The following is a 56,921-nucleotide window of genomic DNA, read 5'->3' as shown; positions in this document are numbered from 1 at the left end:
GCCGACGCGACACGCTTCGCACGCGAGCTGTCCGACGCCGGGCTTCCGATCGTATCGGGCCTCGCACTCGGGATCGACGGCGCCGCGCATCGCGGCGGGCTCGACGGCCGGTCGGGCACGGTCGCGGTGATCGCGACCGGCGCCGATCTCGTCTATCCGGCGCGGCACCGCGCGCTCGCCCACGAGATCGCCGCACACGGCGCGATCGTGTCGGAATGGCCGCTCGGCACCCCGGCCCGCGCCGCGCACTTCCCGCAGCGCAACCGGTTGATCGCCGCACTCGCGATCGGCGCGCTCGTCGTCGAGGCCGCGCCGCGCTCCGGCTCGCTGATCACCGCTCGGCTCGCGAACGAGCTGGGGCGCGATGTATTCGCGATGCCGGGCTCGATCCACGCACCGCTCGCGCAAGGCTGCCACGCACTGATCCGCGACGGCGCGAAGCTGACGGCGGCGCCGCTCGACGTGCTCGATGAATACGGGCTGGGCGAACCAGCGGCTCGCGCGGCCGGTATCGCCCTGCAGCTCGACAATCAGGGCGCGAGCACCGCCAACCCCAGCGGAACCGAACCTGCCGGTGCTGCACAAGCCGATCCGGCCGTTGCGGCCGCCATGCCAGCCCGAGCCGACGCACCGCCACCACTGCCTGGCAACCCGTCCGAACAGGCCGTGCTTGCCGCATTGGGATACGGCCCCGTCACCTACGAATGGCTCGCCGAGCACAGCGGCCTGTCCGACGACGTGCTGCACCGCGCGCTGCTTGCGCTGGAACTGGCCGGCCGCGTCGCCAGCCTCCCCGGCGGACGCTTCGCGCGGCTTGACGCGGCGCGCACCCCGCCCGTGCACGGCGTGCTACATTCCCCGGCATAGGGGCGGCCACGCCGCCGACGATACCCAAGGAAACCCATGCCCGCGCTGAATCTCGACACCGATGCGGATCGGATCGCCGAGCGCCTCGCCGACCCCGGCACGTTGCTCGTCGCCTGCCTGTGCGCCGAGTGGTGCGGCACTTGCCGCGATTACCGGACGGCCTTCGACCAGCTCGCCGACGCACATCCGGACGCCTGCTTTGCCTGGATCGACATCGAAACACATGCCGACCAGCTCGACGATCTCGACGTCGAGAACTTCCCGACGATCCTGATCGAAGATACCCACACGGCGCGCTTCTTCGGCACGGTGCTGCCGCATGCGGCGATCGTCGAGCGGATGCTGTCCGACCTGAGCGCGGTACCCGGTGCGCCGCACGCACCGAAATTGCGCAACATCCTGGCTGTCGAAGCCTGAATTCGCGAGCCGGCCCGGTGGTTTTGCGCGCGTTTGCGCGCTCCGCCGCGCCGGGCGCTTGCCGCCGTTGCGGCCCCCCTCTATGATGAGCCGCTTTTTGCACGCTGAGCCGCCATCGCTGCGGCGTGTGCTATAAAGCGGTCGTAAAAGGGACCCACAACCGGCGAACCCGGTCTACCAACACACACCTGTCATGTCCAAAGCACTGATCATTGCGGAAAAGCCTTCTGTCGCGAACGACATCGCACGCGCTTTGGGCGGCTTTACCAAGCATGACGAGTATTACGAAAGCGACGATTTCGTCCTTTCGTCCGCTGTCGGCCACTTGCTGGAAATCGCCGCCCCGGAAGAGTACGAGGTCAAGCGCGGGAAATGGAGCTTCGCGCATCTGCCCGTCATCCCCCCGCATTTCGACCTGAACCCGATCGCAAAAAGCGAGTCGCGCCTCAAGGTGCTCACCAAGCTGCTGAAGCGCAAGGACGTCGACCGCCTGATCAACGCATGTGACGCGGGGCGTGAGGGCGAGCTGATTTTCCGCCTGATCGCGCAGCATGCGAAAGCGAAGCAGCCGGTCCAGCGCCTGTGGTTGCAGTCGATGACTCCGCAGGCGATCCGCGACGGCTTCGCGAACCTGCGCAGCGACGCGGACATGCTGCCGCTCGCCGACGCTGCGCGCTGCCGCTCGGAAGCCGACTGGCTCGTCGGGATCAACGGCACCCGCGCGATGACCGCGTTCAACAGCAAGGGCGGCGGCTTCTTCCTGACGACAGTTGGCCGCGTTCAGACGCCAACGTTGTCGATCGTCGTCGAACGCGAAGAGAAAATCCGCCGCTTCATCCCGCGCGACTACTGGGAAGTGAAGGCCGAATTCGCGTGCGCGGGCGGCTTCTACGAAGGCAAGTGGTACGACCCGAAATTCAAGCGCGACGAATTCGATCCGGAAAGGCGCGACTCCCGCCTGTGGAGCCTGCCGGCTGCCGAAACGATCGTCGCCGCGTGTCGCGACCAGGTCGGCACGGTCTCGGAGGAATCGAAGCCGTCGACGCAGCTGTCGCCGCTGCTGTTCGACCTGACGAGCCTGCAGCGCGAAGCGAACAGCCGCTTCGGCTTCTCCGCGAAGAACACGCTCGGCCTCGCGCAGGCGCTGTATGAAAAGCACAAGGTGCTGACCTACCCGCGTACCGACGCGCGCGCGCTGCCGGAAGACTACCTGTCGACGGTCGAGTCCACGCTCGAGATGCTCAAGGAGAGCAACAACTACCTGCCGCATGCGAAGCAGGTGCTCGACAAGGGCTGGGTGAAGCCGAACAAGCGGATCTTCGACAACTCGAAGATCAGCGACCACTTTGCAATCATCCCGACGCTGCAGGCGCCGAAGTCGCTGTCCGAGCCGGAGCAGAAGCTGTACGACATGGTCGTGAAGCGCTTCCTCGCCGTGTTCTTCCCGGCCGCCGAATTCCGCGTCACGACGCGGATCACCGAAGTCGCCGGCCATCACTTCAAGACCGAAGGCAAGGTGCTCGTCGAGCCGGGCTGGCTGCAGGTGTACGGCCGCGACGCCGAAGGCGCGGATGCGAACCTCGTGCCGGTGCAGAAGGACGAGAAGGTGAAGACGGACGAAATCGCCGCCGTCGCGCTCGTCACGAAGCCGCCCGCACGCTACTCGGAAGCGACGCTGCTGTCCGCGATGGAAGGCGCGGGCAAGCTCGTCGAGGACGACGAACTGCGCGAGGCGATGGCCGCGAAGGGCCTCGGCACGCCGGCCACGCGTGCGGCGATCATCGAAGGCCTGCTCGGCGAGAAATACCTCGTGCGCGAAGGCCGCGAACTGATCCCGACCGCGAAGGCATTCCAGCTGATGACGCTGCTGCGCGGGCTCGGCGTGAAGGAACTCACCGCGCCCGAGCTCACCGGCGAATGGGAATACAAGCTGTCGCAGATGGAGCGCGGCAACCTCGGGCGCGAAGCGTTCATGCAGGAAATCGCCCGCATGACGCAGCAGATCGTGAAGCGCGCGAAGGAATACGATTCGGACACGATCCCCGGCGATTACGCGACGCTCGAGACACCGTGCCCGAATTGCGGCGGCCAGGTAAAGGAAAACTACCGCCGCTTCGCGTGCACGAAGTGCGAGTTCTCGATCTCGAAGATCCCGGGCAGCCGGCAGTTCGAGATCCCGGAAGTCGAGGAACTGCTGCGCGAGAAGACGATCGGCCCGCTGTCCGGCTTCCGCAGCAAGATGGGCCGCCCGTTCTCGGCGATCCTCAAGCTGTCCTTCGACGACGAGACGAAGAACTACAAGCTCGAGTTCGACTTCGGTCAGGACACGGGCGGCGAGGAAGGCGAAGCGCCCGACTTCTCCGCGCAGGAACCGGTCGGCGCGTGCCCGAAGTGCAAGGGCCGCGTGTTCGAGCACGGGATGAGCTACGTGTGCGAGCACTCGGTGGCCAACCCGAAGACCTGCGACTTCCGCTCGGGCAAGGTGATCCTGCAGCAGGAAATCACGCGCGAGCAGATGGGCAAGCTGCTGGCCGACGGCCGCACGGATCTGCTGCCGAACTTCAAGTCGTCGCGCACGGGCCGCAACTTCAAGGCATTCCTCGTGAAGCAGCCGGACGGCAAGATCGGCTTCGAGTTCGAGAAGAAGGAGCCGAAGGCCGCTGCCGCGAAGAAGACAGCAAAATCGGCGACGAAGGATGCCGAAACCGTGACGGAAGGTGCCGAAGAGAAACCGGCACCGGCTCGCAAGACCGCCGCCAAGACCGCAACCAAGACGGCCGCTCGCAAAACGACGGCGCGCAAGACCGGCTCGTAACGACCGGCCGCCGGGGCCTCCCCCGGCCCATCCGGCTCCGGCAGGCAGCCATAAAAAAACGCGGATCGATTGCTCGATCCGCGTTTTTCTTTGTGCGGCGACAACCGCCGCCCGGCCGTCGCGCCGTTACAGCGGCGACGGCGCCGCAACGCGCGTGCGTGGCGAACGCGGCAAGCGCGGCGACAGGTTCGGGTCGGCCGCTTCCGGCTGCTCGGCACGCGTCTCGACGCCGATCGGCGCGAGCACGGAACTCTGCGCAGCCCACTGCTCGCCCATCGTCGCGTCGGTCGAGTGGCTGAAATGCTCGACGAGGTGGTCGATGAACGTGCGCACCTTCGCGGGCAGATGGCGCCGGCTCGGGTAAGCAATGTTGATCTCGACCTGCGGCAGCCGGAAATCCGGCAGCAGCCGCACGAGCGCGCCGCGCGCGATGTCTCCGCCGATCAGGTAGCTCGGCAGGATCGCGACACCCATCCCGAGCAGCGCGAACTGGCGCAGCATCGCGGTGTTGTTCGCGACGATCACGTTGGTCGGGCGCACGCGCACTTCGCCGTCCGGCCCCGTAAACACGCGCTCGTCGCCCCAGTATTCGGTCGGCAAGCTCAGGCTCGGGTGCTCGGCGAGATGCTCCGGATGGGTCGGCACGCCGTGCTTTTCCAGATAGCTCGGCGTTGCGCACACGGTCATGCAGCCGGTGGTCAGGCGCCGCGTGACGATGCTCGCGCTGCGCATCTGGCGCGTGACGACGATACCGACGTCGAAGCCTTCCTCGACGAGATCGACCTGTCGATCGACCAGCGTCAGATCCGGCACCACTTTCGGGAAATTCTCGGTGTACGACTGCAACACGGGCGCGAGGTTATGCAGGCCGAACACGACCGGCGCGACGATGCGCAACGTGCCGACCGGCTCGTGATTGCGCGCGACGACCATCTGCTCGACATCCTCGAGCTCATCGAGGATCTGGCGAGCACGCTCCAGATAGACCTGGCCCGACTCCGTCAGGGAAAGACTGCGCGTGGTGCGGTTCAGCAAACGCGTGCCGAGCCGGCCTTCCAGATCGGCGACGTGACGCGTCGCGACCGCGTTGGAGATATCCATTGCACTCGCGGCCCGCGCAAAACTGCCGAGATCTGCAACCTTGACGAACACGCGCATCGACTGCAAATGATCCATAAACGACTCCTGCCGCTGTTACAACTTCAAAAAGATGATGCAAATGCGTAATTCTCCTACGACAGCGGAAATGATGCAGAGTTGCTCAACAAGGCCCCTGTTGACGATAAAAATAGTCAAAAATCCTCGCCTTCTGCGGATAGTTGATCCAATTATTCTGATTGGAGCAACAATTGGGTGAACCTCGTCGAGTAAGCGGCCGAATCAGGAAGGACGTATTTGATGCGACACAACAGCGCACCCTTCCGCCCGCCGCGCAAGCGGCTCCGGGTCAGGCTGACGCCAATTGCGGCGGAGCGTAACAACCTGTTAAAAAGACACCATGAAGGCGGCCGACGTAGCATGATGTCGGCCCCGGCCGGGCGGGACGGGTGCGCGACGTGCGCCGCCGCCACCGCCGCTTTCAACGCGCGACACCCGTTCACCATGAAAATTGCCATCCTCGACGACTACCAGGACGCCGTCCGCAAGCTGAACTGCTTCGAGATGCTTGCCGACCACGACGTGAAGGTCTTCAACAATACGGTGCGCGGGTTGGGACAACTCGCCAGCCGTCTGGCGGAAGTCGAGGCGCTCGTGCTGATTCGCGAACGGACCCCGATTTCGTCGCAACTGCTCGCCAAGCTGCCGAACCTGCGCATGATCAGCCAGACCGGCCGCATTTCGAGCCACATCGATCTCGAAGCCTGTACCGACCGCGGCATCGCGGTGCTCGAAGGCACGGGCTCGCCGATTGCCCCCGCCGAGCTGACCTGGGCGCTCGTGATGGCCGCCCAGCGCCGCATTCCGCAGTACGTCGCGAACCTGAAGCAAGGCGCGTGGCAGCAGTCGGGCCTGAAGACGTCGGCGATGCCGCCGAACTTCGGCCTCGGCCAGGTGCTGCGCGGCCAGACGCTCGGCATCTGGGGTTACGGCAAGATCGGCCGGCTCGTCGCCGGCTACGGCAAGGCGTTCGGGATGAACGTGCTGATCTGGGGCCGCGAGCATTCGCTCGAGGCCGCGCGCGCCGACGGCTATACGGCCGCCGAAAGCCGCGAAGCGCTGTTCGAGCAGAGCGACGTGCTGTCGCTGCACCTGCGCATGCACGACGACACGCGCGGGATCGTGAAGCAGGAAGACCTGATGCGGATGAAGCCGACGTCGCTGCTCGTCAACACGAGCCGCGCCGAACTGCTCGAGGAAAATGCACTGGTCAACGCGCTGTCGCACAACCGTCCGGGGATGGTCGCGATCGACGTGTTCGAGAGCGAGCCGATCCTGCAGGGCTACAGCCTGCTGCGGATGGAAAACGTGATCTGCACGCCGCACATCGGCTACGTCGAGCGCGAAAGCTACGAGCTCTACTTCAGCGCGGCATTCAGGAACATCCTGGCGTTCGACCAGGGCGACATGTCGAGCGTCGTCAACCCGGAAGCCCTGACGCCGCGCCGCGTGCGCTGAGCGCCGCGGGCCGCGCCCGCCGCGCGGCCCCGCTTCCTGCTTCCCGTCTTCAGGCGGCCGCGCGGCCGCCCGTCATCGTGCCGACGCGCGTGAGGAAATGCTCGCCGTCGCGCCGCCCGAGGTCGTACGCATGCCGCATCTGCGACGGGCTCGTGTAATCCCAACTCGAAATCGGCACCTTGCTCGACGGCTGGACGTACAGCCGCCGCTGCTCGCCATGCGCGACCGTGAACATCTGCGGCCGCGGGTACAGCCGCGTGACGAGCACGAGCACGTCGCCCGGCGTCGGGTCGAGCGCGTCGACCGGCACGTTGTCGACCATCCCGCCGTCGAGCACGGGCCGGCCGCCGCGACGCAGCACCGGCGTGAACGGCGGCGTGCAGGACGACTGCAGGATCAGGTCGGCGAGATCGTCGACGCGCGTGCAGGCCTGCGCGCGCACGAATTCCGGCCGAAAGCCGAGCGTGCGCCCGAGCGTCGGGTGCAGCGTCTTGCGCACGTACTTCTCGATGTTGTATGCGACGAGGCCGGCGGCCACCGCGCTGCGTGCGCCGAGCCAGCGCGGCACGTGCGACACGCCGATGCGGATCTCCGGCGCCGCGGCAAGCTTCGCGAACGGCTCGCCGTAGATGTCGAGCAGCGCCTGACGGTAAATCCGGTAATGCGGAAACACGGGCTCGCGTCCGAACAGGTTGCCCCAGTACGCATTCTTCCGGTTGTGGCGCAGCGCCTCTTCGTAATAGCGCATCACCCAGGCGGCGTCGCGCGTATACAGCATGCACGCGGTCGCCGCGCCGGCCGAGATGCCGGTAATCACACGCGGGCGCAGGCCGAGCGCCGGCTGGGCGACGTCCCAGAAGCCGGCCTGCCACCAGCAGCGATTGCCGCCGCCCGCAAAGACGATCTGGTCGAACATCGCGCCGCTCAGCTGACGAGCGCGTAGGTCGACGTCGCGTGGACCGCCATCTTGCCGTCCTCGTCGAACAGTTCGACTTCGCCGAATACGAGATTGCGGCCCATCCGCAGCACGCGCGCGGTGACGAGCACGTCGCCCTTGCGCACGGGCCGCATGAAGTTCGTGTTCAGCGACACGGTCGTCATCGGCCGGAACTCGCCAAGCGCGGCCGAAATCGCGACCACCATCGCGGTGTCGGCGGCCGCCGTGAACACCTGGCCGCAGATGATGCCGCCCGAATGGCGGAATTCGCCGGAAAACGGCAGGCGCAGCGTGACGCTGTCGTCGCCGATCGACACAGGGACCAGACCGAGCGAGCGGACCCAGGGGGCCAGCAGGCGATCCAGCAATTCGCGGACTGCGTTTTCGTCCATCTTCGAAAGCCCAGAAAGCGTTGCGCGACCGCCGCGCAACACGTGTGGCGTCATCATACCGGGAGCGCGGAAACTGCGATCGCTCGTCATCGGGCCGACAGCTGCCGTTGTCGTGACGAAATATTTTGGGAAATTTGCAGAAAGGGCTTGCAAGGTCTGAAATACCCATGCATAATCTTTCTTCTGTTGGGGGCGTTAGCTCAGTTGGTAGAGCAGCGGACTCTTAATCCGTAGGTCGAGTGTTCGAGTCACTCACGCCCCACCAGGAATTCCGAAGCCCGGTTAGCGAAAGCTAACCGGGCTTTTTCCTTTCCGCCGCCGCATTCGTGGCGCGCGCCCTGTCGCAGTACGCCACCGCACGCCTGTTCCGCAACGTTTCCGCTAGAATCGTCCGACAAATATCACACGACCGGCGCACGGGCTGCCGTTTGCCCGCCGGCACTGAGAGAACATGGGACGTCAGACATGGAAGCATGTAACCGAGACGCGACCATTCAGAGGGCCTGGTTGCGCCGATATCGGCCTGTCCGCCGGGACACGCCGCTCGCCCGATCACGCCGGAATCCGCAGTGCGACGCACGAACCGGATCCGGTCATGCCGGGTAAGGGCGCGCTCGTCGCGCTGGCGCTCGGCGCCGTGCTGCTCGTACTGGCGGGCGTGCTCGCCGTCACGACCGGCCAGGTGGCCGGCCACCTGGTTCGCACGCCGGGCACGGTCGTACGTATCGTGCAGGACAGCGACGCGATGCGCGCGTACCGGCCGATCGTCGCGTATCTCGCGAACGACGGCCAGCGCCGCGAGATCGCCGGCAATACCGCCTCGACCATCCCCGCCTACGACATCGGCGAGAACGTCGACGTCCTGCTCGACCCCGTCCATCCCGAGCGCCCCGCGCTGATCGACGATTTCGCGCAACGCTGGTTTCCGGCGGCGGTGTCGGCACTGCTCGCCGTCGCGTCGTTCGCGATCGGCGCCCTGCTGATCGTCGGCAAGCGCCACCGCATGCAATCCGACGCACCGCCGGCCCGAGCCGAGCGCAAGCAGGCGCGACGCCGCTGGGATATCGCGATCGTGCTGATTCCGATCACGATCGGCACGGGCTTCATCGCCGGAGCCGGCGCAGCCGGCTTGCGTCAGTGGCAGATCGTCCACCACTACGCGCGCTCTACCGGCCACGTCGTCGAGATCGCAAAGAATGCGCGGTCGTCCCGCTCGCGCACGTCGCTGTATTCGGCGATCGTCGCGTTCACGACCGACAGCGGACGCCAGATCACGTTCGCCCAGGGCTCGGCGTCATCGCATCCGGGCCTGCAGGAAGGCGAAGCGGTCAACGTGCTGTACGACCCCGTCACCCCCGAGCGCGCGGTCGTCGACCGCTTCTGGGATCGCTGGGGCCTCACGGCCATCCTGCTGGCAATCGGTGCACCGTTCCTCGCGGCCGGGCTGTTCGTCGCCGCGACGCTGTGGCCGGACCATCGATCGCACGACACCGCGCAATGACATTCGCGCGCCGGCCGCGCACCACGTGGCACGACAACCGGCACGGCGCGCGCATCACCGCTCCCTGAACGCCTCCACCTTCGCGCGGTTCCCGCACGTGCGCATGTCGCACCAGCGGCGCCCGACGCCGCGGCCGCGATCGACGAAGAACCACGTGCACCGGCCGCACTGCCGCACGCGCGCGAAATCATCGCTGCGCAACAACTGCTCGAAGCCGAGTGCGGCCGCATCGACCCAACGCGACGCGGCGCGCGCGTCGGGCCGCCACGCGAACCGGCCGTCGACCGCATCGAACGCGCTGCGCCCGATCGCCTCGCGTATCGCAACGGTAAGCCGTTCCGCCGCACGCGCGCCGGCCGTGCCGCCCTCTCCGGCCGTCAGGTGCGCGATCGCCGTGTAGGCATCCTCCCGAAAGCGATGCAGCGCGGCCAGCGCGTCGGCGTCGTCATGTCGCGCATGACGCAGAAGCCGCGCCAGATCGGCCGGCGCCAGCAACCCCGATCGTTCCGCCCACGCGTGCACGGCCGGCCAGTCGACGAGTTTGTCCGCATCGCGCGTCTTGCCCGTATCGGCCACCGTGTTGAGGAAGTCGAGCGCCGGATGGCCGCCGACGAAATCGGCAGCGCCCCATGTGTGCGCGGGTCGCGCGGGCTCGTATCGAGTAACCATTTATTTGCACCTATCGGTTTCGCATCCGGACAATCCGGCGTAACCTGTTAACAACCAAAACAGGTTAGCACGGAGAGGCCGATGCTCGAACTCGCCAATCGCTTCATTTTCGAAGGCCACCGGATTGCGTGGGGAACGCTCGGCGAAGGCCCGCCGCTCGTGCTCGTGCACGGCACGCCGTTTTCGTCGCAGGTGTGGCGCCGGATCGCACCGTGGCTCGCGCGCCGTCATCGCGTGTTCTTCTACGACCTGCTCGGCTACGGTCAATCCGACATGCCGGACGCCGACGTGTCGCTCGGTCGCCAGAACGTGCTGTTCGGCGCACTGCTCGATGAGTGGAACATTTCGTGCCCGCGCGTGCTCGCGCACGACTACGGCGGCGCAACCGTGCTGCGCGCGCACTACCTCGACGGCGTCGCCTATGCGGATCTCACGCTCGTGAATCCGGTCGCGATCGCGCCGCAGGGTTCGCCGTTCGTACGCCACGTCGCGCAACACGAAGCCGCATTCACCGGACTGCCTGCGTATGCGCATCACGCGCTCGTGTCGGCGTATCTCGGCAATGCGGTCGCCCGGCCGCTGAGCGACGACGCGCTGTCGATCTACCGCGCGCCGTGGCTCACGCCCGTTGGTCAGGCCGCGTTCTATCGTCAGATCGCGCAGATGCGCCAGTGCTACATCGAGGAAGCCGAGGCCCGTTACGCGCCGCCCGATTTTCCGGTGCGCATCGTGTGGGGCGAGGACGACGCGTGGATTCCGCTCGAACAGGGGCAGGCGCTGGCCGATCGCATCGCGAACGGCCAGCTGATCAGGGTGCCGCGCGCGGGCCACCTGGTGCAGGAAGATGCACCGGAGGCGATCGTCGCGGCGGTGCTCGACGGGCCACGGCACGGTTGATCGCCAGCGGTACCGCTTGTCGCGTCAGAACACCGGCACGCCCTGCGCGAGTGTCGAGATGAACTTCGCGGTGCGCGGATCGCGCGGGTCGCCGAACAGGTCGCGCGACGCACCGGCCTCGACGACGCGACCGTCCGCGAGAAACACCGCGTCGTGCGCGATCGACGCGGCCAGCCGCAGGTCGTGCGTCGCCATCAGCATCGTCGTGCCTTCGCGCGCGAGCTGGCGCAGCACCTCGACCACTTCGACGGACAACTCCGGATCGAGCGCCGACGTCGGTTCGTCGCACAACAGCACCTGCGGCGACGGCGCGAGCGCACGTGCAATCGCGACGCGTTGCTGCTGGCCGCCCGACAACGTACCGGGCCACGCGTCGGCCTTGTCCGCGATGCCGACCTTCTCGAGCAGTGCGAGCGCGCGTTCGCGGGCCCGTTCGCGCGGCCAGCGCTGCACGGTGACGAGCCCTTCCATCACGTTCTGCACGACGCTCAGGTGCGGAAACAGCTGGAAGTTCTGGAACACCATCCCGGTCTGTCGGCGCACCGCGAACACGGCGTCGCGCGCTGGCCGGTGCGCCGGCGAGAAGTCGACGCGCACATCACCGACCGTCAGCGTGCCCGCCTCGGGCACTTCGAGCAGGTTCACGCAACGCAGCAACGTGCTCTTGCCGCTGCCGGACGGCCCGATCAGCGCCGTCACGCTACCGGGCTGCAACGCGAGGTCGATCCCGTGCAGCACGCGATGCGTGCCGAACGACTTGTCGATGCGTTCGAGCCGGATCATCGCCACTCCGCCTGGAACAGCGCATGACGGCCGAAGCGGGCTTCGAGGCGACGCTGCAGCGTGGACAGCACCGAGCTGAGCAGCAGATAGATCAGCGCGGCTTCCGTATAGAGAATCATCGGCTCGTAGGTCACGGCCGCGATCCGCTGCGCGGCCTGGAAGATCTCCGGCACGGTCAGCACGGCCGCGAGCGACGTGTCCTTCACGAGCGAAATGAACGAATTCGACAGCGCAGGCAGCGCGACGCGCGCCGCCTGCGGCAGGATCGCGCGGCGCAACGCCTGCGGGCGCGTCATCGCCATCGAGTACGCGGCCTCCCACTGCCCCTTCGGAATCGATTCGATCACGCCGCGAATCACCTCGGCGTTGTACGCGCCGACGTTCAGCGAGAAGCCGATCACCGCGGCCGTCAGCGGATCGAGCACGATGCCGACGCTCGGCAGGCCGTAGAAGATCACGAACAACTGCACGAGCAGCGGCGAACCGCGAAACAGCCAGATGTAGAAACGCACGGCGGCCTGCGCCCAGCGCGGCCCGAACAGCCGCACAAGCGCCGCGCCGAATGCGAGCAGCAGGCCGATCGCGAACGACGCGAGCGTGAGCGGCACCGTGAACACGAGCCCCGCGACGAGCAGGGGCCGCAGCGATTCCGCCATCAGGTGAAGCCAGGCCGGCATCGTTCAGCCTCGCGTCACGGCTGCGACACGTCGCGGCCGAAATACTTCTGCGAGATCTTTGCGTAGGTGCCGTCGGCCTTGATGTCCGCGAGCGCCTTGTCGATCGCGGCCACCAGCGCGGGGCTGCCCTTGCGCAGCAGCACGCCCGATGCGTCGCTCGCGCCACCGGTGTCGGTCGCCGCGATCTTCAGCTTCGCGTCCGGCTTGTGCTTGCGGAAATCGAGGTACGACAGCGAATCGTTGATCGTCGCGTCGACGCGCCCCGAGCTCAGCAGGTCGATCGATTCGTTGAAGCCCTGCACGGGCACCACGTCCGCGCCGTGCGCGGCTGCGAGCTTGCCGAAATTGCTGGTCAGCGTGTTCGCGGATTTCTTGCCCTTGAGGTCGTCGAACGAGCGGATCGTCGTGTTGTCCGCACGCACGATCAGCACCGCGCGCGACGTGATGTACGGTGTCGAGAAATCGTATTTCGCCTTGCGCGCGTCGGTGATCGACACTTCATTGACGACCGCGTCGTAGCGGTTCACGTCGAGGCCCGCGATCAGCCCGTCCCACTTGCCTTCGACGAACTGCGGCTTCACGCCGAGGCGTCGCGCGATCGCGGTCGCGATATCGACGTCGAAGCCCGTCAGCTTGCCGGTTTCGTCGTGGTACGTGAACGGCGCGTAGGTCCCTTCGGTGCCGACCCGGAACACGCCGGACGACTTGATCTGCGACAGGTCATCGGCAGCCAGTGCGCTCGTGACCGCAACGGCCTGCAGCATGGCGACGACCAGGATGGAGCGAAGGAATTTCATGGTGCGGACCCCGAATGATTGGAGGGAATGATCCCGCGGCACGCGTGTGCCGTTCGAGAGGTCCGCGAATTCTACCGACGCGTCGAAGTCCCGCAAAAACGCAAATCCGCTAACGATATGAACGCATCGAATAACGTGCCGGCCAGCCACGCTCACCCCGCCGATGAAATCCGTCGCGATGCAGCACGGCGATCGTCCGACGATTCGTTACCGGCGGTTACAGAAGCGACATCGCGGTATCACCCATTCGGCATGCGCTACGTACCATGAAGACAGGTGAACCTGTTGCTCACGGGCGTTGCCCCCACGAGCGGAGTGAACGGCAAATGAAACGCATCCTGTTGTCCAGTGCCGTCGGCATCGCGGCCGCCTGCCTGTCGGCCAGCGCGTTCGCGCATGCCGACATCGGCGTGTACTTCGGCGTACCGGGGCCGGTGATCGAGGCACCGCCGCCTGTCTACTACACACCGCCGCCCGTCGTGTACGAGCCGGCGCCCGTCTATTTCGGCCCGTACTACGGCGAATATCGCTATCGCCGCTACCGGCACGACAACGGCTGGCATCGCGGCTGGCGACATCACCGCGACGACGACGACGATTGACCGTCGCCTGGCACCCGTCGCAGCCGCATCCCGCCGGGGGACATTCCGCGCGCCGGCCTTCGAACCGGCGCGTCCGCATCACACATCGCTTACCACGGCAGCGAATACGTCTTCGTATTCGTGAAGCTCTTCATCGCTTCCTGCACGCCCTCCTTGTACCCGAGCCCCGAATCCTTCACGCCGCCGAACGGCGTCAGCTCGAGCCGGTAGCCCGGCACTTCGCGCACGTTCACGCTGCCGACCTCCAGCTCGGTGATGAAACGCGTGATGCTGTCGAAGCGGTTCGTGCAGACCGACGACGACAACGCATAGTCGGTGCTGTTCGACATCCGGATCGCTTCGTCGATGTCGCGAAAACGCATGATCGGCGATACGGGGCCGAAGGTTTCGTATTTCACGAGCGGCATGTCGGGCGTCACGCAATCGATCACCGTCGGCGAATACAGCGCGCCGTCGCGGACGTTGCCGACCAGCAGCCGCGCACCGCGCGCGATCGCATCGTTCACCTGTTGCTCGCAGAACTTCGCGGCCGCCTCGTCGATCACCGTACCCATGTCGACCGATGGATCGGCCGGATTGCCGTATGACCACGCACGCGTTTTCTCGACCACCAGCTCCGTGAAGCGATCGGCCACCGACTCGTGCACGAGCATCCGCTTGATCGCCGTACAGCGCTGGCCTGAGTTCTTGTACGAACCCGACACCGCGAGCGTGCTCGCTTCGTCGAGGTCGGCGTCTTCCATCACGATGATCGGATCGTTGCCGCCAAGCTCGAGCACTGCGCGCCGGTAGCCCATCCGCGACGCGATCGACTTGCCGATCGACACACCGCCGGTGAACGTGATGAGATCGATCGCCGGGTTCGTGATCAGTTCGTCGGCGATCTCCTTCGGGTCGCCGGTGAGCACTTGCAGCATCTGCGGCGGCAGGCCGGCTTCGTACAGGATGTCCGCGAACAGGTAGCACGACAGCGGCACCTTCTCCGACGGCTTCACGACGATCCGGTTGTTGGTCGCGACCGACGGCACGATCTTGTGCGCGACCTGGTTCATCGGATGGTTGAACGGCGTGATTGCCGAGATCACACCGAGCAGCGGGTCGCGCTGCGTGTACACGCGGCGCTTCTTCCCGTGCGGTGTCAGGTCGCACGAGAAGATCTGCCCGTCGTCCTTCAGCACTTCGCCGGCGCCGAACGTCAGCACGTCGGCGACGCGGCCGGCTTCGTACGTCGAATCCTTGATGCACAAGCCGGCCTCGGCCGTGATCAGCGCTGCAATCTCGGCGGTGCGCGCACGCACGATGTCGGCCGCGCGGCGCAGGATCGCCGCGCGATCGTGGCGCGTGAGCGTCGGCCGGTAGGCGCGGGCTGCCGCAAAGGCGCGCTTCACATCGTCCAGCGTCGCCTTCGGCACGGTGCCGACCAGCGAGCCGTCGTACGGGTTGCGCACTTCGATTACCGCGTCCCGATGAATCCGTTCCCCATCGATTCGCAGTGCTTCGCGACGAATCTCGCGGACGTCCGTCGATGCTGCAATGGCGTTCATGAGTGTGTCCCCTTACGGATGCGTGCGCATCACTGCAGATGGTTGAGCGCGATGTCGATGATGTCGAAGTTGCGCAGCCGCGCGCGGCCCGAGACGTCGCCCGCGACCGGCTTGCTGAAGATCAGCGGCACGATCTGCTCGGAGATCCCGCCGTGCGAGCGCAGCGGTACGTCGAGGCCCGACAGGTCGTGCTTGATGCGGCGCGTGCCGAGCACGACGTCCTGCTTCGAGATCACGATCAGGTCGCCCATCCGCGCCGGCGGCAGCTCGAAGCGCGCGCAGCCCTCGGCGCCCGTCAGCACGACCTCGATGCCGTCGACCGCGGCGAGCCGTGCGCGCAGCGCCTCGGCATCGGCCGTCGCCGGCACGTAGACGGTCGCGAACGAACCCAGCGCACCGTGGTGCACGACGTACGGATCGGTGATCGGCAGGATCACGCGTGCCGCGTCCTCGCCGAGCCACTCGTCGAACAGCTCCTGCAGGTAGATCACGTTCGGCTCGCCGGTTTCGTCGTCGTGCTTCGCGTTCATCCCGTGGTCGGCCGTGATCGCGACGATCGCGCCGAGTTCGTCGAGGCGCTGCAGGTACTTGTCCATCATCGCGTAGAACGCGTTCGCGCCTTCGGTGCCGGGCGCGCACTTGTGCTGCACGTAGTCGGTCGTCGACAGGTACATCAGGTCGATCGGGCGCGTTTCGAGCAGGCGCACGCCGGCTGCGAACACGAATTCCGACAGGTCCGCGCTGTACACGCTCGGCACCGGCTTGCCGACCAGCTCGAGCACGTTGTCGATGCCGTTTTCCTCGACGCTCGCCTCGTCGGCCTTTTCCGACGAGAAGCAGATGCCCTTCAGCCCCTTGCCGAGCAGGCGGCGCAGCTTGTCCTTCGCGGTGACGACCGCGACCTTCGCCCCTTGCTCCGCGAAGGTCGCGAGCACGGTCGGTGCGACCAGGTACTTCGGATCGTTCATCAGCACCTCGGCACCGGTGTCGCGATCGTAGAAGTAGTTGCCGCTTATCCCATGCACCGCCGGCGGCACGCCTGTCACGATCGACAGGTTGTTGGGGTTCGTGAAGCTCGGCACCACGCACTCGCCCTTGAGCGCCGTGCCCGGCTTCAGCAGCGTGCGCAGGAACGGCGCGACGCCGGCCTCGGCCGCTTCTTCCAGATATTCGTATGCGCAGCCATCGACGCAGACGACCACCACGGGCCGGCTCATCCAGTTGTAGCGGCGGCCGTTCACTTCCACGGATACAGGCGTTTCATTCATGACGTTCATTCCTTTCAGTTCGAAGGGTAGAGCCGTCGGCGCCCGCGTCGCGCCGAAGGGAGGTGTTTTCCATGCTTGACATTAAAATTGATGATTTGTAGATTGTCAACAACATGCAGCGAACAGAAAGCAAAACAACGTAGCAGCAAGAGGGCTGGTCTCCACTCATCCGCCGCGTGCCGCGGCGCCACAGTCAAGGGGTCTGAAGATGAACGAAGTGCCGGTAAACAAGCGTTTGAACGCATGGGCGGCGGGCGCGGCCCGCTTCGCACTGGCCGCGGCGGTCGCGCTCGGCGCGGTGCAGGCGGCGCACGCGAAGACGTCGCTGCTCGTCTATACCGCGCTGGAAGACGAGGCGATGAAGCCCTACAAGGACGCGTTCGAGAAAGCGAACCCCGATATCGAGATCCGCTGGGTGCGCGACTCGACCGGTTCGGTCACCGCGAAGCTGCTCGCGGAAAAGAACAACCCGCGCGCGGATGTGGTGCTCGGCCTCGCCGCGTCGAGCCTCACGCTGCTCGACCTGCAGGGCATGCTGATGCCGTACACGCCGAAGGACTTCGACCAGCTCACGCGCAAGTACAGCGACGCAAACACGCCGCCGCACTGGGTCGGCATGGACGTATGGGGCGCGACGATCTGCTACAACCGCGTCGCCGCGCAGGCGAAGGGCATTCCGAAGCCGACGTCGTGGGAAGACCTGACGAAGCCCGTCTATAAAGGCGCGATCGTGATGCCGAGCCCGGTTTCATCCGGCACCGGCTACCTCGACGTGACCGCATGGCTGCAGACCTTCGGCGACGACCGCGGCTGGAAATTCATGGACGCGCTCGACAAGAACGTCGCGCAGTACGTGCACTCGGGCTCGAAGCCCTGCACGCTCGCCGGCACCGGCGAATTCCCGATCGGCATCTCGTTCGAGTTCCGCGGCCACGAACTGCAGTCGCAGGGCGCGCCGATCGATCTCGTGTTCCCGAAGGAAGGGCTCGGCTGGGACATGGAAGGCACGGCGATCATGAAGACGACGAAGCAGCCCGACGCCGCGAAGAAGCTGGCCGACTTCATGGCGAGCAAGGATGCGAACCAGATCACCGCGCGCTGGTGGGCGATCGTCGCGTACCCGGGTGTCGCACGGAAGCTGGCCGGCATCCCCGACAACTACTCGGACCTGCTCGTGAAGAACGACTTCGTGTGGTCGGCAAAGAACCGCCAGTCGATCCTCGACACGTGGCAGAAGCGCTACGGCTCGAAAACGCAGCAGTAATGCCGCGACCGGCAGCGGGGCCGCGCCGCGCGCCGCCCCGCGCCACCCTTTCCGTCGTCGAATCCGGCCCCCGGGCCGCCCCAGCATGGAGGCGCGCATGGCACCTTATCTGAGCGTAGAACGCATCGAGAAGCGGTACAACGACACGCAGGTCCTGACCGACATCAACCTGAGCGTGATGAAGGGCGAAATGATCTGCTTCCTGGGGCCGTCCGGCTGCGGGAAGACCACGCTGCTGCGGATCATCGCGGGGCTCGAGACGCAGAACGCCGGCCACATCATGCAGGACGGCCGCGACATCTCGCGGCTGCCGCCGCAACTGCGCGACTACGGGATCGTGTTCCAGTCGTACGCGCTGTTCCCCAACCTCACGGTGTACGACAACGTCGCGTACGGGCTCGTGAACCGCAAGATGAAGCGCGACGCGATCCATGACCGCGTACACACGCTGCTCGCACTGGTCGGCCTGCCCGACAGCCATCGCAAGCATCCGGGCCAGTTGTCCGGCGGCCAGCAGCAGCGCATCGCGCTGGCGCGCGCGCTCGCGACCTCCCCCGGCCTGCTGCTGCTCGACGAGCCGCTGTCGGCACTCGACGCGCGGGTGCGCGTGCGGCTGCGCCAGGAAATCCGCGCGCTGCAGCAGCGGCTCGGCGTGACGACGATCATGGTCACGCACGACCAGGAAGAAGCGCTGTCGATGGCCGATCGCATCGTCGTGATGAACCACGGCGTGATCGAGCAGATCGGCACACCGCTCGAAATCTACCGGCAGCCCGCGTCGCCGTTCGTCGCGGACTTCATCGGCCGCGTCAACACGATTCCCGCCGAAGTCGCGCAGGACGGCTCGCTGCGCGCGGGCGCCGTCGGCCTCGACTGCCGCCACGGAACGGCTCGCCCCGCGCAAGGGGCGGCCGTGTCGGTGTACGTGCGGCCGGAAGACCTGCGTATCCGCGTGCCGGGCGAGACGGCCGACAACGTGCTGGCCGGCCGCGTCGAGAAGCTCGAATTCCTCGGTGCGTTCTGCCGCGTGAGCTTCCGGATCGACGGGCTCGACGGCCAGGAGATCGTCGCCGACCTGTCGTATCACGACGTCGACCGCACCGGCGTGCAGGCCGGCGCGCGCATCGACCTCGCGCTCGATCGCGAGCATGTCCGCGTGTTCCCGAGCGCGAAGGAGCGACTGCAATGAGCACCGTCCTGACCGAGCGCCGCCGCGGCGCCTCCGCCCCCGCCGACGTGCGGCAGATCACGCACTGGCACGACCGCATCGCGCAGCTCGCGCTGCTGGCGATGGCCGGGCTGATGTCGATGTTCCTGCTGCTGCCGCTCGCGCTCGTCGTGCAGAAATGCTTCGTCGATGCGGACGGGCGCTTCGTCGGCGCGCACAACTTCGTCGAGTATCTCGAGGACAGCGGCGTGCTGCGCTCGATGCTGCATTCGCTGACGGTCGGCGCACTCGTCACGTCGATCGTCGTGCCGATGGCGTTCACGTTCGCGTATGCGCTGACCCGCTCGTGCATGCCGCTCAAGAACGTCGCACGTACCGTCGCGCTCGTGCCGCTGCTCGCGCCGACGCTGTTGTCCGCAGTGTCGTTCATCTACTGGTTCGGCAACGCGGGGCTGCTGAAGCCGCTGCTGCACGGCCACTCGATCTACGGGCTGCCGGGGATCGTGCTGAGCATGGTGTACGCGTCGTTCCCGCACGTGCTGATGATCCTCGTCACCGCGCTGTCGCTCGCCGACGGCCGGCTCTACGAGGCCGCCGATGCGATGGGCACGAGCCGCACGCGAAAGTTCTTCACGATCACGCTGCCGGGCGCGAAGTACGGGCTGATCAGCGCGACGATGGTGGCGTTCACGATGTGCATCAACGACTTCGGCGTGCCGGTGGTGATCGGCGGTTCGTACAACGTACTGTCGACCGACATCTACAAGCTGATCATCGGCCTGCAGGACTTCAACCGCAGCGCAGTCGTGAGCCTGATGCTGCTGTGCCCGGCCCTCGTCGCGTTCGGCGTCGACTTCTTCATCCGCCGCCGCCAGCAGTCGCAGCTCGGCGCGCGCTCGACGCCGTACCAGCCGAAGCCGTCGCGCGGCTTCGACGCCGCGATGCTCGCGTACTGCGGCGTCGTGTGCGCGTTCTTCATCGCGGTAGTCGGCATCTCGGTGTTCGCGTCGTTCGTGAAGTTCTGGCCGTACCAGATGAGCCTCGGGCTGCAGCACTACAAGATGGGGCTGATCGGCGCCGGCATCTTCGACGCGTACAAGAACAGCCTGCGGATGGCCGCGACGGTGGCGCTCGGCGGCACGATCGTCGTGTTCGGTGGCGCGTACCTGATCGAGAAGACGCGCGGCGCGCGCTGGCTGCGCGGCTTCATCGCCCTGTGCGCGATCCTGCCGATGGGCGTGCCGGGGCTCGTGCTCGGCATCAGCTACATCTTCCTGTTCAACGCGCCCGGCAATCCGCTGAACGGGCTGTACGGGTCGCTGTGGCTGCTCGCGATCGTCACGGTGGTGCACTACTACGCGTCGAGCCACCTGACCGCCGTCACCGCGCTCCGGCAGATCGACAGCGAGTTCGAGGCCGTGTCCGCGTCGCTGAAGGTGCCGTTCTACAAGACCTTCCTGCGCGTGACCGTGCCCGTGTGCCTGCCCGCGATCCTGCTGATCGCGCGCTACCTGTTCGTCAACGGGATGACGACGGTCTCGGCCGTCGCGTTCCTCTACTCGCCCGACACGCAGCCCGCGTCGGTCGCGATCCTGAACCTCGACGACGCGGGCCAGATGGGCCCCGCCGCCGCGATGGCCACGCTCGTGCTCGCGACCTCGTCGTTCGCGTGCGTGCTGTTCGCGTGCATCTCGCATCGACTGTTGCGCCGCACGCAGGCCTGGCGCAACCCGCATCGCCACTGATTTTCCAGCCGCATTCACGTGACGTCCCGACTTCATCAAGGAGACACCATGACGCTCGCCGCCCAGCCCATCCTGCTCACCCCAGGCCCCCTGACGACCTCCGACACCACGCGCGACGCGATGCTGCGCGACTGGGGATCGTGGGACAGCGACTTCAATGCGATCACCGCGCGGCTGCGCGAACGCCTGCTGCAGATCGTGCACGGCGAAGGCACGCACGAATGCGTCCCGCTGCAAGGCAGCGGCACGTTCTCGGTCGAAGCGGCCATCGGCACGCTCGTGCCGCGCGACGGCCACGTGCTCGTGCCGAACAACGGCGCGTACTGCCAGCGCATCGCGAAGATTTGCCGCGTGCTCGGCCGCAAGCTGACGACGATCGACTACCGCGAGGATCGCCGCGTCGATCCGGCCGACGTCGAACGCGCGCTCGCCGCCGATCCGACCATCACGCACGTCGCGCTCGTGCACTGCGAAACGGGTGCCGGCGTGCTGAACCCGCTGCACGACATCGCGCAGGTCGTCGCGAAGCACGGCCGCGCGCTGATCGTCGACGCGATGAGCTCGTTCGGCGCGATCGACATCGACGCGCGCACGACGCCGTTCGACGCGGTGATCGCGGCCTCCGGCAAATGCCTCGAAGGCGTGCCGGGGCTCGGCTTCGTGATCGCGAAGCGCAGCGCGCTCGAACGCTGCGAAGGCAACAGCCACTCGCTCGCGATGGACCTGTACGACCAGTGGGTCTACATGCAGCGCACGACGCAGTGGCGCTTCACGCCGCCGACGCACGTGGTCGCGGCACTCGACGCCGCCGTCGGGCAATATGTCGACGAAGGCGGGCTCGCCGCACGCGGCGGCCGCTACCAGCGCAACTATCGCGCGCTGATCGACGGGATGCTCGCGCTCGGCTTCCGGCCGTTCCTCGACCCGGCGATCCAGGCACCGATCATCGTCACGTTCCATGCGCCGGACGATCCGAACTACGACTTCAAGCGGTTCTACCAGGAGGTCAAGCAGCGCGGCTACATCCTGTATCCGGGCAAGCTGACCGAGGTCGAGACGTTCCGGGTCGGCTGCATCGGCCACTTCGGCGAAGCCGGCATTCCGGGCGCCGTCGCCGCGATCGCCGACACGCTGCGCGCGATGGGCGTGCGCAGCGTGTCGGCCGAAGCCGCCGCCTGACGTGACGCAATACGACGTGACGTGATGGTCCCCGCCGCATGCACGTTCGCATGCGGCGGCCAGTTGTTTCGGGCCGTGCGCGGCACGGCCCCGCCCTTTTTCGACGAACCCTCCCATGCGACCCTTCTGGATCGAACAAGCGCTGTTCAACGACGGCGATCTCGCCCCCGCGCTGCAAGGTGCGACGCAGGCCGACGTGTGCATCGTCGGCGGCGGCTTCACCGGGCTCTGGACCGCGATCCAGGCGAAACAGCAGAACCCCGCGCTCGACATCGCGATCGTCGAAGCCGACCTGTGCGGCGCCGGCGCGAGCGGTCGCAACGGCGGCTGCCTGCTCACATGGTCCGCGAAATTCCTGACGCTGCGGCGCCTGTTCGGCGAAGCCGAGGCGATCCGGCTCGTGAAGGCATCCGAAGCGGCCGTGCAGTACATCGCCGATTTCTGCCGCGCGCACGACATCGATGCCGAGCTGCGGCTCGACGGCACGCTGTACACCGCTACGTCGCGCGCGCAGGTCGGCACGCTCGCGCCGGTGCTCGACGCGCTCGCCGCGTGCGGCATCCACAGCTACGAGCCGCTGCCGGCCGCCGAAGTCGCGCGCCGCTCCGGTTCCGCACGCAATCTCGACGGCGTCTACTCGCCGATCGCCGCGACCGTGCATCCCGGCAAGCTCGTGCGCGGGCTGCGCCGCGTCGCGCTCGCGATGGGTATCCGGATCTACGAACGCACGCCGATGCTCGACTTCACGCCCGGGCAGCCGGCCGTCGTGCGCACGCCGTCCGGCAGCGTGAGCGCGGGCAAGCTCGTGTTTGCGATCAACGCATGGATGGCGAGCCGCTTTCCGCAGTTCGAGCGCACGATCGCGGTCGTGTCGAGCGACATGGTCATCACCGAGAAATGCCCGGAACTGCTCGAGAGAACCGGGCTCGTGGACGGCGTGTCGGTGCTCGATTCGCGGATCTTCGTCTACTACTACCGCACCACCGCCGACGGGCGGCTGATGCTCGGCAAGGGCGGTAACACGTTCTCGTGGCGCAGCCGCATCGCGCCCGTGTTCGACCGGCGCTCGCCGTACGAGGCGCAGCTCACGCAGAGCCTGCGCGAATTCTTTCCGTCGCTCGCGGGCGTGCCGGTCACGGCGAGCTGGAACGGGCCGTCGGATCGCTCCGTCACCGGCTTCCCGTTCTTCGGCCGCCTCGACGACGCGCCGAACGTGTTCTACGGCTTCGGCTACTCGGGTAACGGCGTGGGGCCGACCTACATGGGCGGGCAGATCCTGTCGTCGCTGGTGCTCGGCCTCGACAACGCGTGGACGCGCAGCCCGATCGTGCGCGGCCCCCTCGGTCATTTCCCGCCGGAGCCGATCCGCTATGTCGGCGCGCATGTCGTGCGCAATGCGATCCGCCGCAAGGAGCGCGCGGAGGACGAGAGCCGGCAGCCGGCAGTTGTCGACACGTGGCTCGCGAAATTCGCGAGCGCGGCCGGGAAGGCCGACAAGGCGTGACGATGCGCTGACCTTCAGGGCCCGCATGACCTGAAGCCGCAATGAAAAAGGGACGCTACGAAGCGTCCCTTTGCTTTGTGCCGTGCGCGGCAACCCGCGCAGGCGTTGCCGCGCGCTTACGCGCGCACGGCCTTTTCCCGCGCCGCCTTCCCCGCCGCCGGCAGCCCCTGCTCGTGCGTGCGGCGCATACGCGCAAGACCATGCGACACGTGCTCGCGCACGAGTGCCACGGCCTGCACCTCGTCGCCCCCCGCGAGCGCCTGCACGATCTTGTCGTGCTCGGCAGCGGACACGGCGATCGCGTCCTCTTCGGCCTCGATCGCCGCCTGGCGCAGCAGGCCGAGCTGGCGCACGAGCCGGCGGTAGGTATCGGTGAGGTGCGTATTGCCGACGCCGACGACCATCGCGTCGTGGAACTGCACGTTCAGCTCGGTATAGCGCGTGACGTCGTGCGTCTTCGCGGCGTCCTTCATCGACTGGATGATGCCCTTCAGCACCTTCAGCGTGTCGGGCGAGATGCGCTTCGCGAGCGCACGCGCGACCGACTCGTCGAGCATCGCACGCACTTCGTAGATCTCCTCCGCCTCACGCAGTGGCACGACTCGCACCGTCACGCCACGGTTCTTCTCGTTGCGCAGCAGGCCGGCCTGTTCGAGCGCGCGGAACGCTTCTCGCACGGGGCCGCGCGACACGTTCAGCTTGGTCGCGATGTCGACTTCGTTGAGCTTCTCGCCGGGCGCGTATTCGCCTGAGACGATCGCGCGCTCGAGCATGTCCTGGACAATCATCGCGAGCGACTGGCTTTGCAGGAGTTCGATGGCGCTGAGCGCGTTCGGGGCAGTCATGGTCGGGCAGGCAGCGACGCTGCGGTAGAAAACGAGGGCGCCATATCGGCGAATGATCCTTATATACCCTCGGCCCGGCACATTGTCAACAGTCTTCAGTTTCCAAAAGCCAATTCCGCCTGCCGGAACGCAACCGAAACACAGCCGGCAGGCGGCAGTCGCGCGGCGGGCTGACCTCACCCGCCTCGCGCGACGCGCGGCAGCCGTCAGGCCGTCGTGTGCTTCACCGGCCCCGGATCGCTGTGGCTCGGCCGGCCCGTCTCGACGTGGCCCGCGAAGCGGCGCACGACCTTGTCGTCGCCGCCGCGCAGCGTCGTCGCGGTGATCGTCAGATCGTACCAGCCGTGGCTCGACGACAGCTCGAAGTGATCCTCGACGCGCTCGCCCGGCTCCAGCGTGTAGGTGCGCGCATGCTTGTGGCTGTATGCGTTGTCGACCGTCACGCGGCACGTCGCGCGCCCGCTGTTGCGCAGTTGCAGGTACACGTGGCGGTTGCGCACGTCGTAGCCGATCCGCGCTTCGGGGTTCGCGTGGCGGCCGTCCGCCGCGAGCCGCGTGTTGCCCTGGAACTCGCACAGATAGCCGTTCGGGCCATATGCCGCGAGATGGTAGTCGCCGCGCGCGGCCGACGTGTTCCACGTATCGACGAAGCGGTCATGCGCGGACACCGCGTAACGACGCGGCGGCGTCGTCGGGTTGCGGCGGTCGTACACGTAGAACGCCGCGCCTGCGTCACCGGTATTCGCGAAGTCGAGCGACACGCTGTCGTCGTGCCCGCTCACGCGACTATGTACGAACAGCTCGTACGGCAGCGCGCGTGCCGGACGCGTGCCGGGCTCCTGCGCCGGCATCGATTGCTGCGCGGGCACCTGGTACGCCTGGCCGGCCGTCGCGATGTGCTGCGGCACCGTGAAGCTCACCGTGCGCGTGTCGGGGCGCGCGGAGAAGTCGAACGCCGACGTGAGGTCGCCGCAGATCGACCGGCGCCATGCGCTGATGTTCGGCTCCTTCACGCCGAAACGCGCTTCGAGGAAACGCAGCACCGACGTATGGTCGAACGTCTCCGAGCAGACCCAGCCGCCCTTCGTCCACGGCGAGATGATGATCAGCGGCACGCGCGGCCCGAGGCCGATCGGCTGGATGCCGCCCGGGTCGGCACCCGGCACGAGCGGGCTCATTTCGCCCGGGTACTTGTTCAGGTCGAGCAGCTCGTCGCCGAGGTTCGACAGCAGGTTCGACGACACGATGCCCTGGCCGCCCACGCCGCTCGTAACCGGCGGCACCGGCGGCACGACGTGGTCGAACAGCCCGTCGTTCTCGTCGTAGTTCAGGATGAACACCGTCTTCGCCCACACTTCCGGGTTCGACGTGAGCGCCTCGAGCACCATGTTGATGTAGAACGCGCCGTCGGTCGGCGACGCCTGCGGGTGCTCGCTGTACTTGTACGGCGACACGATCCACGACACCTGCGGCAGCCGGTTCGCCTGCACGTCGGCCTTCAGCTCGGCGAGCGTGTGGTCCGACGCGCCCTTGTCGACCAGCGGGCCGCTCGCGCCTTCCTTCACCTGGAAGCGCTTGAAGAACATCAGCGAGTTGTCGGTGTAGTTGTCGGTCGGGTCGCCCGGGATGCCCGTGCCGCCCTGGTACACCTTCCAGCTGATCTTCGCGTTCTCGAGGCGTTCCGCGTAAGTCGTCCACGTGTAGCCGTTCACGTCGTCGCGCTCGCCGATACCCGGGCCGTTCGGCGGGGTGCCGTAGATGTTGCGCGGGTCGACCGTGCCGGTCCACAGGTAGATGCGGTTCGGCGCGGTGTCGGCGTGCGCGGAGCAGAAGTACGAATCGCAGATCGTGAACGCGTCGGCCAATGCGTAGTGGTACGTGAGATCCTGGCGCTTCAGGTAGCCCATCGTCAGCACATCCTGCTTCTGGTTCACCCACTGGTCCCACTGGCCGTTGTTCCAGGACAGGTGGCCGCTGCTCCAGCCGTGGTTGGTGCCCGGCTGGAATTCGGTCGTCTGCTTCGGGTCGAGGTAGAACGGCAGCACGTACGGCGCCGACGGATCGAGGCCGCGCGAATGGTAGTTCTTCGTGAACACCGACGCCGGCGGCTGCTGCCACACCGGTGCGCCGCTCGGCAGCAGGTGCGGGCGCGGATCATTGAAGCCGCGCACGCCGCGCAGCCCGCCGAAGTAATGGTCGAACGAACGGTTTTCCTGCATGAAGATCACGACGTGTTCGACGTCGCGGATCGTGCCCGTGCGATAGGCGGCCGGCATCGCCAGCGCATTGCGGATCGCGGGCGGGAAGCCCGCATAGGCGGCCATCGCGCCGGCCGACTGCGCGGCGAGGCGCAGGAAATCGCGTCGATTGTTCGAGGACATGAAGAGAACCCTGTTGTCGGTAAGAGTGGGGGCGCCAGTCGAGCGGGGCCGGCGGTTTGCGTCGCCGTTATTACCCCGCATCGGCGTGTCCCGGCCGTGACCGGTTACCGCAGGTTTCTTTTGGTTACCCACAGGAATTTTTTCGAAGCGGCGCACGACACGCCTTTCATCCGGCCGACATACGCGTGCGCTACGCTGACGCGCGAAACAGAGGGGGAAGCCGAGTCGTGTTCGATCAGCTGAAGGCGTTCCACGCGACCGTCCGGCAGGGCAGCATCACGCGCGCCGCGCGCCACCTGGGCGTGAGCCAGCCGACGATTGCCGCGCAGATCCGGCAGGTCGAGCAGGTGTACGGCGTCGAGCTGTTCTACCGCAGCGGCCGCAAGCTCGAGGTCACCGAGACGGGCATCGAGCTGCTGCCGCTCGTCGAGAAGATGATCGCGCTCGAGGCGCAGGCCGACATCATGCTGCGCAACGTCGGCGGCCTGTTCGAAGGCCACCTGCGGATCGGTGCGACGGGGCCGTACTACATCATGGACGCGGTCGGCCGTTTCTCGAACGCGCATCCGTCGATCGCGCTCACGTGCCGGATCGGCAACTCCGAGGAGATTCTGCAGGCACTGCAGGAATTCCGCATCGATCTCGCCGTCTCGTCGCAGCGCAACGATGCCGACGGCCTCGAACGCAAGGTGATCTCGACCGACCCGCTCGTGCTCGTCGTGCATCGCAACCATCCGCTCGCGCGTTTCGACGCGATCGATCCGGCGCAGCTTGCCGACGTGCGGTTGCTGATTCGCGAGGAAGGCTCGGTCACGCGCCGCTGCACGGAGACGATTCTCGAAACGGCGGGTGTCGCGGCCGTCTCGGTGGCCGAGATCGGCAGCCGCGAAGCGATCCGCGAGGCCATCCTGCATGGGGTGGGAGGCAGCCTGTTTCCGCTCGGCGAAGCCGAACGTCATCCGGATTTGCGCATGATCGCGCTGCGCGGCGTCGACACGACGATCGACGAATACGTGTACTACCTGAAGGCGCGCCGCCAGAGCCCTGCAATCGACGCGTTCCTCGCGTGCATCCTGCCGGCCGGCGGCGATGCGACCGGGACGGATGAAGCAGGACGAACGGCGCGGCGGGTGAACGCGCGCTGAACTGCCGCGCGCTCACCGGTTCCGCACTTCAATGGCGCTTTTCTCGCGCCTTCCCTCGTTTTTCCTCGTGCCTTCCTTCTGTCGTTGCGCTCACATCATTTCGGCAGTGCCGGAATCATCCACGTCAGCACGTGCTGCTGCAGGAACACCAGCACGCCGAGCAGCAGCGTGAGGATCACGCTGTGCCAGAAGGTGCGCGCGAACACGACACCTTCCTGCCCTTTCAGGTCAGTCGTCGACACACCCGTCGCGATGTTCTGCGGCGAGATCATCTTGCCCATCACGCCGCCCGACGAGTTGGTCGCGGCCATCAGCACCGGATCGAGGCCGAGCTGCCGCGCGGCGACGACCTGCAGGTTGCCGAACAGCGCGTTGCCCGACGTGTCGCTGCCGGACAGGAACACCGCGATCCAGCCGAGCGACGCGGACACCAGCGGGAACAGCGCGCCGGTCGATGCGACGCCGGTGCCGAGCGTGTAGCTGATCCCCGAGTAGTTCAGCAGGTACGCGAGCCCGACGATCATCATCACCGTGACGATCGCGATCCAAGTCTGCCGCCACGTCTTGACCACGCATTCGAAGAACGCGCCGACGCCGGTGCGCGTCAGCGCGGCCGTGACGATCGCCGAGACCAGGATCGCGGTGCCCGTGCCGAGCGGCTGGAAGTCCCAGATCGCCGCATACGGCTTGTGGTACAGCGACACGAACACCGCGTTGTGCAGGCCCGGCCACTTGATCTTCACGTCGCCGATCGCCGCGATGTTCGCGTGCACCCACACGATCACGACCACCGACACGACGAGCCACGGTAGCCAGCCGCCGAAGCCCGCGCGCGCGGCGCCGGCCGTTGCAGGCACGCTGCGCGCGAGCGCGTATTGCGGATCGGGCTGCGGCTTCCACACCTGCAGAAAGCCGATCGTGACGATCAGCGACGTGAGCGACGACAGCACGTCGGTGAGCTGGTAGCCAAGGAAGTTCGACGTGACGAACTGCGCGATCGCGAAGCTGCCGCCCGACACGAGCAGCGCGGGCCACAGCTTCGAGATCGAGCGCAGCCCGCCGTACGCGCCGACCACGTAGAACGGCAGCAGCAGCGCGAAGAACGGCAACTGGCGGCCGACCATCTGCGCGAGTGTCGCGGGCGGCAGCGACGTGACCGCGCCGAGCACGGTGATCGGCACGCCGAGCGCGCCGAACGCGACCGGCGCCGTGTTGAACAGCAGCGTATAGGTGAGCGCTTCGAGCGCGGGGAAGCCGAGCGCGATCAGCAGCGCGCTCGTGATCGCGACCGGCGTGCCGAATCCCGAGATCCCTTCGAGCAGGCAGCCGAACGAGAACGCGACGACGAGCAGCACGAGGCGGCGATCGTCGGGCAGGTTGTCGAGCATCCACTGCCGGAACTGGTCGAAGCGGCCCGACTTCACCGCGATGTTGTACAGCAGCAGCGCATTGAAGACGATCCACATCACGGGCACGACCGCGAGCGCCATGCCTGCGCCGACCGCATTGAACGCGAGCCCGGCCGGCATGCCCCACGCGCCGATCGCGACCGCGAGGCCGGCGACGAGCCCGGCGAGCGACGCCTGCCACGCGGGGCGGCGCAGCACGCCGAGTGCAATCAGCGCGACCGCGATTGGAATCGCGGCGACGAGGAAGGACAGCAGCAGCGAGTTGGCGACCGGCGTCAGCGGCTGTGCGAAGACGATGCCGGGCGGTAGGGCGTCGGTGGGGTTCATCGTGTCTCCATGGTCGACCCAGGGTAGCGCTGCGGCACCCCCGGATTCGGTGCAAAGCGGTCGTTCTACAGTCGCAACAACGGTCAGGCGTTTGCGCACGCAACGACATCGCGCGGCCAACCGATCGGTCGCTTAAAAGAGGTTAGGAGGCGCGCGGCGCTTGTACAAGGGGGACAAGCCCGATCCGTGCCGACCCGATACGGACCCGCCGCCGCCCGCTGACCGGCAGTGGGCGGGCCGCTATCACGCTCGACAGGAAGCCCGTCACGCGCAGCCCACGCCCGCAATGTTGCACATGCGGCAAAGGTGCCTGACGGCGGGCGGGATGTTTCGTTTGGCGTCCGAAGCCTAGACTGGCCGCATCGATTCCGCCCGCGCCTGCCTGGGCACGGCACCGGAACCTCACGGAGCAAACACGATGAAGACGATGAAACACGCGGCATGCGCATGCGTGCTGATCGGCGCGGCCTTCGCCGCTCACGCACAGGCGGCGTCGACGCTGACGCGTGCCGAGGTCCGCCAGGAACTCGTGGAGCTGCAGGCCGCCGGCTACCGGACGAGCCTCGCGAGCAGTCCCGACTTTCCGGACAACATGCAGGCGATCATGCGCCGTGCCGCGCAAGCGCGCGGCGAGCACACCGGCTACGGCAGCGATGGCGGGGCAAACGTGGAATCGGGCAAGCCGGCGCTGCCGCACGCGATCGACCGCGGCACCTACGCGCATCACTGACGGCAGAATCAACCGGATCGAGCGCACAACGGTGCACCCTGACCGGCGACGGAGATGCGCATCGCGCACCGCGCCAACCGGCGCGATGCACGTGCGCAAGCATCACACGCTGAAGCGGTTCAGCGTATAGGCACGATAGGCCGCGACGAACGCGTCGAACGATCCGGCCTCCTTCGCTTCGAGCCCGGCCTGCTCGGCCAGCGATTTCGCGGCGAGCGCCTGCTCGGTGCGCAGCGTATCCGCCGACGGCGGATGCGCACGGAAATGCGCGGCATGCGCTTCGCTCTGCGCCAGCGCGAACCCGAGGAACGACTGGCCCCGCTCGCGCATCGTGCGCAGCACGTGCGCGGACGGCGTGCGCTCCGGATCGGCGAGCTTCTCGCGTTGCGCGGCGATCGCGCGCGCATGCTCGTCGCCGCCGCGGATCTCGTCGAGACGGCGGCCGACGGTTTCGATATCGGCCATCAGCTCGTCCGCCCACGCCTGCAGCGTGACCGGCTGGCCGTCGCGCTGCAGCGTGAGCCCCGGCTTGCGCCCTTCCATCGTCACGCTGCCGAAGTTCGCATTCGCTTCCTTGTACGCGGGGCAGTCGAGTGCCGGGCTCTCGTCGAGCGCGCACGCGAGCAGGAACGCGTCGATGAAGCGCGCGGTCTCCAGTGCGATGCCGGTCGGCTCGAACGGGTCGATGTCGAGGCAGCGCACCTCGATGTACTGCACGCCGCGCGACGCGAGCGCATGCAGCGGCCGCTCGCCCGAATACGTGACGCGCTTCGGCCGGATCGTCGAGTAGAACTCGTTCTCGATCTGCAGCACGTTCGTGTTGATCTGGATCCACTCGCCGTCGCGATGCGTGCCGATGGCCTCGTAGGCCGGATACGGCTCGCTCACGGCCTTCGACAGCGCGTCGAGATAGCCGGGCAGCGTGTTGTAGTCGACGTGCAGCGCGGCCTGGGCGGTCGTGTTCGAGTAGCCGAGATCGCTCATCCGCAGGCTCGTCGCATGCGGCAGGTACAGCGTATCGGCATCGAACGTGTCGAGCTTGTGCGGCTTGCCGCGCAGGAACTTCGTATCGAGCGCGGGCGACGCGCCGAACAGGTACATCAGCAGCCAGCTGCGGCGGCGGAAGTTGCGGATCTGCGCGAGATAGCGCTCCGACTGGTAGTCGACGAGCGTGGCCGTCGAGCCTTCTTCCGCATGCAGGCGCCGCCACACTTCCTCGTGCAGCGAGTAGTTGTAGTGGATGCCGGCGATGCACTGCATCGTGCGGCCGTAGCGATACGCGAGGCCGCGCCGGTACACCGTCTTCAGGCGGCCGATGTTCGACGTGCCGTAGTCGGCGATCGGAATCTGGTCGTCGGCCGGCAACAGGCCGGGCATCGAGTCGTTCCACAGCATCTCGTCGCCGAGCGACGCATACACGTAGCGATGCAGATCGTCGAGACGTTCGAGCGTGATCGCGGCGTCGCCTTCCGCGGGCGTGATCAGCTCGATCAGCGCTTCGGAATAGTCGGTCGTCAGCGACGGATGCGTGAGCGCCGAACCGAGCGCGCGCGGATGCGGCGTGAACGCGATCATCCCGTCGCGCGTCACGCGCAGGCTTTCCTTTTCGATGCCGCGCAGGCCGTCGGGCAGATGCTGCCGCGTCGGGCCCGAGCTCAGCGCTTCGAGGCGATTCAGCAGCAGTTCGGACTGGCGGTGAGTCATGGTGTTCGACATGGAGACGCAAGTGCGTGACGGCCGCGCGCAGAACGCCGCGCGCGGCCGGCTGGATTGTTGGTCGCTTCGTTGGTAGCGGGCACTTTAACATCTCGCCGAAACACGCGCTTGAGGTGGCTCCGGGCACGGTGCACGGGCCGGAACGGGCCGCCGGACGGGCCGGTCGCGGCGGTCGCCGCATCTGCGACCGGTTCCAGCCGGCGGCAACGGGCACGCCGGTTACGTGCATTCGTCCGATGGAAGGTGACGCGCGGACGGGTAGCGGCAGGTGCAACCGTGCCACCGAACCGACCGCGGAAAGAGGAGTAAATGTGCGTCGCGCGTCCGGCGGCCTGCGGGCGACGGATGCGCTGAATTACCGTGACAGCCGGCGCCCGGCGGGCAACTTGCCAATGCCGGCACGACCTGCGCAACGGGTTGCATCGCGGCCCCGCCAGGTCGCACCCGGCCGCGAGCCGCCGCGCTCACCCGCCGCGCGCGCCGCCCGCCCGGTCGGCCACTTCGTTCCACAAATGCAGCGCCGCGTACGCGCGCCACGGCCGCCAGCCTTCGGTGCGATGCTTCTGGGTCGCGAGCCGGTCGAGCGCCGGATCGCGCGCGGCGATCGACTGCATCAGCACGAGATCGGAGGCCGGCCAGGCGTCCGGGTCGCGCCATGCGCGCATCGCGATGTATTCGACGGTCCACGGGCCGATGCCGGGCAAATCGAGCCACGCACTGCGCAGCGTCGCGAGATCGGCGTGCTCGCGATCGACCGGCACGTCACCGGCCGCCACCGCGCGCGCCACGCCCGTCAGTGCCGCCACCCGCTTGCCGGGCATCCCGATCTTGTCGAGATCGCAGGCGGCCAGCGCGTCGGGTGTCGGGAAACGCCACGCGGGCGCGCCGTCGTCGATCTGCACGACGCGCTCGCCGGCCCGTTCGACGAGCCGGCCGACGATCGTCGTCGCGGCCTTCACGCTCACCTGCTGGCCGACGATCGCGCGCACGGCCAGTTCGAACCCCGACCATGCACCCGGCACGCGCAGCCCCGGCGCGGCCTCGACGAGCGGCGCGAACCACGGATCGCGCGCGAGCCCGCTGCCGATGGCGGCCGGATCGGCGCCAAGGTCGAACATCGTCGCGACGCGCAGCGCGAACGCGTCGTCGACATGACGCGCGACCGCGCCTTCGACCGTCGCGACCAGGCAATGCTTGCGCGGATGTTTCGCGACCGTGAGCCGGCCAGCGTCGCCGTGCAGGTCGACGATGCGGCGATACACGCCGTCCGCCACCTGCTCGACACCCGGGATCGCGCGCCCGCTGAAGAAGCGCAGCACGCGCGCCCAGTCGTAAGGCGCATTGAAGCGCAGTTCCATTTGCGCGGACGGCGGCACATGGCCGCCGTTCACGATGGATGTGATCGTTGTTTTTGCGATGCTCAAACTGCGCTGCCCTCCGCAACGGATTCGGTTTGATCGTCGTGCACATGACGCGCTTCGGACGCGAGCAGCGTCGCCTTGCGGCGCACGCCCCAACGATACCCGGAAAGCGCGCCGCCCTTCTGTACGACGCGGTGGCACGGGATCGCGAGCGCAACCGGGTTCGACGCACACGCGGATGCGACGGCACGTACCGCGCGCGGCGAACCGAGCGCCTCCGCGATCTCCGAGTAGCTGCGCGTTTCGCCGTACGGAATATGCGTCAGCGCTTCCCATACGCGCTGCTGGAATGCGGTCGGCGCGATGTCGAGCGGCAGGTCGAACGCGTGCCGCGTGCCGTCCAGGTACGCGCGGATCTGCGTGACGAACGGCGTGAGCCGTGCCTGGGATTCGACCAGTTCGGCACGCGCGAACGCATCCTTCAGCTCGCCGACCAGCGCTGCCGGCTCGTCGCCGAACGCGATCCGGCAGATGCCCTGTTCGGTCGCGGCGACGAGCACGGTGCCGAGCGACGTCGATGCGGTTGCATAGTCGATCCGGAGACCGGCGCCCTGGCGGCGGAACGCCGACGGCGCCATCCCGAGCTCGCGCGGCACCGATGCGTAGAGCCGCGACGGCGAGTTGAAGCCCGCGTCGACGGCCGCCTGCGTGACCGGCTGCCCGCTTTGCAGCGCCTGCCGCAGCGCGGCGCCGCGCTGTGCGGCCTGGTACTGCCGCGGCGACACGCCGACCACGCGCTTGAAGAGCCGCTGAAGGTGAAACGGGCTCACGTGCACGGCATCGCTCAGTTGCTGCAGCGTGAGCCGCTCGGCATGCGCGTCGAGCACCGCGCACGCGCGGTTGACGATCTCGAGCTCGCGCGGCAGCCCTTCCGGCTGGCAGCGCTTGCAGGGCCGGAAGCCGGCCGCACGCGCGGCGGCCGTATCGGCGAAGAAGGACACATTTTCGCGACGCGGCTGCCGCGACGCGCAGGTCGGGCGGCAGAACACGCCGGTCGTGCTCACGGCGTAGAAGAACGCGCCGTCCGCATGCGGATCGCGCTCGGTAACGGCGCCCCAGCGGGCATCATCGGTCGGATAGGCGGTTTTCATCTGAACCTCGCACTCTCTAGTGTAGATGGTGCCTACTCTAGACATCGGCACGTGCCGTCGCGCCCTGAATCTTGCTCTGTGATTCTTGCCCTGACTCGCCCCGGATAATCGGGGGCGCATCAACTGAAAATAAATCCGACAAAACGCGCGCGCCGGCTGTTCCAGCGCGGTTTTCGTCATCGTCCCGTCACCATTTTGCTGCACTGCGAATGCGACAAATCGCCGTCCTGACGTTTTTTTGCATTCGGAATATTGCGTCGCACCATCGCCGTGTGTATAGTTGGAACTGTCTCCTCCATGTCTCCTCCTGATATGGATTAAGCCCGTTCCGCTCTGCGTGAACGGGCTTTTTTTCGTCCGTCGATTGTGCCGCGTTCCGGCCGGCGGCGCAGGCGCGATGCGTCTACACTCGATGCTCGTGGACCGCGAAGGAGTGCCTGCCCATGAAACCGACCATCCGCGCGATCGATCACATCGTGCTGCGCGTGACCGACATGGCGGCGATGACGCGCTTTTACTGCGACGCCGTCGGCTGCCATGTGGAGAAGGAACAGCCCGATCTGGGTCTCGTCCAGTTGCGCGCCGGTGACGCGCTGATCGACCTGCTGTCGGTCGGCGGCCCGATCGACCGCCCCGACAGCGGCCCGCCGGGCACGGGACGCAATCTCGACCACCTGTGCCTGCGCGTCGAGCCGTTCGATCCCGACGCGTTGACCGCCCATTTCGCCGCGCATGGCGCACGGCCGGGCGCGCCCGCGGAACGCTACGGCGCCGGCGGCTACGGGCCGTCGATCTACCTGTTCGACCCGGAAGGCAACATGCTCGAATTCAAGGGGCCGCCGGCCGCGATCGGCTGAACGCGGCCGGCGCGCGGCGGGCCGTCACGCGTCCGCGCGCGCCTTCAGCACCGTCCATTCGACCGCGACCGGATCGTGGTCGGCGCTCGAGATCCACGCGGCGCCGTCCTGCACCGTGCATTGCAGGCGCATCGTGCGCTCCGCGAGTTTCCCGAGCGCGGCCGCGACACCGTCGTTCAGCGACAGCACCTGCACGTTGCGCAGCCGCTCGACCTTGCTGCGCACACCCTGCCACCAGATATCCGACGTCTTGCCGCCGTACGCGATCACCGTGACCTGCCCGGCGCGGCCCGCCGCCTTCGAGATGCGCCGCTCGTCGGGCTGGCCGGCTTCGATCCAGACGTCGATCGCGCCCGTCAGGTCCTTCTGCCACAGGTCGGGCTCGTCGACGTCCGACAGCCCCTTGCAGAATTCGAGCCGCTCGTGCGCGAACAGCGCGAACGCGACGATGCGCACCATCATCCGGTCGTCGGTTTCCGACGGATGGCGCGCCACCGTCAGCGCGTGATCGGCGTAGTAGTGCCGATCCATGTCGGCGATTTGCAGTTCGGCTTTGTAGATCGTGGATTTCAGCGCCATGCGGAGTCGGCCCGGGCGGGCATTCGGTTCGGTCGGGCCGTGATGATACCGAATGCGCGCCGTCCGGCGCGTGTCACGCGCCACCCACAGCGCAACGGCCCGGCATGTGCCGGGCCGTGTTCGGTTCGCGCCGCCGGCTCATCAGGCCGGCGCGCTCGCGCGTCGTGCGACTGCGCGGTGAAGGGACGGTTACTGCTTGACGAAGCGCGAATCGGTCCAGAGACCCTGCTGGTCGCTGTTGTCGGCGCTGACGAACTGCACGTCGCCCTGGTCGACCGACACCACGCGGAAGCGCTGGCCTTCCGGCACCGACAGGCAACGGTAGTCGTCGAAGTATTGCTGCTTCGCCTGCGACTTGCCGTCACGCTCGTGACTCAGTACGGAGTCCAGATTGTCTTTCGACAGGCAGCCCCATGCGTTCTTCGTCAGCTGGATTTCCTGCGTCGGCTTGACGGACGAATCGCCGCCGGCCTGGGCAATCGACACCGCGCAAAATGCGCCGACGAGGGCAAAAAGGATACCGGTACGCTTCATCATGTTCTGTCTCCAGGCTTGCGGGCACCAGGCTCGGGTTAGCTATGTGTTTAAAGGTGATCGTGAACCCGCGTTTTTCACTTTAGAAGACCGGCAAGCGATAGCAAGCACATTTGTTGTGCGACCGCAATAGCGGCGGATTGTCGCACCCCGCGCGCAGCGCGTTTTTCGCGCCTGGCGCAGGTGGGACGACGCGCACCGCATGGCGGACAGGCCCGCACCGTCGGGCGGAAAGCGTTACTCAGCAAGACTTTCAGAAAAGTTACAATGCGGCGATTGAACGGTTTGGATAATCCATTTCGCTATCCGGATCATTTTGATGCGCCGCACATAAAGTCATCCGAAACGATTCGACTTTACCGCAACGCGGAATCGCATTTACCTGATACAAGAAAAATGCCAGGTATAAGCGAATCCGTATTTATCCGTACTTCTCCGCATGGTTTCAGCGCCCGCGGAACCCCCGCCGCAAGCGCCTTTCGTCAGCGTGTTTACCCTGCTTTATTCAGGCCGGGTTGCTGACGCTCGAAATAATCGCGCTGGAAAATGCACATGCGATAAGCGTTGTGATACGCGCCGTTTCCGAAAAATTCTTCCTTCAATTCGGCCTCGTGCTGGAATCCGCATTTCTCGTAAACGTGAATCGCCGCCGCATTCGACGTATCGACGATCAGGTACAGCTTGCGCATGTTCAGCACCTTGAACGCGTACTCGATCGCGAGGCGCGTCGCCTGGCCCGCATAGCCGCGTCCCTGGCATTGCGGCGCGATGATGATCTGAAACTCGCCGCGGCGATGGATGTAGTCGAGCTCGATCAGCTCGACGAGGCCGACCAGTTCACCTTGCGCATCGACCGTGACGAAACGGCGCTCGCGCTGGTCGTGCACGTGGCGGTCGTACAGTTGTGACAGTTCCGAGAAGGTTTCGTACGGCTCCTCGAACCAGTAGCGCATGATCTTTGCGTCGTTGTTCAGCTCGTGGACGAAGCGCAGGTCCTGGCGCTCCAGCGGCCGAAGCGCGAGCGTGTTGGTATCGTTCTGGAGTTGCATGGTCATGTCCTTTTTGATGCCCGCGCACGTGCGGCAAGGCCGCATCCGGGCCTGTTCCGCACTGTAAGAAATTGAACGCGGGCGAAGTTCAGAGCCTAGAATGGGAGCAAGGGTTCCTGCCACCGCGAGGAGGCTATCGTGTTCGAGCAAGTCATACTCGGAATATTCCTCGTGCTGCCGCTCGTCATCGTAGCGGCGCTGTTTTCCGACGAGCTTTGGCAGGAACATCGGCGTCAGCATCCGCGCGACGAAAACGCACCGCACATCGACTGGAAGCATCCGTGGCGCCGCGTGCGACGCGAGCCTTGAGTCGATTGCCGCTCATTCGCGGGGCGCGCCGGCCTGGCCGCCCTGGAATGTGAACGCGCGACGCGCCCCGTCAAGCACCCGAATTCCGCCTCGATTCGAATACCACTCAAGCCACCCAACCCGCTCACTCCGCGAGACGCCGCCGTGAACGACCAGCCCGCCCAGCCTCCGCACGACATTCCCAGCGAAACGATCGACCTGCAGATCGCCGACGTGCTGGCGGCCGTCCGCTACCCGGCGAACAAGGATGCGATCGTCGATGCCGCGCGCGACGCCGGCGCCAGCAACGAAGTGCTGTCGATGCTCGACGGCCTGCCCGAACAGGACTACGCGGACGTGAACGCCGTCACGCAGTGGGTCGCCGGCAACTTCGGTCCCGGCCTCGGGGTTTGAGCGCGCACCCATAACGCGATAGGATCAGGCCGCACCGGTCGCGCAGCGGCCGGCTACCTGTCGCCCGGCGCAAGACCGGGCGTTTCCGCCTACGTGCCCGGGGAACACCATGGAAGGCATCCTGATCCAGCACACGACACGCCGTCAGCTCTGGTTCGGCGCACTGACGGCGCTCGTCATCGTGCTCGCGCTCGGGATCGCCGCACCGCACGCGAACGTCCCGCTGCCGGCCGTCGAGCCGTTCATGCCGATGTGCGCGCTCACCGTGTTCACCACCGCGAGCATCGCGGCGTTCTTTCTCGGCGCGCAGTTCACCGTGACGCGCCAGCCGGTGCTCGGCGCGCTCGGCGGCGCCTACGCGTTCACCGCGCTCGCCGTCGCATTGCAGCTGCTCACCTTTCCCGGCGTGTTCGCGCCGCACGGGCTGTTCGGCGCGCAACCGCAAAGCGCCGCGTGGATGTGGATCTTCTGGCATGCCGGCTTCCCGAGTTTCGTGATGGTCGCGCTGCTCGCGCGCGAGCGGCTGGCGCGCGCACCGATCGGCGCGCGGCAGACACGCTGGTGGACGCTCGCGCTGATCGGCGGGCCGGCTGTCGTCGCCGGGCTGCTGTGTCTGTTCGTGCTGAATGTATCGCTGCCGCCCGCGTTTCATCCGCCGGGCGACGCGGCCGTGCTGCCCGTCAACGCCGTCGCGCTGGTCGTGTGGCTGCTCAATGCGCTGGCGCTCGTTGCCGTGCTGGCCACCGGCCGGCTGCGCACGACGCTCGACCTGTGGCTCGCGATCGCGGTGCTCGCGTGCCTCACCGACACGACGCTGAACCTGATGAGCACCAATCGCTTCACGGTCGGCTGGTATCTCGCGCGCGTGTTCAGCATGTTCACGCCGGGCGTGCTCGTGTGCGTGCTCGCGTGGGAAGTGACGATGCTGTACCAGCGGTTGCTCGAGGCACACGCGACGCTGATCCGTTCGTCCGCGCGCGACGGCCTGACGGGCGCGTTCAACCGCATGCACTTCAACGACCATTTCCACACGCTGTTCCTGCAGGCGCGCCGGCAAGGCGAACCGCTGTCGCTGCTGATGGTCGACGTCGACCGCTTCAAGGCATACAACGATGCGTTCGGTCACGTGAAGGGTGACGCATGCCTGATCGCGGTCGCGAACGCGCTGGCCGGCGCGGTGCGGCGGCCAGCAGACATCGTCGCGCGTTACGGCGGCGAGGAGTTCGCGATCGTGCTGCCGAACACGGGAGCGCGCGGCGCGCGGGTAGTCGCCGAGGAAGTGCGCGAAGCGGTGCTGCGGCTCGATCTCGCGATGCCGACGGCACCCGCCGGGCGCGTGAGCGTGAGCGTCGGCTGCGCGACCGTGTCGGCCGACGATCTGTCGACGCCCGATGCGTTGATCGAAGCTGCCGATGCCGCGCTATATCGTGCGAAGGATACGGGGCGAAACAGGGTCGTCACCGCCTGAAAACGTCTGCGGTTTCAGCGATTCTTCGGGAATTTGTTACGGTCATTGTGACCGGAATAATCCGCCGTTACGGATTGCGGAACAGGGATACGATCGCTTACAGCCGGTGTTGCGGCCGCTCGCTATGCTGGGTTTCATATTGAACCCGAGCAGGTGAACGCGATGAAAAAGACCCTTTTGCTGATTGCCGGCGTCGCCGTGCTGTTGAGCGGCTGTATCGTGGTGCCTGACGGCGGCGGGTATTACGGTGGTGGCGGGTATTACCATCACCGTCATTGGGATTAAGGCAGGTGAGGGTCCGGACGAGTCGAGCCGGACCCGCACACGCGATCAGGCCGGCGTGGTCAGCTCGGCATGCGTCAGAAATATCTGTAGCGCTGCTCGCGTTTCGTAGTGAAGACGCTCGAGACGCGCATCCTTCTCCGCGTCTTCGATCAGATTGCTTTCGGCATCGAATTGGTAGGGCTCCCCCAGCAGTTCGGCCATGTCGATCTGGAAGTACGTGCAGTCCCCGTACGGCCGCTTGCCATCGATGTAGGGCAGAGGCCAGAAGTCATCCATCTCCAGCACCGCGTCGATCGAGTAATCGTCGAGCGTTCTCCAGACGGTCCCCCGCAGGATCGCGAGATGCTCGGCGCGAAATTCGAAACGCCCCGACGCATCGACACCGCTTTCCGGGTAATCGAACGCATCGCGCAATGCCTCCGGGATCACGTATTGCCCAGGCGCCAACTCGCCCGCGACCGTGACGAATTCGGGTATGACGTGGCCAAGTTCTGCCAGCGTGCGAATGGCCAGCACGTCATCGTCGGTTTCGAGGATCGCCTTGGCGAGATCGATCGTCGCACCGTCTCCAGTCAGCGGCTGCTCGGGAACGATGGCCGGCGCGCCCGATTCAACCGGCAGCCAACCGACGCGCAGCTTTCTCATCAACGCGACGTGACGAGGCGTCAGGTCGGGATACGGCGCGTCGTCGGCAAAGACGGCGCGAAGAATGGCGTTGCGTTCAGTCGGATTAATTGGCATCGGAGCCCTCGGTGTAATGCGCACGGCCAGCGTCGGCAGCGCGACGGGATTCAACTTCGGCAGACGCCGGCGATTGGCGCGCGACGTCCGATCGCAAATTCAGGCAGCGCCCGCGGTCAGCGGTGGCGGATAGGCGGAAGGCGACAGGTTCCGGATGACCATGCGGTCAAGCTCGGCTCGTGCATGTACGATTGTCGCGTCGGCAGCGACGATTTTCTTCTGGTGACGGTATCTCGCCACGAGAACCGCACCGATTATCACGAGACCGAAAACGACATTCTCGACGGCCGGGGCATTGTCCGCCATCTTGCCGGCCATGATGCCGAGGATCGAGCCGCCCATCGCGCCGAATACGGCCGCGAAAATGCCGTCGATGATCCAGTTTTTCGACGGGTATTTGAGCCGGGCAACATTGAGCGCGACGACGGCTTCCACCATGCCCTCGACCTTGCCTCGCATCGCATCAAGGTCCTCTTCGATGCGCGCCATCAGGTGCTCGGCACGCTCCTTGTCCGATCTGGCGAGCACACCGGCATTCGAATAGGTCAGCAGGATGCGGTCCAGTTCCGTCCATGCAGCCTCCAGATCGGTTGAAACCAGACCTTCTTCCCGTAGATAGCGCCACCCGGCATCGACGTCGTTGAGATCAACGTACGTGCCGTACGACGCACAGCACTCGAAAACCGCAAATGCCCGGCGTATTTCAAGTCCCGTGGTGAAGTTGTCATTGGCTCGCGAGCGCTGGCTTTTCGCCATGTCGATCGTCGAGTCACCTGACGACTCGCTGCGTTTTCCAAATCCGAATCCCATGCATGCCCTCTCTTTGTTTTGAGGCCGGGATTTATTGTATCGAGATTGCCCGGCCGGCCAATTTTACGACAGGCTGCATGATGCGAACGGGAGAGCGATCGTGATCGGGTGTCTCGATTAAGAGCGAATGACGAGCCACGAAGGACTGTCGAACTTCGAATACGCGGGCATTCGATACAGAACTGGACCGATCCACCACCTTGCCAAGAAAAAATAAAAAATCGCCGCTCTTTTGGGTATCGATATACCTATCGATGACCTCATGATCTCGAGGCGCCCAGACGGCCCAAAAATCTCCAAGAATATTTAGTCCGAAACTCAATCATGCCAACAAATATTTCGAATTAATCCGATTGATTTCTCAGGTCTGATCACGCTAGCGTAACAGGCATCGCGTACACCGCTCAACATCACCGGATCTAAAACTGAAATGCCACCAAGCAAAGAAAAAATCCCTTATTTCACAATAAATAAAATATTTTGGAAGTGGAAGCTTCATGATGGCGCTGATGGATGCAAGATCGTTCCAAACATCGCGCTATCCATGGAGAAACCTCCGCCACCGCTTCCGATGCAACAAAAATCGAGCGCAGCCAAACCCAAACAAGCCCCCGCCACGCCAAAGCGCGACTCGCTTGACAAAATTGTTGATAACTTGGAATTAGCCGGCAAGGCGCTGGGACACTTTCAAGCATGGCTCAATGCTCCAGCCCCTCCCAAACCAGTCATCGCTAAAATAAAAAATGGCGATTCAGCACCAGCATTCGATATTCAAGAGATTCCCGCAGCGATGCGAAAAATATACCTGCCGACATCTGCCAAGTTCATGGAACGTTGGTTTTCCGGGAGGTTAAATTACTCACGAACCTCTTCGGATGAGTCATCAGAAATCAATCAAGATGGAAAACCATATCCACCCGACATGTACGACATGTCCACCGTTAAATTGGATTGGATTCTGCGCTTCCCCCGAGCGAAGCGGCAATTCGACCACCTCATCAATGAAATGATTCGCTCACCAAAATCCAGAAGCCAGCTTCACAAAATTCTGGCCCCGCATAAAGACTGTGCAGCGAGACTCTACACCGACGACATATGTGGCGATGATCTTCGTGATTTGCACCGAAGATTTCAATTTCAATACTCAAAAGTAGACAGCACGTTCGGGCAAAAAATTGAAACTCAACTGGACGCGCATCTTCGCAACGATGGCGTGCCTGACGACCTATCCGGAGCACTCGGCTCCTTCAACATATATGCGGCACTCGGAAGCGCGCGCTTCTCGTGGGACGTGGATTCACATAGAACAACGGCCGAAGTGACCGGAGTGTGGGTGTATGTGAAAGACAACTATACATTTACCGACAAATCCGGTGAGCGATCTCAATATTTAGGGCATTGGAGTAGCGACGGCGTCATCATTGTTCCATATAGTGCACTCTCTGCATTCTCGAACTCCGAGCATATCCCATATGTCAAATACGCCGTCGCCAGAGGTGATTCACTCATTAAAGGGAACGTCTACTACCCGGTCGAGAACATCGATTTTCGGAGATGGTCTGAAATACATGGCAGAGGCGGTGACTTTATCATCTACTCCGACAAAAAATACATTCCAATCTCCCCTCCCATTGGAATTCCACTATGATCAAATTCAACGACGAATCATGAAGATTTCCCTGAAAATTACTTGCACACTACTCACCATGGCACTGGTCGGAATCTTTGCCTTTGATCGAACGCCTCGAGGGGAAGAGTGTAGAACGTCGACATCTCCAGATGGAATATATCTCGCCGACCTGTGCCTTTTAGATTGGGTTCCGGGTGGAGATTCTCGGTATGTTGGTCGCGTATACTTCGCACAAACCGGGAGAGTGATGGCTCAGCACACATTCAGCACACCTACTCCAGAAATTTCCTGGAATAGTTACAACGATGTCTACGTGTCCTTTTCAAAAGGTGACGGCGGAGATAGTTCTGTATATATATCGCTGCCGCCAACGCTCCTCGATCGGATGCTGGCGGCACGTCCGCACCTGTAAATACACAGTACCGATCTGGCTGTCAGCCGTCACGTCGATGCAGGCATGTTCTATTGCCGGAAAATGACTCTGCCATTCCCGGTCTGCAATCATTTTCGCTTCTATTTCCCGATACAGAACCTGCTGAAAATCACCCCCAGCAGATCGTCCGAAGTGAACTCTCCGGTAATCGCATTGAGCTGCTCCTGAGCAAGCCGCAGCTCCTCGGCAAACAGATCGAGCGACTGCGCGCGCTGCTCCGCATGATCCGCAGCCTGCGCCAGATGCTCCTGCGCGGCCCGCAGCGCGATCAGATGCCGCTCGCGCGCGAGATACACACCTTCCGCCCCCGCCTGCCACCCGGCGATCCGAAGCAGCTCCGCGCGCAGCATGTCGATCCCGTCGCCGCGCTTCGCCGACAGATGCACCTCGGTCAGATCGCCTTCCGCCGCCGGATGCTCGACACACGCCGCCACTCCGGTCAGATCCGTCTTGTTCAGCACGCGCACCACCGGCACGCCGCCCGGAAACCGCGCCGCGATCGTCTCGTCATCCGCCGTCATCCCGGTGCGCGAATCCAGCAGATGCAGCACGACATCCGCCCGCTCGATCTCGCTCCACGTGCGCGCGATACCGATCCGCTCGACCTCGTCCTCCGTCTCGCGCAGCCCGGCCGTATCGATGATGTGCAGCGGAATCCCTTCGACCTGGATCGTCTGCGCGACCTTGTCGCGCGTCGTGCCCGCGATCGGCGTGACGATCGCCAGCTCCGCGCCGGCCAGCGCATTCAGCAGCGACGACTTGCCGACGTTCGGCTGCCCCGCAAGCACGACCGACAGCCCTTCGCGCAGCAACGCCCCCTGCCGCGCATCGCCCAGCACGTGCGCGAGCTGCGCTCGAATCTTCGCGAGCTTGCCGCGCGCGTCGGCCGCTTCCAGGAAATCGATCTCTTCTTCCGGAAAATCGAGCGTCGCCTCGACCAGCATCCGCAGCGTGATCACGTCTTCGACGAGCGCATGGATCTGCCGCGAAAACGCGCCGTCGAGCGAACGTCCGGCCGAACGCGCCGCGGCTTCGGTGCTCGCCTCGATCAGGTCGGCAACGGCCTCGGCCTGCGCGAGATCGAGCTTGTCGTTCAGGAACGCGCGTCGCGTGAATTCGCCCGGCTCCGCGAGCCGCAGCCCGAAGCCACGCCCCGCATCCAGGCAGCGCTGCAGCAGCAGCTGCATCACGATCGGCCCGCCGTGCCCCTGCAGCTCGAGCACATGCTCGCCGGTGTACGAATGCGGCGCCGGGAAGTACAGCGCGATCCCGCGGTCGAGCGGCGCGCCGTGCTCGTCGAGGAACGGCACGTAGCTCGCATGGCGCGGTGCGAGCTTCTGCCCGCACAACGCGTCGATCAGCGGCAACGCGGCCGCCTCGCCGCCGCGCCCGAACGACACGCGGACGACCCCGATGCCACCCCGGCCGGCAGCAGTGGCAATGGCGACGATCGGATCGGAATCGGTAGCGAGCATGGGAATCGGATGAATTGGATGAATCGGGTGATCAATGAATATGGTGCGCCCGCGCAACACTTCGGGCATCGGAACGCCGGCATTGTAGCGTGCCGGCACACACGCCACCGGCCGCCGCGCAGGATTCGGACGCGCCCGAATTTATCCCGCCGGGGATAAGCCGAGTATCAGCCCAGCGCAATGTCACAGCCACCGCTTCGGACGAGTATGCCTGCTGGGGCGGCCCAACGCTGTGGCCCTCAATTCCATCACCCACCCCGATCAAGACCGGGATTCGTCTGAACGAGATACGTTTAGCCTGAATGGTTGTCTGGGACACGGCGGTGGAATTGCACAATCTCCCCCATGCCGACATCCGAAGAAAAAGCCGCGTTCTCGGAACGCCTGAAATTCGCCCTGCGGCGCAGCCCGGAGAAGGTCACCGGTGCGACGGAGCTGGCGAACCGATTCAATCTGCGCCATCGCGGAGCGCAGCCCGTTTCGCCGCAAACCGCGCACAAATGGCTGACGGGCCGCACGATTCCGACGTCGGACAAACTCGCCACGCTCGCCGAATGGCTGCGTGTCGAAGTCCACTGGCTGCATTACGGCCCGTCGCCGAGCGTGATCGAACACCCGACGCCGCAGCCGCTGCCGCGCGACGAACGCTATCCGCCGACGCCCGAGACGATCGAACTCGCGTCGAAGATCGAAGCGCTGTCGCCGCATCATCGCTACCTCGTGCAGGAACTGGTCGAGCAGTTCTACGGCGACTCGGGCGAAGCGAAGAAGGGCTGAACCCGCACCACCTGACCAGCAAAAAGCAAAAAGCCGCATGGGCGAACCATGCGGCTTTTTTCATGCATCGCGGGGCGAACGCGCCGCCCCGCGTGTGCAACGGGCGTCAGGCCGGTTTCTTCTTGGCCCCGCCGAGCTTGCGCGTGATGTAGTACTGCTGTGCGATCGACAGCACGTTGTTCACGACGTAGTACAGCACGAGGCCGGCCGGGAAGAAGAAGAACATCACCGAGAACGCGATCGGCATGAACTTCATCATCTTCGCCTGGACGGGGTCCGGCGGCGTCGGGTTCAGGCTCGTCTGCACGTACATCGACACGGCCATCAGCACCGGCAGGATGAAGAACGGATCGCGCTGCGACAGGTCGTGAATCCACAGAACCCACGGCGCGCCGCGCATTTCGACCGATGCGAGCAGCACCCAGTACAGCGAGATGAACACCGGGATCTGGATCACGACCGGCAGGCAGCCGCCGAACGGATTGACCTTCTCGGTCTTGTACAGCTCCATCAGCGCCGAGTTCATCTTCTGCGGATCGCTCTTGAAGCGTTCGCGCAGCGCCTGCATGCGCGGCGTGATTTCCTTCATGCGCGCCATCGACTTGTAGCTCGCAGCCGACAGCGGGAAGAACACGGCCTTGATCAGCAGCGTGAGCAGCACGATCGACCAGCCCCAGTTGCCGATGTAGCTGTGGATCTTCTCGAGCAGCCAGAACAGCGGCTTCGCGATGATCGTCACCCAGCCGTAGTCCTTCACGAGTTCCAGGCCCGGCGCGATGCCTTCGAGCATGCGCTCTTCTTCCGGACCGGCGAACAGGCGTGCCTGCACGTCGGCCGACTGGCCCGGTGCGATCGCGGCGACCGGCTGCTTCACGCCGACGCGGTACAGCGTCGGATCGATCTTTTCAGCGTAGATGTCGCGCTTCACGCCCTGCTGCGGAATCCAGGCCGACGCGAAGTAGTGCTGCACCATCGCGACCCAGCCGTTGTCGGCGGAGGTCACGTAGTCGGCCTTGTTCTTGTCGAGGTCGCTGAAGTTGATCTTCTGGAAGTGCTTCGCGTCCGTGTAGACCGCCGGCCCAAGGAACGTGTGCGAGAACATCGGCGTTTCGACGGCCGTGTTGTCGCGCACCAGTTCCATGTAGACCGTCGGCGTGACAGGTGCCGTGCCGACGTTGTCGATCTTGGTGTCGACGCCGATCACGTAGCTGCCGCGCGTGAACGTGTAGGTCTTCACGACCTTCACGCCGCCCTTCACCGGCGATTCGAACGACAGCTTCAGCGCGTTCTGGTCACCCGTCAGCGACGTCGAGCCGGGGTTCAGCTGCGTGTAGACGTCGTTGTGGTTCGGGAAATCGCCGCCGAGCAGGCCCGAGCGTGCGAGATACGTGTGGCCGGCCGTGTGGTCGAACAGCGTGATGTACAGGTCGGGCTGCTTGCCATCGCCCTGCTTCTTCAGCGTCAGCTTCGCGAGCGTGCCGCCGCGCGTGTCGATTTCGCCGTCGTACACGTCGGTCGAGAACTTCACGAGCTGCGCCTGGGCGGCCGGTGCCGTCGTCGACGGTGCGGCGCCGGCTGCGGCGGCAGGTACTTCACCTGCGGTCGTCGTCGTCGCGCCCGTGCCCGATGCACCGCCGGCAGCGGCCGCGGGGGCCGTCTGCGTGGCACTCGGGAAGAACATCGACGGGCGTCCATGGGACCGCTGCCAGTTGTCGTACAGCATGACAGCTGACATGAAGAAGATCACCCATAGGACGGTGCGTTTGATATCCATGCGTTGTCTCAGAGTCGATGGGACCGCGCGTCGGCTTCGCCGCTAGCGCGAGTGTCGGAGTTGGGCGGCGGGACGAGGTCGATGCCGCCCGCGGAAAACGGATGGCATCGGCACACGCGCCTGACGGCGAGATACGTGCCGCGCGCGGCGCCATGATACTGGATTGCCTCGCGCGCGTAATCCGAACAGGAAGGATAAAAACGGCAACGGTTGCCGAGCATAGGGCTCACGGCAACCTTGTAGAAGCGCAGCAAGGCGATCAATACCGTTTCCATACCTTGGGCGGCGCCGTACGACGCCGCGTCAAAACCGGCCGGGCAGGCGCGAACGCCGCACCGCGGACGGATGCGTCACTCGGACGCGGGCTTCGACGCACGGCGAGCGATCTCCCGGACTGCCCTGTCGAGCAGTTCGCGGATCTCGGCCGCGCACATCGCCGCGAGCGGGGCGGAAGCCGCGCTCGGCAGCGCTTTCTTGTCGAAGCGCGTGTGCTGCCGCAGCAGCAGGTCGTAACCGGCGAATTCGGCCCGGCGCAGGCGAAACTGATCGCGCGCCAACCGCTTCACGAGGTTACGAGTAACCGCACGCGGCGCATACTTCTTGCCGACGACGAGCCCCAGACGCGCGGGCTGACCGGTCGGCTTGCCGTAAATCACGAAGTGCGCGGAGCGCCGCCAGGGACGCAAACGAAAAACGGATGAAAATTCATCCGTTTTCAGAAGTCGCGCAGCTTTCGGGAAGGCGGCTTTCGTCTGCGACGGATTCGCACCCGGCTCGACGGCACCTTCCGCAGGACTGCGGACGGCGGACACAGCGCGCAACCTGCCTTAGATGGCGAGGCGCTTGCGGCCCTTCGCGCGGCGAGCGTTGATGACCTTGCGGCCACCTGCCGTCTTCATACGGACACGGAAGCCATGGGTGCGCTTGCGGCGCGTCACGGACGGTTGGTAAGTACGTTTCATGATGTTCTCACTTGTTCGAGAATGTCGAAATTCAGGGGACCGCGTGCCCTAACCGGAGGCATTCGGGCGAACGCAATCGCCGGGAATACAGGATTGGTTTTCGCGGAACCCGCTATTTAAACCGTTTTTCTGTTGACGGTCAATACTTTAGGAGTCGCTCGCCTGTGCCCGCCCCAGGCGATCCGGCCCCGCGCCCCACACAACCGGCCTGTGGATAACTCGCTCTGTGGCCGCGTTTGGCGGTAGAATCTCGCCTTATCTCCAAGAATCCCGCACGCCGCTTCGGCTCGCGCCTGCCCCTCCACGACTGTGACGCAGGCGTCCGAGGCACGCTCGCACGACCGCTTCGGGCCTTGTTGCGCTACCGCGACAAGGGCGCCGGCGAGCCGCGCTGTGCACGCAAAAAACGACAGTTACTTGATGAACGATTTCTGGCAACACTGTTCCGCACTGCTGGAGCGCGAGCTGACGCCCCAGCAGTACGTGACGTGGATCAAACCCTTGGCCCCGGTGGCCTTCGATGCGTCGGCGAACACGCTGTCCATCGCCGCGCCGAACCGCTTCAAGCTGGACTGGGTCAAGAGCCAGTTTTCGGGACGGATCACCGATCTGGCCCGCGAATTCTGGAACACGCCGATCGAAGTCCAGTTCGTCCTCGATCCGAAGGCAGGCATGCGCAGCGCCGCCGCCAGTGCAGCACCGGCCGCTCCGCGCGCACCGCTGGCCCCGACCGGCCCCGCCGCGACGGTGGCCGCGATCGCGGCCAACCTGGCCGCGAATGCTTCGGCTGCGCCCGCCGCGCCGGCCGCCGTGCCGATGACGCCGTCGGCAGCCGCCGCGCATCACCTGAACGCCGACGACGCCGACATCGACCTGCCGAGCCTGCCCGCGCACGAAGCGGCTGCCGGCCGCCGCACGTGGCGCCCGGGCCCGGGTGCCGCGCCGGCTAACGGCGGCGAAGCCGATTCGATGTACGAGCGCTCGAAGCTGAACCCCGTGCTCACGTTCGACAACTTCGTGACCGGTAAGGCGAACCAGCTGGCCCGCGCCGCCGCGATCCAGGTCGCGGACAACCCCGGCATCTCGTACAACCCGCTGTTCCTGTACGGCGGCGTCGGCCTCGGCAAGACCCACCTGATCCACGCGATCGGCAACCAGCTGCTGCTGGACAAGGCCGGCGCGCGCATTCGCTACATCCACGCCGAGCAATACGTGTCGGATGTGGTGAAGGCGTACCAGCGCAAGGCGTTCGACGACTTCAAGCGCTACTACCACTCGCTCGACCTGCTGCTGATCGACGATATCCAGTTCTTCTCCGGCAAGTCGCGCACGCAAGAGGAATTCTTCTACGCGTTCGAGGCGCTGGTCGCGAACAAGGCGCAGGTGATCATCACCAGCGACACGTATCCGAAGGAGATTTCGGGCATCGACGATCGCCTGATCTCGCGCTTCGACTCGGGCCTCACCGTCGCGATCGAGCCGCCCGAGCTGGAAATGCGCGTCGCGATTTTGATGCGCAAGGCGCAGTCGGAAGGCGTGAACCTGTCGGAAGACGTCGCGTTCTTCGTCGCGAAGCACCTGCGCTCGAACGTGCGCGAACTCGAAGGCGCGCTGCGCAAGATCCTCGCGTATTCGAAGTTCCACGGCCGCGAGATCTCGATCGAGCTGACCAAGGAAGCGCTGAAGGACCTGCTGACCGTGCAGAACCGGCAGATTTCGGTCGAGAACATCCAGAAGACCGTCGCCGACTTCTACAACATCAAGGTCGCCGACATGTATTCGAAGAAGCGTCCCGCGAACATCGCGCGGCCGCGGCAGATCGCGATGTATCTCGCGAAGGAACTCACGCAGAAGAGCCTGCCGGAAATCGGCGAGCTGTTCGGCGGGCGCGACCACACCACCGTGCTGCATGCGGTGCGCAAGATCGCCGATGAGCGCAGCAAGGACGCGCAGCTCAATCACGAGCTGCACGTGCTGGAACAGACGCTGAAGGGCTGAGCGCGCGGCGCGCTTGATAATTCGGCCTCCGCCCCAATTTAAGGGGGGCGGTTCGGTTTTGAGGCACAATACTGGTTTGACCGCCCCGGTGGTGGCGGGCCAAGAGCCCGGCTGGCGGGGCGCTGCGAGGCTGCTGCGCTGCAGGCCGTTACTCAACGAAGGAACTCTATGCAACTGGTCAAGACCGAACGAGACACCCTCCTCAGGCCGCTGCAAACGGTCAGCGGCATCGTCGAACGCCGCCATACGTTGCCGATCCTCGCCAACCTGCTGATCACCAAGAACGGCTCGGACGTTTCGTTCCTGTCGACCGACCTGGAACTGCAGATCACCACGCGCGCCGATTTCGGCGTCGGCGGCGACCAGGTCGCGACCACCGTCGCGGCGCGCAAGCTGCTCGACATCCTGCGCGCGATGCCTGACGGCCAGGTCACGCTGTCGCTCGCCGACAAGCGCCTCACCGTTCAATCCGGCAAGAGCCGTTTCGCACTCCAGACGCTGGCGGCCGACGAGTTCCCGACCGTCGCGCAGGCGAAGGATTTCGGCGCAACCCTGACCGTCCCGCAGAAGTCGTTCCGCCAGCTGCTCGGCATGGTGCACTTCGCGATGGCGCAGCAGGACATTCGCTACTACCTGAACGGCATGCTGCTCGTCGTCGACGGCGACCAGCTGATGGCCGTGGCCACCGACGGCCACCGCCTCGCGTTCTCGTCGATGAAGCTCGAAGGCGGCACGTTCGGCCGCCAGGAAGTCATCGTGCCGCGCAAGACGATTCTCGAGCTGCAACGCCTGCTCGAAGACATCGACGACACCGTCACCATCGACATCGCGCAAACCCAGGCCAAGTTCACGTTCGGCCAGGTCGAGCTCGTGTCGAAACTCGTCGAGGGCAAGTTCCCCGACTTCCAGCGCGTGATCCCGAAGGCGCACAAGAATTCGTTCGAGATCGGCCGTGAAGAGCTGCAGCGTTCGCTGCAACGCGCGGCGATTCTGACCTCGGACAAGTTCAAGGGCGTGCGCTGCATCATCGCGCCCGGCCAGCTGAAGATCATGTCGACCAACGCCGATCAGGAAGAGGCGCAGGAAGAACTGGAAATCGCCTACCAGGGCGATACCGTCGACATCGGCTTCAACGTCACGTATCTGCTCGACGTACTCGCGAACCTGAAGGTCGACACCGTGCAGGTGAGCCTCGGCGACGCCAGCTCGAGCGCGCTGATCACGGTGCCCGAGAACGAAGAGTTCAAGTATGTCGTGATGCCGATGCGCATCTGACGCGCGCGACATCAAGACACACACCAGGGGGCGGCAAGCCCCTTTGGCGTTTTTATGGCGAACCGACAACCCGTCCCTTTGGTGCCCTAACGGCGCCTCGGACGGGCCAGGAAAACTGGAGCGGCCCGGCGTTTTCGCAAGGAAACGCACCGCGCCGCCGCTTGAGTGGCCTCGCAGAACCGGAAGATATCCATGAGTGAACAGCACAATCCGCAACCCGATAACAGCAGCTACGGCGCTTCGTCGATCCAGATCCTCGAAGGTCTGGAAGCGGTGCGCAAGCGCCCCGGGATGTACATCGGCGACACGTCGGACGGCACCGGTCTGCATCACCTCGTGTTCGAGGTGCTCGACAACTCGATCGACGAAGCGTTGGCCGGGTACTGCAACGACATCCACGTGACGATTCACGCCGACAACTCGATTTCCGTGACCGACAACGGCCGCGGGATTCCGACCGACGTGAAGATGAACGACAAGCACGAGCCGAAGCGTAGTGCTGCGGAAATCGTGATGACCGAGCTGCATGCCGGCGGCAAGTTCGACCAGAACAGCTACAAGGTTTCCGGTGGCCTGCACGGCGTGGGCGTGTCGTGCGTGAACGCACTGTCGAGCTGGCTGCGCCTCACGGTGCGCCGCGACGGCAAGAAGCGGTTCATGGAGTTCCACCGTGGCGTCGCGCAGGATCGCGTGCTCGAGACGGTGGACGGCGTCGAAGTGTCGCCGATGCTGGTGACGGGTGACACCGAGAACCGCGGCACCGAAGTGCACTTCATGGCCGATCCGACGATTTTCGGCACGGTCGAGTATCACTACGACATCCTCGCGAAGCGGATGCGCGAGCTTTCGTTCCTGAACAACGGTGTGCGGATCCGCTTGACCGATCTGCGTTCGGGCAAGGAAGACGATTTCGCGTTCGCCGGCGGTGTGAAGGGTTTCGTCGAGTACATCAACAAGACGAAGACCAACCTGCACCCGACGATTTTCTTCGCCAACGGCGAGAAGGATGGTGTTGGTGTCGAAGTCGCGATGCAGTGGAACGACAGCTACAACGAGAACGTGCTGTGCTTCACGAACAACATTCCGCAGCGCGACGGCGGGACGCACTTGACCGGCCTGCGCGCCGCGATGACGCGCGTCATCAACAAGTACATCACCGACAACGAAATCGCGAAGAAGGCGAAGGTCGAGACGACCGGCGACGACATGCGCGAAGGGCTGTCGTGCGTGCTCTCCGTGAAGGTGCCGGAGCCGAAGTTCAGCTCGCAGACGAAGGACAAGCTGGTGTCGTCCGAAGTGCGTGCGCCGGTTGAAGAAGTTGTGGCGAAGGCGCTGGAAGAATTCCTTTTGGAAACGCCGATCGACGCGAAGATCATCTGCGGGAAGATCGTCGAAGCCGCGCGTGCGCGTGATGCTGCGCGGAAGGCGCGTGAGATGACGCGCCGCAAGGGCGTGCTCGACGGCGTCGGCCTGCCCGGCAAGCTCGCGGACTGCCAGGAGAAAGACCCGGCGAAGTGCGAAATCTACATCGTCGAGGGTGACTCGGCAGGTGGGTCGGCCAAGCAAGGCCGTGACCGGAAGTTCCAGGCAATCCTGCCGCTGCGCGGCAAGGTGCTGAACGTCGAGAAGGCGCGCTACGACAAGCTGCTGTCGTCGGAGCAGATCGTCACGCTCGTGACCGCGCTTGGGTGCGGGATCGGCAAAGAGGATTACAACCTCGACAAGCTCCGCTATCACCGCATCATCATCATGACCGACGCGGACGTGGACGGTGCGCACATCCGGACGCTGCTGCTCACGTTCCTCTATCGCCAAATGCCGGACATGATCGAGCGCGGGTACGTGTATATCGCGCAGCCGCCGCTTTACAAGATCAAGGCGGGCAAGGACGAGCGGTATCTGAAGGATGACGTGGAGCTCAACGCGCACATGCTGCGGTTGGCGCTGCAAGGGTCGGAGCTGGTGCCTGGTGAGAATGCGGCCGTGATTTCGGGCGATGCGCTTGGAGAGCTGGCGCGGTCGTATCTGCTGTCGAAGAGCGTGATCGAGCGGTTGAGCCGGTTGTATGACCCGGCCGCGCTTGAAGCGGTCATGGACGGTGTGGTGATCGATCTTTCCAATGAGGCTTCGACGGAGGCTTCGGCTAAGGCGCTGCACGCTGCGTTGCATGATGAAGCGCTGAAGAACGAAGTGCGCGTGGTGCCTTCGTATGACCCGGTTCGCGAACAGCGGTCGCTGCATGTCGAGCGTACGCATCACGGCAACGTGCGGGTTTCGGTCATCGACCAGGAATTCCAGCACACGGCGGATTATCAGCAGCTCGTGACCACCGCGAATACGTTCAAGGGGCTCATCGGGGAAGGTGCAGTCATCAAGCGCGGTGAGCGCAGCATGGCTGTGACGAACTTCAAGAGCGCGATGAAGTGGCTGCTGGCGGATGCGGAGCGGAACGTTTCGAAGCAGCGGTATAAGGGGCTCGGCGAGATGAACCCCGGGCAGCTGTGGGAAACGACGATGGATCCGGCGGTGCGACGCCTGCTGCGCGTGCAGATCGAAGACGCGATTGCTGCGGATGGGATCTTTACTACGCTGATGGGGGATGACGTCGAGCCGCGGCGGGCGTTTATCGAGTCGAATGCGTTGCGGGCGGGGAATATTGACGTTTGAGCTTTGTGTTGTTTCTCGGAATAGATGGCCGAATTCTCGCAAAGTTGTCCGAGTGGGGGGGCGTGCGGACACAGGTCGCGAGGCAAGGCACAAGGCTCACTTCTATGGCGAGCGAGTAGAGCGGTAACGGCCGTGCCGACAATCGGGTGACCGGTGAGGTCACGTCAACTCCTCGCCGCTCAAGCAACTAGTGGTCTTTCGTTGCTACGTGGTTTGGGTGCAAGTCTGACAAGTGACACGCCGTTCACTCAATAATCGTGAAGTAACTTAGGTGACACCGCGAAAGTAACCGCCTAGGGCGGCGACTGGACCGAATGCCGGGATAACATTTGCGCCTCTTCGCCCCCGCAGGTATCTAGGCACGCCTACTCCGGGGGCACCGGGAAAGGTGTGATGGATTAGGTGGATAACTGTCGCCCTTGTTTCTGATCAGTCCACAGCCGATCGAGTGCTTCCAGTTCGAAACGTTCAGCTCGGCTTGCGCTGAGTTGATCACGGATCGACTGAAAAACAGTGTAGTCATCGGCTACTGCTGCTAGCCGAGCCCTGTTAACTTGAAGGGGGATGTTATTGGTTAGCGGCCCAGCGACAGAAATCCTTAGCGCCTCCGCAGCTTGCGCTTTCGCGTCAGCGCGCGACTTGCCAATAAGCGAGTGGTAAACGCACTCGAAATACATGCCCAACGAGTGTTGATCGTCCAGTGTGGTCTTATCTGTCAGTAGTTGGACTGCTGCATCCGCACGCCCCTCACTTTTCAGGACTTCGGCCTCCATCGTTACAAAAATGGGGTCCGAATTATTTTCCGCCGCTCGCAACGCCTTTTCAAATGCTTGGCGGGCTTTATATGTGGTCGCCGAGTTACGCCCGTATATTTTTACCAACGTCATCGCCGCTTTGGCTTGATTGGGATACAGGTCGAATAGCGGTTGGAGTAAATTAACGGCGTCATCAGCTTTACCCAAGCGCTGGAGAGCCCCGCCATCCATCGCAAGCAACTCCGGCTCCTCCGGGTAATGTTGCAAAGCCTTTGCCAAAACCTTCCTCTCTTCTTCAATTGCGCCCTGATATTGGAGCGCGCGAGCCAAGTCCAAGTATGCACGAAGGGGGGGGAGTTTGACGGAGCCTGCAACACGCCTCAATAGCACTTCGGCAGCATCATACTCATGCAACCCTAGATGAATTCTTCCACGTAGGCCCGCGGCGTGAGGATCGTTGACATCCACCCCAAGGCTTTCGAATTTCTTTGCTGCTTCGTCGTACTTCCGAATCCAGATGAGCGCAGCGATGTACGATAGCTTCATTCCATTGGCACGAGGGTAGAGATCGAAGAGTCGGGTAAATTCTTGGTCACCCCCGGGTCTTTCCCCTGTCCGCACCATGCACGACGCCCTATGCATAAGCGCGTCTTCGGTAAGAGTTCCCACCGATGCAGCAAAATTATAGAGTTCTAGCGCACGATCATGGCGACGAATTCGGAAGCAATAGTTAGCAGAACCAACAAGCTCACGGAAATAATACGCGCCCAACAAAGGTTGAAGAGATTCTGATGAAAGAAGCCGATGAAAGTAGCTTTCCCGAATCCATTTTGGATCGTCGTCGTCTCGGTAGAGCGAAACATACTCATCCGCAAGTTTCCCATGCAGCTCTGCTGATGCGGTATCCGGGCTCGTACGTCGTCGAAATAATTCAAGGGTGGAGACGAGTACATCCCATCGGTGATCATCGATGGCATAGAGCGCAGAACTCGCTAACCCTGCCTCGACTGAATCTTTTGACGACAGTCGTTCCAACGACTTCTGAGGAAACGGAATGCGTAGCTGGACTGCAATATCGACCGCAGCCGAAGATGTTTCGTTAACCAAGCGCCCCCAAAGCTCAACGAATAGCTTCTCTTCCAACTCTAGGAGGAACCGTTCGTCATCCAGCATTCCCGCACCCTGCGTTCGTAGAACGTCAGCAGCAAGTCGAGTCGCGAGGGGATGTCGACTAATCGCCGAAATGAGAGCCTCTGGATAAGTAGTAATCTTTAAAGATTTTCGATCTACCCGATCGTCCAAAACGTTGATTACCGTGTTGTCCGACGCAAAACGGCGAAGCTGAACGATGAAGGGATTGAGTTGCCTGTTGATTTCCACCGAGTCTTAACCCACCGATTTCATCTAAATCTGACCCACCCTGAGACAGCGTAGTACATCTAT

General features: G+C 64.9%; 49 protein-coding genes and 1 tRNA gene (1 of these 50 running past the window's edge). 24 read left to right on the top strand and 26 right to left on the bottom strand.

Annotated elements, in window-relative coordinates:
• From dprA to BDI24065_RS33850, 3 genes are all read left to right on the top strand, one after another.
• On the top strand, window positions 1-867 hold the 3' portion of the coding sequence (dprA, locus tag BDI24065_RS33860) for a DNA-processing protein DprA (RefSeq protein WP_254609912.1). It extends 453 nt beyond the left edge of the window; the window shows 867 of its 1,320 coding nt (coding positions 454-1,320); the start codon falls outside the window, past its left edge; it ends in the stop codon at window positions 865-867.
• 36 nt (window positions 868-903) lie between these two features.
• Window positions 904-1,284 (top strand): thioredoxin family protein, encoded by a 381-nt coding sequence (locus BDI24065_RS33855; RefSeq protein WP_039353754.1) that lies wholly within the window; start codon window positions 904-906, stop codon window positions 1,282-1,284.
• A gap of 193 nt (window positions 1,285-1,477) precedes the next feature.
• Window positions 1,478-4,099, top strand: coding sequence for a DNA topoisomerase III (locus BDI24065_RS33850; RefSeq protein ID WP_175034854.1), 2,622 nt, complete (start codon window positions 1,478-1,480; stop codon window positions 4,097-4,099).
• A 126-nt stretch (window positions 4,100-4,225) separates the two neighbouring features.
• Here the strand turns inward: BDI24065_RS33850 and BDI24065_RS33845 are convergent, their stop codons facing one another.
• A complete protein-coding gene (locus BDI24065_RS33845; RefSeq protein ID WP_175034853.1) occupies window positions 4,226-5,275 on the bottom strand; it encodes a LysR family transcriptional regulator in 1,050 nt (349 codons plus the stop codon).
• Between the two features lie 426 nt (window positions 5,276-5,701).
• Here BDI24065_RS33845 and BDI24065_RS33840 point away from each other — a divergent pair, with 426 nt between their 5' ends.
• Window positions 5,702-6,715 carry a D-2-hydroxyacid dehydrogenase family protein gene (locus BDI24065_RS33840; RefSeq protein WP_011353578.1) on the top strand — a complete coding sequence of 338 codons (1,014 nt, stop codon included), beginning with the start codon at window positions 5,702-5,704 and terminating at the stop codon, window positions 6,713-6,715.
• 49 nt (window positions 6,716-6,764) lie between these two features.
• On the opposite strand, the gene BDI24065_RS33835 is transcribed toward BDI24065_RS33840, so the two are convergent.
• Together BDI24065_RS33835 and BDI24065_RS33830 are read right to left on the bottom strand one after the other, a co-directional pair.
• Window positions 6,765-7,631, bottom strand: coding sequence for a patatin-like phospholipase family protein (locus BDI24065_RS33835; RefSeq protein ID WP_175034852.1), 867 nt, complete (start codon window positions 7,629-7,631; stop codon window positions 6,765-6,767).
• A gap of 8 nt (window positions 7,632-7,639) precedes the next feature.
• Window positions 7,640-8,044: a PaaI family thioesterase gene (locus BDI24065_RS33830; protein WP_006477449.1), complete on the bottom strand. Its 405-nt coding sequence runs from the start codon at window positions 8,042-8,044 to the stop codon at window positions 7,640-7,642.
• A gap of 189 nt (window positions 8,045-8,233) precedes the next feature.
• Here BDI24065_RS33830 and BDI24065_RS33825 point away from each other — a divergent pair.
• Both BDI24065_RS33825 and BDI24065_RS33820 read left to right on the top strand, forming a co-directional pair.
• Window positions 8,234-8,309 (top strand) — tRNA-Lys (locus BDI24065_RS33825).
• Between the two features lie 186 nt (window positions 8,310-8,495).
• Window positions 8,496-9,545: a DUF3592 domain-containing protein gene (locus BDI24065_RS33820; protein ID WP_175034851.1), complete on the top strand. Its 1,050-nt coding sequence runs from the start codon at window positions 8,496-8,498 to the stop codon at window positions 9,543-9,545.
• 54 nt (window positions 9,546-9,599) lie between these two features.
• Here the strand turns inward: BDI24065_RS33820 and BDI24065_RS33815 are convergent, their stop codons facing one another.
• Window positions 9,600-10,214: a CGNR zinc finger domain-containing protein gene (locus tag BDI24065_RS33815; protein WP_175034850.1), complete on the bottom strand. Its 615-nt coding sequence runs from the start codon at window positions 10,212-10,214 to the stop codon at window positions 9,600-9,602.
• Between the two features lie 81 nt (window positions 10,215-10,295).
• On the opposite strand from BDI24065_RS33815, the gene BDI24065_RS33810 reads away from it, so the two are divergent.
• On the top strand, window positions 10,296-11,111 hold the full coding sequence (locus BDI24065_RS33810) for an alpha/beta fold hydrolase (protein ID WP_175034849.1): 816 nt from the start codon (window positions 10,296-10,298) through the stop codon (window positions 11,109-11,111).
• Window positions 11,112-11,135: 24 nt separating this feature from the next.
• Here the strand turns inward: BDI24065_RS33810 and BDI24065_RS33805 are convergent, their stop codons facing one another.
• From BDI24065_RS33805 to BDI24065_RS33795, 3 genes are read right to left on the bottom strand one after another with little or no spacing between them, the layout of a single operon-like run.
• The gene (locus BDI24065_RS33805; protein ID WP_175034848.1) at window positions 11,136-11,894 is read right to left on the bottom strand and encodes an amino acid ABC transporter ATP-binding protein; all 759 of its coding nucleotides are present in this window, start codon (window positions 11,892-11,894) and stop codon (window positions 11,136-11,138) included.
• A complete protein-coding gene (locus BDI24065_RS33800; RefSeq protein WP_175034847.1) occupies window positions 11,891-12,571 on the bottom strand; it encodes an amino acid ABC transporter permease in 681 nt (226 codons plus the stop codon). The genes BDI24065_RS33805 and BDI24065_RS33800 overlap by 4 nt, the downstream gene beginning before the upstream one ends.
• 14 nt (window positions 12,572-12,585) lie before the next feature.
• Window positions 12,586-13,368 carry an amino acid ABC transporter substrate-binding protein gene (locus BDI24065_RS33795; protein ID WP_175034846.1) on the bottom strand — a complete coding sequence of 261 codons (783 nt, stop codon included), beginning with the start codon at window positions 13,366-13,368 and terminating at the stop codon, window positions 12,586-12,588.
• Between the two features lie 326 nt (window positions 13,369-13,694).
• On the opposite strand from BDI24065_RS33795, the gene BDI24065_RS33790 reads away from it, so the two are divergent.
• Window positions 13,695-13,970: a hypothetical protein gene (locus BDI24065_RS33790; RefSeq protein WP_175034845.1), complete on the top strand. Its 276-nt coding sequence runs from the start codon at window positions 13,695-13,697 to the stop codon at window positions 13,968-13,970.
• Window positions 13,971-14,059: 89 nt separating this feature from the next.
• Here BDI24065_RS33790 and phnY read toward each other — a convergent pair whose 3' ends face one another.
• Complete coding sequence (gene phnY, locus BDI24065_RS33785; protein ID WP_175034844.1) at window positions 14,060-15,514, bottom strand: phosphonoacetaldehyde dehydrogenase; 1,455 nt, start codon at window positions 15,512-15,514, stop codon at window positions 14,060-14,062.
• 29 nt (window positions 15,515-15,543) lie between these two features.
• Complete coding sequence (gene phnA / locus BDI24065_RS33780; RefSeq protein WP_174937368.1) at window positions 15,544-16,782, bottom strand: phosphonoacetate hydrolase; 1,239 nt, start codon at window positions 16,780-16,782, stop codon at window positions 15,544-15,546.
• Between the two features lie 208 nt (window positions 16,783-16,990).
• Between phnA and BDI24065_RS33775 the strand changes: the two genes are divergently transcribed.
• The 5 genes from BDI24065_RS33775 (at window position 16,991) to BDI24065_RS33755 (ending at window position 23,642) form a co-directional block, all read left to right on the top strand.
• Entirely contained in the window at window positions 16,991-18,046 is a 1,056-nt protein-coding gene (locus BDI24065_RS33775) for a putative 2-aminoethylphosphonate ABC transporter substrate-binding protein (protein ID WP_174962986.1), read from the top strand.
• A gap of 97 nt (window positions 18,047-18,143) precedes the next feature.
• Window positions 18,144-19,235: a putative 2-aminoethylphosphonate ABC transporter ATP-binding protein gene (locus BDI24065_RS33770; RefSeq protein WP_175034843.1), complete on the top strand. Its 1,092-nt coding sequence runs from the start codon at window positions 18,144-18,146 to the stop codon at window positions 19,233-19,235.
• Window positions 19,232-20,959: a putative 2-aminoethylphosphonate ABC transporter permease subunit gene (locus BDI24065_RS33765; protein WP_175034842.1), complete on the top strand. Its 1,728-nt coding sequence runs from the start codon at window positions 19,232-19,234 to the stop codon at window positions 20,957-20,959. The genes BDI24065_RS33770 and BDI24065_RS33765 overlap by 4 nt, the downstream gene beginning before the upstream one ends.
• Window positions 20,960-21,007: 48 nt before the next feature.
• Window positions 21,008-22,138, top strand: coding sequence for a 2-aminoethylphosphonate--pyruvate transaminase (locus BDI24065_RS33760; protein ID WP_175034841.1), 1,131 nt, complete (start codon window positions 21,008-21,010; stop codon window positions 22,136-22,138).
• A gap of 115 nt (window positions 22,139-22,253) precedes the next feature.
• Window positions 22,254-23,642, top strand: a complete 1,389-nt coding sequence (locus tag BDI24065_RS33755; protein WP_175034840.1) for an FAD-dependent oxidoreductase — start codon at window positions 22,254-22,256, stop codon at window positions 23,640-23,642.
• A 116-nt stretch (window positions 23,643-23,758) separates the two neighbouring features.
• On the opposite strand, the gene BDI24065_RS33750 is transcribed toward BDI24065_RS33755, so the two are convergent.
• The gene (locus tag BDI24065_RS33750) at window positions 23,759-24,487 is read right to left on the bottom strand and encodes a phosphonate utilization associated transcriptional regulator (RefSeq protein WP_175034839.1); all 729 of its coding nucleotides are present in this window, start codon (window positions 24,485-24,487) and stop codon (window positions 23,759-23,761) included.
• Window positions 24,488-24,693: 206 nt separating this feature from the next.
• Window positions 24,694-26,868, bottom strand: a complete 2,175-nt coding sequence (locus tag BDI24065_RS33745; protein ID WP_175034838.1) for a phosphocholine-specific phospholipase C — start codon at window positions 26,866-26,868, stop codon at window positions 24,694-24,696.
• Window positions 26,869-27,095: 227 nt separating this feature from the next.
• On the opposite strand from BDI24065_RS33745, the gene BDI24065_RS33740 reads away from it, so the two are divergent.
• Window positions 27,096-28,013, top strand: a complete 918-nt coding sequence (locus BDI24065_RS33740) for a LysR family transcriptional regulator (protein ID WP_175034837.1) — start codon at window positions 27,096-27,098, stop codon at window positions 28,011-28,013.
• 95 nt (window positions 28,014-28,108) lie between these two features.
• Here BDI24065_RS33740 and BDI24065_RS33735 read toward each other — a convergent pair whose 3' ends face one another.
• Window positions 28,109-29,749, bottom strand: a complete 1,641-nt coding sequence (locus tag BDI24065_RS33735; RefSeq protein ID WP_175034836.1) for an L-lactate permease — start codon at window positions 29,747-29,749, stop codon at window positions 28,109-28,111.
• 418 nt (window positions 29,750-30,167) lie between these two features.
• Between BDI24065_RS33735 and BDI24065_RS33730 the strand changes: the two genes are divergently transcribed.
• The gene (locus BDI24065_RS33730; protein ID WP_175034835.1) at window positions 30,168-30,479 is read left to right on the top strand and encodes a DUF4148 domain-containing protein; all 312 of its coding nucleotides are present in this window, start codon (window positions 30,168-30,170) and stop codon (window positions 30,477-30,479) included.
• A 102-nt stretch (window positions 30,480-30,581) separates the two neighbouring features.
• On the opposite strand, the gene gshA is transcribed toward BDI24065_RS33730, so the two are convergent.
• The 3 genes from gshA to ada all read right to left on the bottom strand — a co-directional run bounded on the left by gshA (window position 30,582) and on the right by ada (window position 34,707).
• On the bottom strand, window positions 30,582-32,195 hold the full coding sequence (gene gshA / locus BDI24065_RS33725; RefSeq protein WP_175034834.1) for a glutamate--cysteine ligase: 1,614 nt from the start codon (window positions 32,193-32,195) through the stop codon (window positions 30,582-30,584).
• 464 nt (window positions 32,196-32,659) lie between these two features.
• Window positions 32,660-33,619 carry a DNA-3-methyladenine glycosylase family protein gene (locus tag BDI24065_RS33720; RefSeq protein ID WP_175034833.1) on the bottom strand — a complete coding sequence of 320 codons (960 nt, stop codon included), beginning with the start codon at window positions 33,617-33,619 and terminating at the stop codon, window positions 32,660-32,662.
• Entirely contained in the window at window positions 33,616-34,707 is a 1,092-nt protein-coding gene (ada, locus tag BDI24065_RS33715) for a bifunctional DNA-binding transcriptional regulator/O6-methylguanine-DNA methyltransferase Ada (protein ID WP_175034832.1), read from the bottom strand. The genes BDI24065_RS33720 and ada overlap by 4 nt, the downstream gene beginning before the upstream one ends.
• A 443-nt stretch (window positions 34,708-35,150) precedes the next feature.
• On the opposite strand from ada, the gene BDI24065_RS33710 reads away from it, so the two are divergent.
• Window positions 35,151-35,564: a VOC family protein gene (locus tag BDI24065_RS33710; protein ID WP_011353604.1), complete on the top strand. Its 414-nt coding sequence runs from the start codon at window positions 35,151-35,153 to the stop codon at window positions 35,562-35,564.
• Window positions 35,565-35,588: 24 nt separating this feature from the next.
• Here BDI24065_RS33710 and BDI24065_RS33705 read toward each other — a convergent pair whose 3' ends face one another.
• From BDI24065_RS33705 to speG, 3 genes are all read right to left on the bottom strand, one after another.
• Entirely contained in the window at window positions 35,589-36,143 is a 555-nt protein-coding gene (locus BDI24065_RS33705) for a YaeQ family protein (RefSeq protein WP_039364653.1), read from the bottom strand.
• Window positions 36,144-36,332: 189 nt separating this feature from the next.
• Window positions 36,333-36,680 carry a surface attachment protein Sap1 gene (gene sap1, locus BDI24065_RS33700; protein WP_175015660.1) on the bottom strand — a complete coding sequence of 116 codons (348 nt, stop codon included), beginning with the start codon at window positions 36,678-36,680 and terminating at the stop codon, window positions 36,333-36,335.
• Window positions 36,681-37,168: 488 nt separating this feature from the next.
• Window positions 37,169-37,726 (bottom strand): spermidine N1-acetyltransferase, encoded by a 558-nt coding sequence (gene speG / locus BDI24065_RS33695; RefSeq protein ID WP_175034831.1) that lies wholly within the window; start codon window positions 37,724-37,726, stop codon window positions 37,169-37,171.
• A 453-nt stretch (window positions 37,727-38,179) separates the two neighbouring features.
• On the opposite strand from speG, the gene BDI24065_RS33690 reads away from it, so the two are divergent.
• The 3 genes from BDI24065_RS33690 (at window position 38,180) to BDI24065_RS41425 (ending at window position 40,181) form a co-directional block, all read left to right on the top strand.
• Complete coding sequence (locus BDI24065_RS33690) at window positions 38,180-38,428, top strand: DUF2795 domain-containing protein (RefSeq protein ID WP_046544145.1); 249 nt, start codon at window positions 38,180-38,182, stop codon at window positions 38,426-38,428.
• Between the two features lie 109 nt (window positions 38,429-38,537).
• Window positions 38,538-39,896 (top strand): GGDEF domain-containing protein, encoded by a 1,359-nt coding sequence (locus tag BDI24065_RS33685; RefSeq protein ID WP_175034830.1) that lies wholly within the window; start codon window positions 38,538-38,540, stop codon window positions 39,894-39,896.
• Window positions 39,897-40,058: 162 nt separating this feature from the next.
• Window positions 40,059-40,181 (top strand): hypothetical protein, encoded by a 123-nt coding sequence (locus BDI24065_RS41425; protein WP_021157980.1) that lies wholly within the window; start codon window positions 40,059-40,061, stop codon window positions 40,179-40,181.
• Window positions 40,182-40,226: 45 nt separating this feature from the next.
• On the opposite strand, the gene BDI24065_RS33680 is transcribed toward BDI24065_RS41425, so the two are convergent.
• Together BDI24065_RS33680 and BDI24065_RS33675 are read right to left on the bottom strand one after the other, a co-directional pair.
• A complete protein-coding gene (locus BDI24065_RS33680) occupies window positions 40,227-40,976 on the bottom strand; it encodes a hypothetical protein (RefSeq protein WP_254609911.1) in 750 nt (249 codons plus the stop codon).
• A gap of 45 nt (window positions 40,977-41,021) precedes the next feature.
• Complete coding sequence (locus BDI24065_RS33675; RefSeq protein WP_175034829.1) at window positions 41,022-41,732, bottom strand: hypothetical protein; 711 nt, start codon at window positions 41,730-41,732, stop codon at window positions 41,022-41,024.
• 430 nt (window positions 41,733-42,162) lie between these two features.
• Between BDI24065_RS33675 and BDI24065_RS33670 the strand changes: the two genes are divergently transcribed.
• Window positions 42,163-43,380, top strand: a complete 1,218-nt coding sequence (locus BDI24065_RS33670; protein WP_175034828.1) for a DUF6402 family protein — start codon at window positions 42,163-42,165, stop codon at window positions 43,378-43,380.
• A 495-nt stretch (window positions 43,381-43,875) separates the two neighbouring features.
• Here the strand turns inward: BDI24065_RS33670 and mnmE are convergent, their stop codons facing one another.
• Entirely contained in the window at window positions 43,876-45,270 is a 1,395-nt protein-coding gene (gene mnmE / locus BDI24065_RS33665; protein ID WP_175005091.1) for a tRNA uridine-5-carboxymethylaminomethyl(34) synthesis GTPase MnmE, read from the bottom strand.
• Window positions 45,271-45,615: 345 nt separating this feature from the next.
• Between mnmE and BDI24065_RS33660 the strand changes: the two genes are divergently transcribed.
• Window positions 45,616-46,047 (top strand): transcriptional regulator, encoded by a 432-nt coding sequence (locus BDI24065_RS33660; protein ID WP_047852380.1) that lies wholly within the window; start codon window positions 45,616-45,618, stop codon window positions 46,045-46,047.
• A 106-nt stretch (window positions 46,048-46,153) separates the two neighbouring features.
• Here BDI24065_RS33660 and yidC read toward each other — a convergent pair whose 3' ends face one another.
• The 4 genes from yidC to rpmH all read right to left on the bottom strand — a co-directional run bounded on the left by yidC (window position 46,154) and on the right by rpmH (window position 48,783).
• Complete coding sequence (gene yidC, locus BDI24065_RS33655; protein ID WP_175034827.1) at window positions 46,154-47,821, bottom strand: membrane protein insertase YidC; 1,668 nt, start codon at window positions 47,819-47,821, stop codon at window positions 46,154-46,156.
• A gap of 8 nt (window positions 47,822-47,829) precedes the next feature.
• Window positions 47,830-48,096, bottom strand: coding sequence for a membrane protein insertion efficiency factor YidD (gene yidD, locus BDI24065_RS33650; protein ID WP_059232865.1), 267 nt, complete (start codon window positions 48,094-48,096; stop codon window positions 47,830-47,832).
• Between the two features lie 75 nt (window positions 48,097-48,171).
• The gene (gene rnpA, locus BDI24065_RS33645) at window positions 48,172-48,633 is read right to left on the bottom strand and encodes a ribonuclease P protein component (RefSeq protein WP_039364627.1); all 462 of its coding nucleotides are present in this window, start codon (window positions 48,631-48,633) and stop codon (window positions 48,172-48,174) included.
• A 15-nt stretch (window positions 48,634-48,648) separates the two neighbouring features.
• Complete coding sequence (rpmH, locus tag BDI24065_RS33640) at window positions 48,649-48,783, bottom strand: 50S ribosomal protein L34 (RefSeq protein ID WP_004198824.1); 135 nt, start codon at window positions 48,781-48,783, stop codon at window positions 48,649-48,651.
• 420 nt (window positions 48,784-49,203) lie between these two features.
• On the opposite strand from rpmH, the gene dnaA reads away from it, so the two are divergent.
• The 3 genes from dnaA (at window position 49,204) to gyrB (ending at window position 54,723) form a co-directional block, all read left to right on the top strand.
• On the top strand, window positions 49,204-50,781 hold the full coding sequence (gene dnaA / locus BDI24065_RS33635) for a chromosomal replication initiator protein DnaA (protein WP_217481841.1): 1,578 nt from the start codon (window positions 49,204-49,206) through the stop codon (window positions 50,779-50,781).
• A gap of 168 nt (window positions 50,782-50,949) precedes the next feature.
• On the top strand, window positions 50,950-52,056 hold the full coding sequence (gene dnaN / locus BDI24065_RS33630; RefSeq protein ID WP_122943982.1) for a DNA polymerase III subunit beta: 1,107 nt from the start codon (window positions 50,950-50,952) through the stop codon (window positions 52,054-52,056).
• A 192-nt stretch (window positions 52,057-52,248) separates the two neighbouring features.
• Window positions 52,249-54,723 carry a DNA topoisomerase (ATP-hydrolyzing) subunit B gene (gene gyrB, locus BDI24065_RS33625; RefSeq protein WP_175034825.1) on the top strand — a complete coding sequence of 825 codons (2,475 nt, stop codon included), beginning with the start codon at window positions 52,249-52,251 and terminating at the stop codon, window positions 54,721-54,723.
• Window positions 54,724-55,121: 398 nt separating this feature from the next.
• On the opposite strand, the gene BDI24065_RS33620 is transcribed toward gyrB, so the two are convergent.
• Window positions 55,122-56,858, bottom strand: a complete 1,737-nt coding sequence (locus BDI24065_RS33620) for a tetratricopeptide repeat protein (RefSeq protein WP_175034824.1) — start codon at window positions 56,856-56,858, stop codon at window positions 55,122-55,124.
• Window positions 56,859-56,921 lie beyond the last annotated feature (63 nt).

It is taken from the genome of Burkholderia lata (assembly GCF_902499025.1).
Taxonomy (GTDB): domain Bacteria; phylum Pseudomonadota; class Gammaproteobacteria; order Burkholderiales; family Burkholderiaceae; genus Burkholderia; species Burkholderia lata_C.
Note: the sequence above shows the minus strand (reverse complement) of the source record. Positions and strands in the feature narration are given on the sequence as shown.

What these genes read in the sequence shown, in the direction of transcription:
- speG (WP_175034831.1), bottom strand. Translation starts at nt 37,726, where the DNA reads ATGCAACTCCAGAACGATACCAACACGCTCGCGCTTCGGCCGCTGGAG.
- yidC (WP_175034827.1), bottom strand. Translation starts at nt 47,821, where the DNA reads ATGGATATCAAACGCACCGTCCTATGGGTGATCTTCTTCATGTCAGCT.
- BDI24065_RS33835 (WP_175034852.1), bottom strand. Translation starts at nt 7,631, where the DNA reads ATGTTCGACCAGATCGTCTTTGCGGGCGGCGGCAATCGCTGCTGGTGG.
- BDI24065_RS41425 (WP_021157980.1), top strand. Translation starts at nt 40,059, where the DNA reads ATGAAAAAGACCCTTTTGCTGATTGCCGGCGTCGCCGTGCTGTTGAGC.
- dnaN (WP_122943982.1), top strand. Translation starts at nt 50,950, where the DNA reads ATGCAACTGGTCAAGACCGAACGAGACACCCTCCTCAGGCCGCTGCAA.
- phnY (WP_175034844.1), bottom strand. Translation starts at nt 15,514, where the DNA reads ATGAACGCCATTGCAGCATCGACGGACGTCCGCGAGATTCGTCGCGAA.
- phnA (WP_174937368.1), bottom strand. Translation starts at nt 16,782, where the DNA reads ATGAATGAAACGCCTGTATCCGTGGAAGTGAACGGCCGCCGCTACAAC.
- dnaA (WP_217481841.1), top strand. Translation starts at nt 49,204, where the DNA reads ATGAACGATTTCTGGCAACACTGTTCCGCACTGCTGGAGCGCGAGCTG.
- BDI24065_RS33805 (WP_175034848.1), bottom strand. Translation starts at nt 11,894, where the DNA reads ATGATCCGGCTCGAACGCATCGACAAGTCGTTCGGCACGCATCGCGTG.
- gyrB (WP_175034825.1), top strand. Translation starts at nt 52,249, where the DNA reads ATGAGTGAACAGCACAATCCGCAACCCGATAACAGCAGCTACGGCGCT.
- BDI24065_RS33765 (WP_175034842.1), top strand. Translation starts at nt 19,232, where the DNA reads ATGAGCACCGTCCTGACCGAGCGCCGCCGCGGCGCCTCCGCCCCCGCC.
- BDI24065_RS33840 (WP_011353578.1), top strand. Translation starts at nt 5,702, where the DNA reads ATGAAAATTGCCATCCTCGACGACTACCAGGACGCCGTCCGCAAGCTG.
- BDI24065_RS33775 (WP_174962986.1), top strand. Translation starts at nt 16,991, where the DNA reads ATGAACGAAGTGCCGGTAAACAAGCGTTTGAACGCATGGGCGGCGGGC.
- BDI24065_RS33745 (WP_175034838.1), bottom strand. Translation starts at nt 26,868, where the DNA reads ATGTCCTCGAACAATCGACGCGATTTCCTGCGCCTCGCCGCGCAGTCG.
- BDI24065_RS33810 (WP_175034849.1), top strand. Translation starts at nt 10,296, where the DNA reads ATGCTCGAACTCGCCAATCGCTTCATTTTCGAAGGCCACCGGATTGCG.
- BDI24065_RS33800 (WP_175034847.1), bottom strand. Translation starts at nt 12,571, where the DNA reads ATGCCGGCCTGGCTTCACCTGATGGCGGAATCGCTGCGGCCCCTGCTC.
- BDI24065_RS33755 (WP_175034840.1), top strand. Translation starts at nt 22,254, where the DNA reads ATGCGACCCTTCTGGATCGAACAAGCGCTGTTCAACGACGGCGATCTC.
- BDI24065_RS33685 (WP_175034830.1), top strand. Translation starts at nt 38,538, where the DNA reads ATGGAAGGCATCCTGATCCAGCACACGACACGCCGTCAGCTCTGGTTC.
- BDI24065_RS33845 (WP_175034853.1), bottom strand. Translation starts at nt 5,275, where the DNA reads ATGGATCATTTGCAGTCGATGCGCGTGTTCGTCAAGGTTGCAGATCTC.
- BDI24065_RS33770 (WP_175034843.1), top strand. Translation starts at nt 18,144, where the DNA reads ATGGCACCTTATCTGAGCGTAGAACGCATCGAGAAGCGGTACAACGAC.
- BDI24065_RS33705 (WP_039364653.1), bottom strand. Translation starts at nt 36,143, where the DNA reads ATGGCGCTGAAATCCACGATCTACAAAGCCGAACTGCAAATCGCCGAC.
- BDI24065_RS33790 (WP_175034845.1), top strand. Translation starts at nt 13,695, where the DNA reads ATGAAACGCATCCTGTTGTCCAGTGCCGTCGGCATCGCGGCCGCCTGC.
- BDI24065_RS33760 (WP_175034841.1), top strand. Translation starts at nt 21,008, where the DNA reads ATGACGCTCGCCGCCCAGCCCATCCTGCTCACCCCAGGCCCCCTGACG.
- BDI24065_RS33660 (WP_047852380.1), top strand. Translation starts at nt 45,616, where the DNA reads ATGCCGACATCCGAAGAAAAAGCCGCGTTCTCGGAACGCCTGAAATTC.
- sap1 (WP_175015660.1), bottom strand. Translation starts at nt 36,680, where the DNA reads ATGATGAAGCGTACCGGTATCCTTTTTGCCCTCGTCGGCGCATTTTGC.
- BDI24065_RS33820 (WP_175034851.1), top strand. Translation starts at nt 8,496, where the DNA reads ATGGGACGTCAGACATGGAAGCATGTAACCGAGACGCGACCATTCAGA.
- BDI24065_RS33735 (WP_175034836.1), bottom strand. Translation starts at nt 29,749, where the DNA reads ATGAACCCCACCGACGCCCTACCGCCCGGCATCGTCTTCGCACAGCCG.
- gshA (WP_175034834.1), bottom strand. Translation starts at nt 32,195, where the DNA reads ATGTCGAACACCATGACTCACCGCCAGTCCGAACTGCTGCTGAATCGC.
- BDI24065_RS33850 (WP_175034854.1), top strand. Translation starts at nt 1,478, where the DNA reads ATGTCCAAAGCACTGATCATTGCGGAAAAGCCTTCTGTCGCGAACGAC.
- BDI24065_RS33730 (WP_175034835.1), top strand. Translation starts at nt 30,168, where the DNA reads ATGAAGACGATGAAACACGCGGCATGCGCATGCGTGCTGATCGGCGCG.
- yidD (WP_059232865.1), bottom strand. Translation starts at nt 48,096, where the DNA reads ATGGAAACGGTATTGATCGCCTTGCTGCGCTTCTACAAGGTTGCCGTG.
- BDI24065_RS33855 (WP_039353754.1), top strand. Translation starts at nt 904, where the DNA reads ATGCCCGCGCTGAATCTCGACACCGATGCGGATCGGATCGCCGAGCGC.
- BDI24065_RS33815 (WP_175034850.1), bottom strand. Translation starts at nt 10,214, where the DNA reads ATGGTTACTCGATACGAGCCCGCGCGACCCGCGCACACATGGGGCGCT.
- BDI24065_RS33675 (WP_175034829.1), bottom strand. Translation starts at nt 41,732, where the DNA reads ATGGGATTCGGATTTGGAAAACGCAGCGAGTCGTCAGGTGACTCGACG.
- BDI24065_RS33710 (WP_011353604.1), top strand. Translation starts at nt 35,151, where the DNA reads ATGAAACCGACCATCCGCGCGATCGATCACATCGTGCTGCGCGTGACC.
- ada (WP_175034832.1), bottom strand. Translation starts at nt 34,707, where the DNA reads ATGAAAACCGCCTATCCGACCGATGATGCCCGCTGGGGCGCCGTTACC.
- mnmE (WP_175005091.1), bottom strand. Translation starts at nt 45,270, where the DNA reads ATGCTCGCTACCGATTCCGATCCGATCGTCGCCATTGCCACTGCTGCC.
- BDI24065_RS33830 (WP_006477449.1), bottom strand. Translation starts at nt 8,044, where the DNA reads ATGGACGAAAACGCAGTCCGCGAATTGCTGGATCGCCTGCTGGCCCCC.
- BDI24065_RS33670 (WP_175034828.1), top strand. Translation starts at nt 42,163, where the DNA reads ATGCCACCAAGCAAAGAAAAAATCCCTTATTTCACAATAAATAAAATA.
- BDI24065_RS33795 (WP_175034846.1), bottom strand. Translation starts at nt 13,368, where the DNA reads ATGAAATTCCTTCGCTCCATCCTGGTCGTCGCCATGCTGCAGGCCGTT.
- BDI24065_RS33750 (WP_175034839.1), bottom strand. Translation starts at nt 24,487, where the DNA reads ATGACTGCCCCGAACGCGCTCAGCGCCATCGAACTCCTGCAAAGCCAG.
- rpmH (WP_004198824.1), bottom strand. Translation starts at nt 48,783, where the DNA reads ATGAAACGTACTTACCAACCGTCCGTGACGCGCCGCAAGCGCACCCAT.